The sequence below is a fragment of the Synechococcus sp. N32 genome (genome assembly GCF_900473895.1).
Classification (GTDB): Bacteria; Cyanobacteriota; Cyanobacteriia; order PCC-6307; family Cyanobiaceae; genus Parasynechococcus.
Genome location: NZ_UCND01000017.1, coordinates 1 through 57671 on the forward strand (window position 1 = coordinate 1; position 57671 = coordinate 57671).

General features: G+C 61.4%; 57 protein-coding genes and 1 riboswitch (1 of these 58 running past the window's edge). Of the genes, 22 read left to right on the forward strand and 35 right to left on the reverse strand.

Annotated features, from left to right (window positions below; all coding sequences use genetic code 11):
* Positions 1–214: 214 nt before the first annotated feature.
* The 7 genes from DXY35_RS11890 to DXY35_RS11920 form a co-directional block, all read right to left on the reverse strand.
* On the reverse strand, positions 215–847 hold the full coding sequence (locus DXY35_RS11890; protein WP_115082516.1) for a HupE/UreJ family protein: 633 nt from the start codon (positions 845–847) through the stop codon (positions 215–217).
* 7 nt (positions 848–854) lie between these two features.
* Positions 855–1004, reverse strand: a riboswitch (cobalamin riboswitch).
* Between the two features lie 27 nt (positions 1005–1031).
* Positions 1032–1283, reverse strand: coding sequence for a hypothetical protein (locus DXY35_RS11895; RefSeq protein WP_115082517.1), 252 nt, complete (start codon positions 1281–1283; stop codon positions 1032–1034).
* Positions 1280–1588: a hypothetical protein gene (locus tag DXY35_RS11900; RefSeq protein WP_115082518.1), complete on the reverse strand. Its 309-nt coding sequence runs from the start codon at positions 1586–1588 to the stop codon at positions 1280–1282. The genes DXY35_RS11895 and DXY35_RS11900 overlap by 4 nt, the downstream gene beginning before the upstream one ends.
* Before the next feature lie 34 nt (positions 1589–1622).
* Positions 1623–2327: a 16S rRNA (uracil(1498)-N(3))-methyltransferase gene (locus tag DXY35_RS11905; protein ID WP_115082519.1), complete on the reverse strand. Its 705-nt coding sequence runs from the start codon at positions 2325–2327 to the stop codon at positions 1623–1625.
* Between the two features lie 81 nt (positions 2328–2408).
* A complete protein-coding gene (locus DXY35_RS11910) occupies positions 2409–2714 on the reverse strand; it encodes a hypothetical protein (protein WP_115082520.1) in 306 nt (101 codons plus the stop codon).
* 106 nt (positions 2715–2820) lie between these two features.
* Positions 2821–3105 (reverse strand): hypothetical protein, encoded by a 285-nt coding sequence (locus DXY35_RS11915; protein ID WP_244273157.1) that lies wholly within the window; start codon positions 3103–3105, stop codon positions 2821–2823.
* A 25-nt stretch (positions 3106–3130) separates the two neighbouring features.
* The gene (locus DXY35_RS11920; RefSeq protein WP_115082573.1) at positions 3131–6796 is read right to left on the reverse strand and encodes a hydantoinase B/oxoprolinase family protein; all 3666 of its coding nucleotides are present in this window, start codon (positions 6794–6796) and stop codon (positions 3131–3133) included.
* Positions 6797–6915: 119 nt separating this feature from the next.
* On the opposite strand from DXY35_RS11920, the gene DXY35_RS11925 reads away from it, so the two are divergent.
* The 3 genes from DXY35_RS11925 to DXY35_RS11935 are packed head-to-tail and all read left to right on the forward strand — an operon-like array spanning position 6916 to position 9858.
* Positions 6916–7872 carry a permease gene (locus tag DXY35_RS11925; protein WP_115082522.1) on the forward strand — a complete coding sequence of 319 codons (957 nt, stop codon included), beginning with the start codon at positions 6916–6918 and terminating at the stop codon, positions 7870–7872.
* 13 nt (positions 7873–7885) lie between these two features.
* Complete coding sequence (locus tag DXY35_RS11930; protein WP_115082574.1) at positions 7886–8539, forward strand: TIGR03943 family protein; 654 nt, start codon at positions 7886–7888, stop codon at positions 8537–8539.
* Positions 8536–9858: a hypothetical protein gene (locus DXY35_RS11935; RefSeq protein WP_115082523.1), complete on the forward strand. Its 1323-nt coding sequence runs from the start codon at positions 8536–8538 to the stop codon at positions 9856–9858. The genes DXY35_RS11930 and DXY35_RS11935 overlap by 4 nt, the downstream gene beginning before the upstream one ends.
* 77 nt (positions 9859–9935) lie before the next feature.
* Here the strand turns inward: DXY35_RS11935 and DXY35_RS11940 are convergent, their stop codons facing one another.
* Together DXY35_RS11940 and DXY35_RS11945 are read right to left on the reverse strand one after the other, a co-directional pair.
* Positions 9936–10964 (reverse strand): hypothetical protein, encoded by a 1029-nt coding sequence (locus DXY35_RS11940; RefSeq protein ID WP_115082524.1) that lies wholly within the window; start codon positions 10962–10964, stop codon positions 9936–9938.
* A 49-nt stretch (positions 10965–11013) separates the two neighbouring features.
* The gene (locus DXY35_RS11945) at positions 11014–11931 is read right to left on the reverse strand and encodes a metal ABC transporter substrate-binding protein (protein WP_244273158.1); all 918 of its coding nucleotides are present in this window, start codon (positions 11929–11931) and stop codon (positions 11014–11016) included.
* Between the two features lie 105 nt (positions 11932–12036).
* Between DXY35_RS11945 and DXY35_RS11950 the strand changes: the two genes are divergently transcribed.
* From DXY35_RS11950 to DXY35_RS11965, 4 genes are all read left to right on the forward strand, one after another.
* On the forward strand, positions 12037–12726 hold the full coding sequence (locus tag DXY35_RS11950; RefSeq protein WP_115082576.1) for a metal ABC transporter ATP-binding protein: 690 nt from the start codon (positions 12037–12039) through the stop codon (positions 12724–12726).
* A complete protein-coding gene (locus DXY35_RS11955) occupies positions 12719–13492 on the forward strand; it encodes a metal ABC transporter permease (protein ID WP_115082525.1) in 774 nt (257 codons plus the stop codon). Before DXY35_RS11950 ends, DXY35_RS11955 begins: the two co-directional genes overlap by 8 nt.
* Before the next feature lie 111 nt (positions 13493–13603).
* Complete coding sequence (locus DXY35_RS11960; protein ID WP_115082526.1) at positions 13604–18319, forward strand: glycosyltransferase; 4716 nt, start codon at positions 13604–13606, stop codon at positions 18317–18319.
* Positions 18320–18353: 34 nt separating this feature from the next.
* Positions 18354–19130 (forward strand): sulfotransferase, encoded by a 777-nt coding sequence (locus tag DXY35_RS11965; RefSeq protein WP_256359529.1) that lies wholly within the window; start codon positions 18354–18356, stop codon positions 19128–19130.
* A gap of 168 nt (positions 19131–19298) precedes the next feature.
* Here DXY35_RS11965 and DXY35_RS11970 read toward each other — a convergent pair whose 3' ends face one another.
* The 4 genes from DXY35_RS11970 to DXY35_RS11985 all read right to left on the reverse strand — a co-directional run bounded on the left by DXY35_RS11970 (position 19299) and on the right by DXY35_RS11985 (position 22197).
* A complete protein-coding gene (locus tag DXY35_RS11970) occupies positions 19299–19532 on the reverse strand; it encodes a hypothetical protein (protein WP_115082528.1) in 234 nt (77 codons plus the stop codon).
* Positions 19533–19720: 188 nt separating this feature from the next.
* Entirely contained in the window at positions 19721–19912 is a 192-nt protein-coding gene (locus tag DXY35_RS13040; protein WP_115082529.1) for a hypothetical protein, read from the reverse strand.
* Between the two features lie 38 nt (positions 19913–19950).
* The gene (locus DXY35_RS11980) at positions 19951–21054 is read right to left on the reverse strand and encodes a glycoside hydrolase family 10 protein (protein ID WP_371681790.1); all 1104 of its coding nucleotides are present in this window, start codon (positions 21052–21054) and stop codon (positions 19951–19953) included.
* Between the two features lie 147 nt (positions 21055–21201).
* Positions 21202–22197: a ribose-phosphate pyrophosphokinase gene (locus DXY35_RS11985; RefSeq protein WP_114987798.1), complete on the reverse strand. Its 996-nt coding sequence runs from the start codon at positions 22195–22197 to the stop codon at positions 21202–21204.
* Positions 22198–22253: 56 nt separating this feature from the next.
* Between DXY35_RS11985 and DXY35_RS11990 the strand changes: the two genes are divergently transcribed.
* The gene (locus DXY35_RS11990) at positions 22254–22754 is read left to right on the forward strand and encodes a hypothetical protein (protein ID WP_115082531.1); all 501 of its coding nucleotides are present in this window, start codon (positions 22254–22256) and stop codon (positions 22752–22754) included.
* Here DXY35_RS11990 and DXY35_RS11995 read toward each other — a convergent pair.
* Positions 22751–23683: an LCP family protein gene (locus DXY35_RS11995; protein WP_115082532.1), complete on the reverse strand. Its 933-nt coding sequence runs from the start codon at positions 23681–23683 to the stop codon at positions 22751–22753. The two genes, DXY35_RS11990 and DXY35_RS11995, sit on opposite strands and share 4 nt — an antisense overlap.
* A gap of 79 nt (positions 23684–23762) precedes the next feature.
* Here DXY35_RS11995 and DXY35_RS12000 point away from each other — a divergent pair, with 79 nt between their 5' ends.
* Together DXY35_RS12000 and malQ are read left to right on the forward strand one after the other, a co-directional pair.
* Positions 23763–24791 (forward strand): NAD(P)-dependent oxidoreductase, encoded by a 1029-nt coding sequence (locus tag DXY35_RS12000; RefSeq protein WP_115082533.1) that lies wholly within the window; start codon positions 23763–23765, stop codon positions 24789–24791.
* 32 nt (positions 24792–24823) lie between these two features.
* On the forward strand, positions 24824–26392 hold the full coding sequence (gene malQ / locus DXY35_RS12005) for a 4-alpha-glucanotransferase (protein WP_115082534.1): 1569 nt from the start codon (positions 24824–24826) through the stop codon (positions 26390–26392).
* Here malQ and DXY35_RS12010 read toward each other — a convergent pair.
* From DXY35_RS12010 to DXY35_RS12035, 6 genes are all read right to left on the reverse strand, one after another.
* Complete coding sequence (locus DXY35_RS12010; RefSeq protein ID WP_244273159.1) at positions 26326–27261, reverse strand: helix-turn-helix domain-containing protein; 936 nt, start codon at positions 27259–27261, stop codon at positions 26326–26328. The two genes, malQ and DXY35_RS12010, sit on opposite strands and share 67 nt — an antisense overlap.
* Positions 27237–27989: a pseudouridine synthase gene (locus DXY35_RS12015; protein ID WP_115082536.1), complete on the reverse strand. Its 753-nt coding sequence runs from the start codon at positions 27987–27989 to the stop codon at positions 27237–27239. The genes DXY35_RS12010 and DXY35_RS12015 overlap by 25 nt, the downstream gene beginning before the upstream one ends.
* Entirely contained in the window at positions 27986–29152 is a 1167-nt protein-coding gene (locus DXY35_RS12020; RefSeq protein WP_115082537.1) for a cell wall metabolism sensor histidine kinase WalK, read from the reverse strand. The genes DXY35_RS12015 and DXY35_RS12020 overlap by 4 nt, the downstream gene beginning before the upstream one ends.
* 7 nt (positions 29153–29159) lie before the next feature.
* Complete coding sequence (locus DXY35_RS12025; protein ID WP_115082577.1) at positions 29160–29888, reverse strand: response regulator transcription factor; 729 nt, start codon at positions 29886–29888, stop codon at positions 29160–29162.
* 121 nt (positions 29889–30009) lie between these two features.
* Entirely contained in the window at positions 30010–30429 is a 420-nt protein-coding gene (locus DXY35_RS12030) for a hypothetical protein (protein ID WP_006850033.1), read from the reverse strand.
* A 71-nt stretch (positions 30430–30500) separates the two neighbouring features.
* Positions 30501–32150, reverse strand: coding sequence for an AarF/ABC1/UbiB kinase family protein (locus DXY35_RS12035; RefSeq protein WP_115082538.1), 1650 nt, complete (start codon positions 32148–32150; stop codon positions 30501–30503).
* 50 nt (positions 32151–32200) lie between these two features.
* Between DXY35_RS12035 and DXY35_RS12040 the strand changes: the two genes are divergently transcribed.
* Both DXY35_RS12040 and DXY35_RS12045 read left to right on the forward strand, forming a co-directional pair.
* The gene (locus DXY35_RS12040) at positions 32201–33604 is read left to right on the forward strand and encodes an aminotransferase class I/II-fold pyridoxal phosphate-dependent enzyme (RefSeq protein ID WP_115082539.1); all 1404 of its coding nucleotides are present in this window, start codon (positions 32201–32203) and stop codon (positions 33602–33604) included.
* 84 nt (positions 33605–33688) lie between these two features.
* On the forward strand, positions 33689–34555 hold the full coding sequence (locus DXY35_RS12045) for a phosphatidate cytidylyltransferase (RefSeq protein WP_115082540.1): 867 nt from the start codon (positions 33689–33691) through the stop codon (positions 34553–34555).
* A gap of 6 nt (positions 34556–34561) precedes the next feature.
* On the opposite strand, the gene DXY35_RS12050 is transcribed toward DXY35_RS12045, so the two are convergent.
* From DXY35_RS12050 to rimI, 5 genes are all read right to left on the reverse strand, one after another.
* On the reverse strand, positions 34562–35182 hold the full coding sequence (locus DXY35_RS12050; RefSeq protein WP_115082541.1) for a DUF2993 domain-containing protein: 621 nt from the start codon (positions 35180–35182) through the stop codon (positions 34562–34564).
* Positions 35175–36041 (reverse strand): alpha/beta fold hydrolase, encoded by an 867-nt coding sequence (locus DXY35_RS12055; RefSeq protein ID WP_115082542.1) that lies wholly within the window; start codon positions 36039–36041, stop codon positions 35175–35177. The genes DXY35_RS12050 and DXY35_RS12055 overlap by 8 nt, the downstream gene beginning before the upstream one ends.
* Entirely contained in the window at positions 36038–37138 is a 1101-nt protein-coding gene (locus DXY35_RS12060) for an iron-containing alcohol dehydrogenase family protein (RefSeq protein ID WP_115082543.1), read from the reverse strand. Before DXY35_RS12060 ends, DXY35_RS12055 begins: the two co-directional genes overlap by 4 nt.
* Entirely contained in the window at positions 37138–39678 is a 2541-nt protein-coding gene (locus tag DXY35_RS12065) for an ATP-dependent Clp protease ATP-binding subunit (RefSeq protein ID WP_115082544.1), read from the reverse strand. Before DXY35_RS12065 ends, DXY35_RS12060 begins: the two co-directional genes overlap by 1 nt.
* A 176-nt stretch (positions 39679–39854) precedes the next feature.
* Positions 39855–40370: a ribosomal protein S18-alanine N-acetyltransferase gene (gene rimI, locus DXY35_RS12070; RefSeq protein WP_115082578.1), complete on the reverse strand. Its 516-nt coding sequence runs from the start codon at positions 40368–40370 to the stop codon at positions 39855–39857.
* A 3-nt stretch (positions 40371–40373) separates the two neighbouring features.
* Between rimI and lysA the strand changes: the two genes are divergently transcribed.
* The 8 genes from lysA (at position 40374) to DXY35_RS12105 (ending at position 47424) form a co-directional block, all read left to right on the forward strand.
* Positions 40374–41753 (forward strand): diaminopimelate decarboxylase, encoded by a 1380-nt coding sequence (gene lysA, locus DXY35_RS12075; protein WP_115082545.1) that lies wholly within the window; start codon positions 40374–40376, stop codon positions 41751–41753.
* Positions 41754–41775: 22 nt separating this feature from the next.
* Complete coding sequence (gene cdaA, locus DXY35_RS12080; RefSeq protein WP_115082546.1) at positions 41776–42606, forward strand: diadenylate cyclase CdaA; 831 nt, start codon at positions 41776–41778, stop codon at positions 42604–42606.
* Positions 42603–43385: an isoprenyl transferase gene (locus DXY35_RS12085; RefSeq protein ID WP_115082547.1), complete on the forward strand. Its 783-nt coding sequence runs from the start codon at positions 42603–42605 to the stop codon at positions 43383–43385. Before cdaA ends, DXY35_RS12085 begins: the two co-directional genes overlap by 4 nt.
* On the forward strand, positions 43382–44377 hold the full coding sequence (bioB, locus tag DXY35_RS12090) for a biotin synthase BioB (RefSeq protein WP_115082548.1): 996 nt from the start codon (positions 43382–43384) through the stop codon (positions 44375–44377). The genes DXY35_RS12085 and bioB overlap by 4 nt, the downstream gene beginning before the upstream one ends.
* Before the next feature lie 274 nt (positions 44378–44651).
* A complete protein-coding gene (locus DXY35_RS12960; RefSeq protein WP_170950638.1) occupies positions 44652–44822 on the forward strand; it encodes a hypothetical protein in 171 nt (56 codons plus the stop codon).
* Positions 44823–44888: 66 nt separating this feature from the next.
* Positions 44889–45872 (forward strand): rhodanese-related sulfurtransferase, encoded by a 984-nt coding sequence (locus DXY35_RS12095; RefSeq protein ID WP_115082549.1) that lies wholly within the window; start codon positions 44889–44891, stop codon positions 45870–45872.
* Positions 45873–45920: 48 nt separating this feature from the next.
* The gene (locus DXY35_RS12100; protein ID WP_115082550.1) at positions 45921–46892 is read left to right on the forward strand and encodes a DUF952 domain-containing protein; all 972 of its coding nucleotides are present in this window, start codon (positions 45921–45923) and stop codon (positions 46890–46892) included.
* Positions 46893–46926: 34 nt separating this feature from the next.
* On the forward strand, positions 46927–47424 hold the full coding sequence (locus DXY35_RS12105; RefSeq protein ID WP_115082580.1) for a hypothetical protein: 498 nt from the start codon (positions 46927–46929) through the stop codon (positions 47422–47424).
* Here DXY35_RS12105 and lipA read toward each other — a convergent pair.
* Complete coding sequence (lipA, locus tag DXY35_RS12110; protein WP_115082551.1) at positions 47409–48308, reverse strand: lipoyl synthase; 900 nt, start codon at positions 48306–48308, stop codon at positions 47409–47411. The genes DXY35_RS12105 and lipA overlap by 16 nt on opposite strands.
* A complete protein-coding gene (gene recR / locus DXY35_RS12115; protein ID WP_170950649.1) occupies positions 48305–48880 on the reverse strand; it encodes a recombination mediator RecR in 576 nt (191 codons plus the stop codon). Before recR ends, lipA begins: the two co-directional genes overlap by 4 nt.
* A 134-nt stretch (positions 48881–49014) precedes the next feature.
* On the opposite strand from recR, the gene psbP reads away from it, so the two are divergent.
* Positions 49015–49569: a photosystem II reaction center PsbP gene (psbP, locus tag DXY35_RS12120; RefSeq protein WP_115082581.1), complete on the forward strand. Its 555-nt coding sequence runs from the start codon at positions 49015–49017 to the stop codon at positions 49567–49569.
* On the opposite strand, the gene DXY35_RS12125 is transcribed toward psbP, so the two are convergent.
* The 3 genes from DXY35_RS12125 to DXY35_RS12135 all read right to left on the reverse strand — a co-directional run bounded on the left by DXY35_RS12125 (position 49570) and on the right by DXY35_RS12135 (position 54499).
* Positions 49570–50514, reverse strand: a complete 945-nt coding sequence (locus DXY35_RS12125; protein ID WP_115082552.1) for an LCP family protein — start codon at positions 50512–50514, stop codon at positions 49570–49572. It abuts the gene before it with no gap.
* A 65-nt stretch (positions 50515–50579) separates the two neighbouring features.
* Positions 50580–52679: a cation:proton antiporter gene (locus tag DXY35_RS12130; RefSeq protein ID WP_115082582.1), complete on the reverse strand. Its 2100-nt coding sequence runs from the start codon at positions 52677–52679 to the stop codon at positions 50580–50582.
* A gap of 62 nt (positions 52680–52741) precedes the next feature.
* Entirely contained in the window at positions 52742–54499 is a 1758-nt protein-coding gene (locus tag DXY35_RS12135; RefSeq protein ID WP_170950642.1) for an ABC transporter ATP-binding protein, read from the reverse strand.
* Between the two features lie 101 nt (positions 54500–54600).
* Between DXY35_RS12135 and DXY35_RS12140 the strand changes: the two genes are divergently transcribed.
* Complete coding sequence (locus tag DXY35_RS12140) at positions 54601–54795, forward strand: hypothetical protein (protein WP_115082553.1); 195 nt, start codon at positions 54601–54603, stop codon at positions 54793–54795.
* A 3-nt stretch (positions 54796–54798) separates the two neighbouring features.
* Here DXY35_RS12140 and DXY35_RS12145 read toward each other — a convergent pair whose 3' ends face one another.
* From DXY35_RS12145 to DXY35_RS12165, 5 genes are all read right to left on the reverse strand, one after another.
* Positions 54799–55086 carry an RNA-binding protein gene (locus DXY35_RS12145; protein WP_011364605.1) on the reverse strand — a complete coding sequence of 96 codons (288 nt, stop codon included), beginning with the start codon at positions 55084–55086 and terminating at the stop codon, positions 54799–54801.
* Between the two features lie 109 nt (positions 55087–55195).
* On the reverse strand, positions 55196–55471 hold the full coding sequence (locus DXY35_RS12965) for a hypothetical protein (protein ID WP_170950643.1): 276 nt from the start codon (positions 55469–55471) through the stop codon (positions 55196–55198).
* A 26-nt stretch (positions 55472–55497) separates the two neighbouring features.
* A complete protein-coding gene (locus DXY35_RS12155) occupies positions 55498–55719 on the reverse strand; it encodes a hypothetical protein (protein ID WP_244273160.1) in 222 nt (73 codons plus the stop codon).
* Between the two features lie 26 nt (positions 55720–55745).
* Positions 55746–57527, reverse strand: a complete 1782-nt coding sequence (locus tag DXY35_RS12160) for a DEAD/DEAH box helicase (RefSeq protein WP_115082584.1) — start codon at positions 57525–57527, stop codon at positions 55746–55748.
* Between the two features lie 104 nt (positions 57528–57631).
* Positions 57632–57671: the 3' end of a phosphomannose isomerase type II C-terminal cupin domain gene (locus DXY35_RS12165; RefSeq protein WP_115082555.1), read on the reverse strand. Its footprint extends 302 nt past the window's final position; only the last 40 of its 342 coding nucleotides appear in the window; the start codon falls outside the window, past its right edge — the gene reads right to left on this strand; it ends in the stop codon at positions 57632–57634.

A 57671-nucleotide genomic window follows, 5' to 3' on the forward strand; every position in this document is an offset into this window, starting at 1 on the left:
TGCTAATAGCAGTAGCCGCGTAATCAGAAACGCCGTTGATGTTCAGCTCGGTGGCTTGGGCGGCTGGGCTGTTGACCACAGCGAAAGGGGCGATCAGACCAAGGGCGGCGGGCGCCACCAGCAGTTGCTGGACAAACGTCATGACTGGGAAGAGATAAAAAAAACCCCAGAGGTGATCCCTGGGGTCAGAAGCTGTGAAACGGCGTGCTCGTGATCAGTCGATCAGGGCCACCCAGGCAAAGGCCATGCCGATACCCATCCAGATGCCGGCGCCAAGCCGTTGCCCCTGGGAGCCGAGGCGCTCAACCAGAGACTTGGACCAGTTGCTCACCACCAGCAGCAGCGCGCCCTGGCCAATCAGCAGGCCCAGGAAATAGGTGAACAGCGGGGTGGGTTCCGCTCCAACGATGGTGCTGCCCAGCAGAAAACCGTGCAGGGCCACTAGCGGCAGCAACCAACGGGTGGAGGCCACGGTGAGAGCCATCAAACCCTCCACCACCAGGCTGAGGGAGACCATGGCCTCCGCCCAGGGAGCAACGGCATCCGGCAGGGGGACGAACTGCGACAGAACACTGCCGCCCAGGCCAGCAGCCAGCAGAGGAATCACCCAGGCGCGGGGACGTTGCAGGCCGATGAAGGCGATGGCCAGCAGAAACAGGAGATGGTCAGGACCCAGCAGCGGGTGACCAACGCCACTGAGCAATCCCTGCAGGGGGGTGAGGGCAGCGCTGTCGCCCATCCCGAAGGGATGATGGGCGACAGCTGGACTAGCCAAAAGAAGAACCGCCAGAAGCGAAGGGCCGGCGATCTGCAGGGGCCTGCGCAGGGCCAGTGGCAAAGAATTCAAAAGTCGATCCTCGTCGGTTTGATCTGGCGGGCGTTCTGACTGACGTGGGCGTAGAGCCGACGTTTCACAGCTGCGGGACAGCGGCAGATTTTCACTGCTCTTTCCCCGTTTCCTTCAGCGGCTGTTCCCCGCTGAAACCAGCACCCCACCCTACCGGCGACACCACAACGCGTCAGTTCAAGGCTTATTCGGCCTCTGGAAGTGCATCGGCTAGGGCGGTGGTGTGGAAATTCCAGCGATCGCCGTCCTCCAGCCAGAGCTCCCATGCCAGGCGGCGCCCGCTCCGTTTCAGTCGCAGCTGGCCGCCAAAACCAGCCGGAGAGGGCTGATAGAGCTCGGTGATGTCGCCAACAGGGGCTCCATCCCGGCTGAACACCTGCTCCACCTGCTCACCAAGCCGGGCCGTCAGGTCGCTGCGCAGCTCATCAACCGTCACACCTGCCCACTCGAGAAATCGAGGACAAGATCGCCAACGTCATCCCGGCTGATCTGAAACCCGAAGCCATCAACAGTGCCGGTCCACAGGCCCGCATCGAGATCCGCCTCGACCCCCTCCTGCTGCTCCACCTTGTGATCGAAGAGCAGGCCGAAGCAATGGGCGGCGACCTGCGCGGCCTGGGACGCATCCATTTCATCCAGTTCGTGGGCTTCCACCGGACACCCATCGAGCAGTTCGGCATCGATGACGTTGCCGGACCCAACGTCCTCCACAAGAGCTTGCAAGCCAGCCAGATCGTTCATTGCCGTCGCCGTTGAAGCAACACACGCATCACCATCATCCCTGGGCCAGAGCGGTGGTGAGGGCCGTGTCCACGCTCAAGGTGCGGGATCCCAGATGCACCGGCTGCGCGATCACCGCCTGAGCCAACTCCAGTTCAAACGGCACAAAACCGCCCTCCGGCCCCACCATCACCACGGCAGCCCCCGCTGGGGTGTCGCGCAAGGGAAGGGAGGCCCCCATCTGTGCCATCCAGCAGGGCCTTCCGGCACAGAGATCTTTGAGCAGGTCTTCGACAAAGGGTCGAAAGCGCCTGTGCTGATGCACCCGGGGCGCCACCGTGTCACTGGCGCGCTCCATCCCCGCAAGCAAGGCCTCGTGCACCTTTTCGGGTGCGAGCAAAGGCGACTGCCAATAGCTCTTTTCCACCCGGGCGCAGTTGATCAGGTGAAGGTTGGCCACGCCGTATTCGGCCACAGTGCGGAACAGACGGCGCAGCACCTTTGGCCTCGGCAAGGCCAGAACAATGTCGAACCGATGGCGAGGCGGCGGTGGCTGGTTGAGGTCCACCTCCAGCACCACGGCATCTGCATCTAGGGCACAGATGCGGCCCTGGCCCAGATCGCCATTCAGCTCACCAACTCGGATGCTGTCGCCCACCGCAGCTCTAAGCACCGAACGGATGTGATTCGCCCGACGATCCACAAGACGAACCCTCCGTTCATCCAGCCAATCGGAACGGTTGAGAACAACGATGTTCATGGCTGGATCTCAGGGATCAACAGCACGCCGTCACCAACAGATCCGTCAGTTCAGCACAACCATCCCCACGGCCAACAATCCTCAGCAGTGTTCGAACACCCCGGGGATCAACTCCTGCTCGCGGCGCGCCTGAAACTCAACGTCGGCAGCACGCAGTGCCGCAGGATCGTCCTGGAACCAGCAGCCGTAGAGAAGATTCAAGATCCGATCAACATCGAGATCACGATCAGCCACGTCCTGCCAGAGGCGTTGGCTTAATTCGGCATCAGCCAGCTGAAATTGAGCCTGGGCCAGACGTCGGGCTGCGTCGAAATGGACCTGTTGCAACTGCCGCGACGGTGAGTCGTACTGAAGCAACCGTCCCTGGATCGTTTGAAGCAAACCCATGCCATCAGCTTGGCTGCATTCAGATTGAATCCGCAGATACCGATCGACAATGGGTCGTCATGCTGGTTTTCAAACAGCGGCACCAAAGCCGATCAGAAGAAAGCGATCAACACTGATCAAATCCCAAAAGAATCTGGTCCTGCAAGCCAGCGTGATTGAGGCCTGGACGGTGCAATTGCAGGGCCGGAAGAAGATCGAGCACAAGATTGTTGGCCCGGCGGGATTCAACGCAAACGCCAACGCGATCCCCCACGGAACGGGCCAGACGGATCTGATCCATCACCAGTTGCAACTGGAACATCTGCTGGTCGAGGCTTCTGGCATGGGCAGCCCCGTTGAGACTGCAGCCCAGCAGCACGCTCAACCACCAACCCTGTGATCGCATCGGCATCACACCACCAGAAGGCATCCCCTCCTCAACGTCCCATGCCGCCTCCCCCTGGGGTGAGCATGCGAATGGCCTCGCCCGCTTGGAGCTCCAGCTGCACAGCACCGGGCAGGGGATGGGCCACCCCCTCATGATCCAGCCGCAGGTTCTCGCCACAGGCACCACTGGCCCCACCGTTGAGACCGAACGGGGCCACCTGCCGCGAGCCACTGATCAGCGACACACTCATCGGCTCGAGGAAGCGGATCGTGCGCTCCAAGCCGTCGCCCCCGGACCACAAGCCCTGGCCGCCACTGCCGGAGCGCACCGCGAAGGATTCCAAGCGCACCGGATAACGGCTCTCCAGCACCTCGGGGTCCGTCAGCCGCGAGTTAGTCATGTGCGATTGCAGCCCCACCGATCCGGCAAAACCCTCACCCGCGCCGCCACCACCGGCCACCGTTTCGTAGTACTGGCAGCGGCCATTGCCGAAGCTGACGTTGTTCATCGTTCCCTGGCCGGCCGCCTGGGCGCCGAAAGCCGCGAACAGCAGATTGCAGAGGGCCTGAGACACCTCCACGTTGCCGGCCACCACAGCGGCGGGGGGCCGCGGATTCAACAGACAGCCCTCCGGCACCACCAGATCGAGTGGCGCGAAACAGCCCTCGTTCAAGGGGATGTCGCTGTCGAGAAGACAACGGATCACGTACAGCACAGCCGCCCGCGTCACCGCCAGGGGGGCGTTGAAATTGCCCGGCCGTTGGGGCGATGTTCCGCTGAAATCCAAACGCAAGCGTTGGCGTTTGGGATCAAGGCTCACCTGCACCACCAGGCAGGAACCGTCATCCAGGGCCAGCTGATGCCGGGCGTCCGTCAGGCGCAACAGCAGCCGCTGAACACTGCGGGCTGCGTCTTGCTGCAGCAGGGTCATCTGCCGTTGCACCAGGGTCTGCCCCTCCCGCTTCACGAGGGATTGCAGCGCCACAATCCCCGCCTGATTGGCCGCCACCTGCGCCTGCAGGTCGGCCAGCAGTTCCGGAGGGTTGCGGGGCGGCGTCGCCATGCCGCCCCACACCGCTTTCAGATCAGCGGCGAGAACCCGGCCCTGGCGCACGAACAGCTGGTTGCGCAGCAGCAGGCCCTCATCGGCAATGGTGCGACTGAAGGACGGCATTGATCCGGGAGCGATGCCACCCACATCGGCGTGATGGCCACGGCTGGCCACAAAGAAGCTGGGCTGATCCCCATCGCAGAACACCGGCGAGATGGCGGTGATGTCGGGCAGGTGGGTGCCGCCGTGGAAAGGGTCATTGCTGAGCAAAGTGTCGCCGGGCTGCAGCGGTGCGACATCACCACTCGCCACCTGGGCCAGCAGGTCGCGGACGCTGTCGCCCATTGATCCGAGGTGCACCGGAATGTGGGGGGCATTGGCCACCAGGGCCCCCGTGGCATCAAACAACGCACAGGAGAAATCCAGGCGCTCGCGGATGTTCACGGAGCGACTGCTCTGCCGCAGCTGTTCCCCCATCTGTTCAGCGATCGCCATGAAGCGGTGACGAAACAGTTCCGCCTGCAACGGATCGTGGGCACCGGCCTGTGCCAGCTCCGGTGATTCTTCTGCGGGATGCGAGCGCTCCAGCAACAGCGTGCCCCCCTCAGCCACCCTGGCCTGCCAGCCCGGCTCCAGCACCGTGCAGCCCGTGGCTTCGGCGATCAGGGCCGGGCCTGCAAGCCGCTGATTCAGCCGCAGGGCAGCGCGGTTCAGCAACGGCACCTGCGTCCAACCGCTCGACTCCAGGTGCATCGACACCTGCGGCGATGGCTGCACCTCTGGCGTTGGTTCGGCCATCTCAGCTGCGGCTGTTGCTGTGGCTGTTGCTTTAGCTGCGGTTGTGGCGTCGAACTGTTGGGGAGCCGTGACCTCAACATTGAGCTGTTCGACGATCAGGGCCTGATCGGCATCAATGCAGTAGCCGTAGCGTTGCTGATGGCTCGACTGGAAGGCCGAGATCACGGCATCAACGCCTTGCTCGGCGACCCAAGGGAGCATCAGGGTCTGCTCTGCAGAGGGATAACGCAGAGCCAGGCTGACCCAGACCTCCGGCTCCCCCGCCTCGGCATCAGCACCATCCCCCTGGCGATGCAACATCTCCCTTGCTTCAGCCATCAGTCGCTCCACCTGATCCGGCAGGGCCGCCAACAGCTCGGGTGAGAGGGCAGTGCCGAGATGCACCTGCCGCCGGCAGCGCTGGCGGGCCTGACCCATGCCAAAGGCGGAGAGAACGCCGGCCATGGGATGCAACAGCACCGTGTTCAGCCCCAGTTCGTCCGCCAAGCGACAAGCGTGCTGACCACCAGCCCCCCCGTAGGCCACCAACACCCCGCCGCGAATGTCCTCACCGCGATGCAACGAGACCCGGCGAATGGCCGCGGCCATGGTTTCCACCGCCAGTTGCAACGCTCCGGATGCAACCCGCTCCGAGGTCTGCCCCAGCGCTGCCGCGAGCTCCGCGAAGCGATGCCGCACCACCTCCACATCCGGTGGTAGATCCCCGGACGGTCCGAACACCGCCGGGAAGCGGTCCACCTGCAGCCGCCCCAGCAGCAGGTTGGCGTCGGTGATGGTGAGCGGTCCGCCGGCGCGATAACAGGCCGGGCCCGGTTGCGCTCCAGCGGAGCGTGGCCCCACCCGCAACCGCTCCCCCTGGAGCTCCAGCACTGATCCGCCACCGGCCGCCACGGTTTCAATAGGCAGGCGTGGGGCCAGCAACTGCAAGCCGGCGATCTCGGTCTGCTCCTTCACTTGCCGCAGGGCCTGGTCATCGGCGCAAGCCACGCAGAACACATCCGTCGACGTGCCCCCCATGTCGAAGCCGAGCACCGGCACCCCGTCAAAGCCAGCCATCCGCGCTGCGGCAATCGCACCAACCATCCCCGCCGCCGGCCCCGAAAGGATGGTGTCTTTGGCCTGCAGTCTGCCTGGAGCCTGCAACGCTCCGCTGGAGGTCATCACCCGCAGGGGCGTGGCGGCGCCCAACGCCCCCTGCACCTGCTGCAGGTAGCCATCCAGCACCGGATGCACGGCCCCCTCCACCAAGGCCGTCTGACCCCGCGGCACCAGGCGGGGCATCACACTCACCTGGTGGGAGCAGACCACGGTGCGAAAGCCAAGTTCCCGCAGCAATGCAGCACAGCGCTGCTCATGGGCTGGGTTGCGTTGGGCATGCAACAACGCCACCACGGCGACGTCCAGGCCGGAACGGCGCATCTCCTCAAGACGCCGCATCAGCGACTGATCCAGCACCAGGGGCTCCACCTCCTTACCCCGGGCATCGAGCCGACCGGTCAGCTCCAGCACCGTTTGCGCCAGGAAGGGGCGCTGGGGCTGCTCGAGCGCGAACAGATCGTCGCGGTGTTGATCGCCGATCCACAGCTGATCCCTCAGTCCGGCATTGGTGAGCAACAGCAGCGGCGCACCAGCCCCTTCCAGCAGAGCATTGGTGGCCACGGTGGTGCCGAGACGCACGTCGTCAACGTCGCCCAACTCCACGGGTGGAGAAGCCGACGCCAACATCGCTTCCATCGCCGACACCGCAGGGTCTCCAGCACCGGCCTGCTCCGAGAGCACCTTGCGCACGTGCAGCTGGCCTTCTGGATCGCGACCAATCAGATCGGTGAAGGTGCCACCGCGATCAATCCAGAAGCACCACCCCATCTCAGGCCCTGGCCAACGTCGTCCCAGCCTGCCGCCTAGGCCAATCAACAAACCATGTCGACGCCCCCCGATGGGCGAGCTGAACTGAGAACGTTGAGAAGCAACCGCCGCCCGAACGCTTGGACAAGCTCGCCACGGCCTGGGCGATCTTTCAGGGGTTACTGCTGGAAGCCGTTCCGTTTCTGCTTCTCGGCGTTGCCATCGCAGGCCTGGCCCGATGGGCCGTGCCACCGGGTGCCTGGATCGAGCGGCTCCCCAAGAACCCAGTGCTGGCACCGATCATCGGGGCCCTGATGGGTTTTGCCCTTCCGGCCTGCGAATGCGGCAACGTCCCCGTCGCCCGCCGTCTGCTGGCCAGCGGGGCACCGATGGGCACGGCCTTCGGCTTTCTGTTTGCAGCTCCGGTGCTGAATCCCATCGTGCTGGCCAGCACCTGGGCCGCGTTTCCCAATCAGCCTTGGCTGCTGGTGGCCCGGCCATTGGGGGCCTTTCTGCTGGCGATCCTGCTGAGCTTGTTGCTGGTGCAACTGCCCGAGACGCAGCTGCTGGCCACTGCGCTTCTGGAGGAACGCCGCATGAGCCAGCCCCTTAGCAACCTGGGATTGCTGCAGCGCAGCAGTGGTGTGATCGGCGGATCACCCAGCCCCCCCCGATCCATGAACGGCAGACGCCTCAAGGCCTGGCAGGTGCTGGACCAGAGCTGCCGCGAATTTCTCGATCTGCTGGCTCTGCTGGTGCTGGGGTGCGTGATTGCGGCCCTGGTGCAGACCTGGCTGCCGCGCAGTTGGCTTTTGGCCGTGGGGGGCGCGCCGACGGCATCGATCCTGGCCTTGATGCTGCTGGCGGTGGTGGTGTCGGTCTGCTCCAGCGTGGATGCCTTTCTTGCCCTGGGGTTTGCCGCTCAGATCACCCCCGGAGCCCTGCTGGCCTTCCTGTTGCTGGGGCCCGTTGTGGACCTCAAACTCGCTGGCCTGTTCACCGTGCTGATGCGGCCAAGAGCAATCCTGATCACCGCGATCGGTGCCAGTCTTGGCGTGCTGTTGATCGGTCAGTGGATCAACCTGTGGCTGCTGTGAGGGGCCGGTTGTGCTGAAGCGCGGAACCCTGCTGCTGCTCTGGGGCCTGACGCTGTTGTGGAGCTTCCACAGCGGACGCCTCGATCTGCTGCTTCGCGGGGTCTTCCATGGCCTGGTGGGGGTCACCGGCCTGGTCTTGCTGATGCTGGGCGTGGCCCTTTTGCTGAAAAGAGAGAAGCAAGCCGAACGCTGGCGCTGGCCCTGGCTGCTCAGTGGCGTGATGGCTGCGCTGGTGCTGGTCCTTCCGCCGAGCCCCTCCTTCAGCGATCTGGCCAGCAACCGCCCCCAGGGCCTGCCCGATCCACCGGAGTTGGCCTTTGTTCTGCCCCCCGAACAACGCAGCCTCACGGAATGGGTGCGCTTGCTGCGCAGCCAGCCCGATCCCGACCTTGTGGCCGGCAATCCTGTGCGCATCAGCGGTTTTGTCTGGAGGCAACCCCAGGGCCCACCGCTGATCGCCCGGCTCACGGTGCGCTGTTGCCTGGCCGATGCCACACCCGCTGGCCTGGCCGTGGAGTGGCCGGAGTCATTCATCCCCCAAACCAACCAGTGGTTGGCCATCGAGGGAACGATGGGCGTGCAGACGCGGAAGGAACGGCGCATCCCCGTCGTGATTCCCCAAAACATCACGACGATTGCCAGGCCCGAGCGGCCCCTGGAACCATGACGCGGCGGCCCTTGCTGCTGATGCTGATGGCCTGCGCCGCAGTTCTGGCGCAGCAACAACTGCTGTTGCGACAGCCTCCGCGGCTGCTGCGCCTGGTGCCCCAACAGGTACAAAGCGGCAGCGCGGCCCTGGATCTGCAGTTCAGTCGCCCGATGGATCGGCCCCAGGTCAGCGAGGCCACTCGAATCACTCCAGCCGTGCCCCATCAGTGGCTGGGGGAGACGACAGCACTGCGGATGGTGATTGATGCGGATGTCGTGCTCACGGCTCCGCTCGAGCTATCGATTGCAGGGGAGGACCAGCGCGGGCTGCAGCTGGGGCAGCAGCAATGGTGGTGGGACCCGAGACCCTGGCTGATCGCAACACGGCCTGTGCAGGGAGGCGAACAGGTTCAACTGCAGACGCGATCAGGAGCGTGGATACCGATCAGTCGGGTCTGGCCCGCCATCCCCAGCGTCGTCCCCCTCGGAAATGGCCGGGGTATCGCCCTGGTGGGACGCGATCAGAACGGCACCGAACAAGTGTGGTGGGATCAACTGACGCCCCGCAGCACCGCCAACCGTCTGGCGGCCTTGGGGCCACCAACGCTGAGCCGCACGGAACCCCTGTTGAAAGGCGAGGTGCTCTTCGCCCATCTCAGCAGCAATCTCAATGGTGATCTCCTGGTGCAGAGCGGTGGGTTCCAGCCGGGCAGTGACCAGGCCCTGTTGCTGCAGGCCGATGGCAAACGCAAGGCTCTGGCCCTGAAACCCTCCGGGCCGATGCAGTTGCTGCCGGCGGGAGGGGGCGTGGTGATGCCCACCAGCAACGGCCTGAGCCTCCGCCCCTTGCAAGCAACCGAGCAAAAGCCGCAGATGCTGCCGGGGAGCAGGGAGCTGGGGGCCTTCTGCGGGGCTTCAGGACGGGCCGTGCTGATCCGGCACTGGCCGGACTACAGGCGCTCGATCGAGCTGGTGGTTCCAGGGCAGGCACCGAAGCAGCTGCACCTTGGTGATCAGGCGGTGCTGGGGGTGGCCTGCGACAACCGCGGCAAACGGATCTGGGCTGTGCTGGGGCGCTGGGAGCAGCAACGGGGCAATCACGAACTGGTGCTGATCAGCGAGGCAGGAGAGGTGACACAACGGAGGGCCCTGGAGCCTTGGACGCTCAAGGCGGGCAGCCCCATCCAGTTGAACCCGGTGACGAATCAGCTGTTGATGACGCTGACGCGACCGAAGCAAACCCAGGCCCGTGCCGGCCTGATCGATGGCGACAGCTTGAAGCTCATCAACGTGATCAACACACCCATCAGCGAAGCCCAGTGGCTGAATGCGGGCTGAGCACCAAAAACTAAGCAACAAAAAAGGAGGGCAAAGCTGCCCTCCTGATCAAACAAAGCTCAAGCGATTGTTGAAACCTAGAAGGTGAATGTCACGCCAGTGCCGACATGGTGCTGCCAACCTTCACCCCAGCCGGGAGCATCTTCCCAGCTGTAGGTCTGCTGCCAGTGCAGGAACAACGTGGCATCACCGATGGGAACCGAAAGTTCGATTTCACCGGCCAAATCTGTGCGCGGATCCAATCCTGCGTAGCTGCCGGGAACATAGAAACGAGGGCCCGCTTCAATCATCAAGGAGATCTCATCACCACCAAATGTGAAGCCCAGGCCCACACGAGGATCGGTGTAGTTGCCCACATACATTCCGTCGGATTCCCAACCCTGACGGTGATCAACTGACAGATAAACACCATTCACAAGATCCTCGATACCATCGCCAAGGGCGAAATTCACATCTCCATCACCCAAAGCCCAGATCGCCTTGGCGCCAAGCTCATTCTTCAAGCCCTGAATGTCCTCACCCTGGTCTTTGGTGACGTAATAGGGGTTCCAGGACAGCTCAAAACTTAAGCGGTCATTAGGTGCATAACGGGCCTGAAGAAAGCCCTTGATATCGGTGCGCTTGAAGTCGGTGTCGTGGCTGTGGTCATGACCGTGATCATGTCCTTCGTGATCATCATGATCGTCTTCATGTTCATCATGATCTTCGTCGTGATCATCATGATCGTCTTCGTGATCATGATCGCCATGATCTTCTTCATGATCATCGTCGTGATCATCAACGTGAACCTTGCCGTAAAAGTGTTCTGCTTCTCCCCAAACCAAAGCAGGCCCAATTGCAGCTTCGATCGCAAAAGAACCGCCATTTGCGAGGCCCCACTCAAAGACGCCACCAAACATGCCATCGATGGCGTAGTGCTTGGGATCACCCTCAAGGTTGGTGTCAAATCCACCATGGCCTTCGATGGTGATGATGGGCGTGAAATCGAATTGACCGGCCTCGAGAGACTCTCCACCACTACCATGGGAGCCATGGGCCTCGGCAGGCGAAATGGAGGCGAACGGGCTCAACAGAAGAGCCAGCAGGGCAAGGCGTGAACGGAACATGAGACGAGACGGAAGAAAAAAGAAGACGGAAGAGGAAAAGGGCGTTACGTCACCGGATCGATGACCACTGCGCGTTCAAGGCATTAGCCCCAGCGGTGTCGCAGGAGCCTCCCTGGCCCTTGACGATCGTGCAGACGTTGAGGGTCGCTGTTGAAACGGCATTACGACCGGCAGCAATGCCCTCTCCATAAAGAGGTGTGGACGCGATCGGCAATCCCGTGGACTTGCTGATGCGCCTCAGGGTTTTGTTCGGAGAAGCCGAAGGGGAAAAGATGGTTTTGGCACCGGATGCTTTCACCTCTTGGGTGATTGTTTTGAGGCTGGAGGGCCGCAAAACGCCACCGGTGGTGTGACTGTCCAACATCGCAATCTCGACAAGTCCGAAGCGATCTGCGAGATGGCTGTAGGTCCTGTGATCGGTCACCAGGACCCGCTGGGCCGGGGGCAAAGAACTGAACTGCTTGGCTTCCCAGCTCTGCAAAGCCTGTAAAACAGCAACGGCACGAGCCGTGCGTTGCTGCAATGCCGCACGATCACTGGCTGGAAAAACGGGGGCCAGAGAACTTGAGATCACCCGCACCATTGCTGCGGAATTGGCCGGGTCGTGCCAGACATGGGGGTCGCTGCCGCCATAGGACGGAAGAGCGACTTCACCGACGGCCACCACCGTTCCTGGTGACTTGAGCTTTTTGGCCGACGGGGTCAGCCCGAAACCGATGTGCAAAACCAGATCACTCTTGGCGATCTGGCTGCGATCACTGGGCTTCAAGCGATAGGAATGGGGATCACCACCAGGAGGGATCAGGCACGTGACCGACGCGGCACCTGCAGCCAGGGTCTTGGTGAGATCACAGAGCGTGCCGTCGACGGCCACCACCACAGGTTGAGCCGCATGGGCCGGAACTACGGCAGCTCCAATGGCAAAAGCAAGGCTGACCCCCGCCGATCGAGCCAAAACAGGACGCATGGACGTCTTGGTGAGAATGATTATCATTTTGCTGAGCACTTGATCCCTCGCCAACATGGGGTGTGCAAAACATCAAGAGGCCCAAGTCCGGCCACCGAAGAGTTGATGAGCCATTCGTCGTGCGTGCTGAGCACAACAGAGCTGTGCTTCAGCTACGGAGGTCGCAACACCGTCGACCACGTCAACCTGCAACTCCAAGCGGGAACACTGACGGCGCTGGTGGGGCCCAACGGAGCCGGCAAGTCAACGCTGTTGTATCTGATCGAAGGCCGACTGAAACCCAGCCAAGGAACGGTCAACACCAGCAAGCCAGTCGGCCTGATGCCCCAGCGGGCCGCCATTGATTGGTCCTTTCCGATCACCGCCCGAGACATGGTGCAGCTGGGGCAGCCCAAAAAGGGCAAAGCCACAGCAGCGGACCACTGCGATCAGCTGCTGGAACGCGTCGGCATGGGAACCATGGGGAACCGGCGCCTCAACCAGCTCTCCGGCGGCCAGCAACAACGCGTCCTGCTGGCCAGAGGTTTGATGCAGCAGACCGAGATCCTGCTGCTGGACGAACCCTGCAGCGCCATCGATCCACCAACGCGCGAGCACCTGCTCAAGGTGATGCGGGATCAGGCGGAAGCCGGTCAGACGCTGCTGGTGAGCAGCCACGACTGGGGCAGCGCCCTCGACAGCTACGACCAGGTGGTCGTGATAGACAGCCAGATCCTGGCCAACGGGTCACCCGACTCAGTTCGAGAAAAACTGAGCGACCTGACTTGCATGATGGGGAGCCACTGCTGTGGTTGAACCCGACATCTGGTGGCTTCTGCCTCTGACGATCTCGGTGCTGATCGGAGCCATCTGTCCGGCCACTGGAGCGTTGCTGATCACCCAACGCCGGGTGCTGCTGGCCAACCTGATGGCCCATTCCGTTCTGCCCGGCTTGGTGATCGCCCTGGCCATCGGCATCGACCCAAGCATCGGGGGGCTGATCAGTGGACTGATGGGAGCCTTGGTGGCTGAACGCTTGAACCGGCGCTTCAAAGGCCGGGAAGAGGGCTCTATGAACACTGTGCTGGCAGGCTTCACCGCCCTGGGCGTGCTGTTGGTGCCTCTGCTAGAGGCACGGGTGGACCTGGAGACAATTCTGTTCGGCGATCTGCTGGCTGCCACCACAACAGATCTGCTGCGAACAACCATCTCAGCCAGTGCCCTGTTGGCGATGTTGGTATGGGGCTACCGCGACCTGGTGTTTGTTGGCATTGACCCCGAGGGAGCAGCCATCGCCAAGCGACCGGTGCTCTTAATTCGGCTGATCTGCAGCCTGATCACGGCCCTGGTTGTGATCAGTGCCATCACAGCCGTGGGGGTGATTCTGGTGATCGGCCTGCTGTGCGCTCCGGTGCTGATGCACGTGGAGCGCAGCCGAAGCCTGAAGGAACTCATGCTGCGCAGCGCGAGCACGGGGCTGCTTCTATGTGGTGGCGGAATGATGCTGGCGATTGCTGTTGACCTGCCACCGGGCCCACTGATCGGAACACTGTGCTTGGTTTTACTTACAACTAAAAAGTAAAAAACAGAATTGACAGCACATAGTGAATAAATACAAGAAAAAACGGATTCAGTTAGAAACCAAAAAAATTCGCATGCTATCTTCACAGGAGACTAGAAATGGCATTACACGATGTCGCAACAGAATAGACATGAGGCATTCGTTTATATTGGACCAGCAGCCCTATGCCCCAAAGATGAAGAAGGAAAGCCCTACATATTAATAACTGGTGACCAAGAGGATTGGGTCAAGCCATTAATTCAGGAAAGGTTAGGCGGAAGAAAAGAATCCCCTAGGCTTGTCATATGGCAAAACACAATTGGCAAACCTGGCACAACGAAAACATGGCATAGCTTTAATCAGCCAAGCTTGAATGGCATCGTTAAACTGGATTTGATCCAATGGTGCAATCCGGCCTTAAATATTGAACAGATTGGCTCGCGCGAGGTCGTCAACAGGAAGCTGAGCGATATTTTAAACAAGAGCAATTTCCAGGACCACGGCTTTCATTTGGTCATCGCCCAGGGAGACCCTGAACTCACCCTGAAACGATCGGAGAAAATACTAAAGAATTGCTTGTCAGTGGATCTCAGCCTCCACCCACTAGCGTTGATATGGAAGAAATCTATTGACAGTTATCTCGCTAAACAGGGCTTCATAAATTGCAATAAGGGGACATTGATCTGGCAGAAAAAGAGGCTTCAATACCAGATCACCCCTCATGCCCTTCCAAGCGAATCAGAACATTTTCTTCAAAAACCAATCCAATATCTTCTCGGGACGATTAACCTTGAGGATTGCAGAAAAGCAGGGGTCGTTGGCAGTAATTTAGTAATATTACATCAGATCGTTCAAGGCAGTGTTACCTACAAGTCAGAACCTTCAATCAAGGAGATCATCAAAACAAGAACCAAGAAACAAATCGAGAGGCTACGCAATACATTATCCTCTCCCCGTCCCTCTATTGAAAAGCAACCAATCAGGGAAACAAAAAAAGTCTTAAATCAACAACACAAACCTGTTAAGAGCACAAGCAATGATGAAGACATTCCACCCAAAAAGCATCTTCGGGGTCATATCGACGGATTTGAAGACAGTTCAGTCCTGCGTGGCTGGGTGGATGCATCAGATTTTGGCGAAGAACCATCAAAACTTTCCGTGATATGGGAAGAGCAAGATCGAATCGTTGGAGAATCAGCCGCGACACTTCAACGACCCGACCTGGAAGCGGCTGGCATCAAAAGCGGGCGTGGATTTGGGATTGATCTCACGCTGTTACGCGAACTGCCTCTCGATCAAACACTCGATCAGCCCATCAGCCTGAAAGTGATCGAGAGCAAAAGCGGGCAATCCATCGGAGACAAGCCTTGGCCACTGGACATCGAGGCTGCAAAACATACTCTTGGGTTAGCTTATTCAGACGAACTATCTTCTGAACGCAAAGAGCAGATCTATCAGTATCTCAAGACGACAAGAAATACAAGATACCTACAAATCATCCGGGAACAAATACTCGCTTTTAGCGCAACACAATGCCTGACAAACTTATGGCGCGACATTCCAGTTGGGGACCTCATCAGCCTCACAGAAAGCAACCCGAATCTGAACTACGGGGTTACCCAGGAAGCATCATGCCGATTGGAACTTGTCTTCTTTGCCTGTATCCAGATCATTCAACAGCTGGATCAGGACAACATCAACCAAAAGCCAGCTCACGGGTCAATCGAATGGCAGGGACAAAACCTCAACGAGCTGACTACAAAGATTAAAGAAAGCTGTTATACAGGCCTGCAGAAATGGGAGAAGGCACTTTTTGACGAACACGTCCGCCCTCTTTTTGACATATTGATATCGACAATCTTTCTACAAAAAGACAACAAAAAGCTTGGCAATGAACACCAAAAATTAATTGACATTCTCGCCACGATTCTCCAAGACGTCTACGTTGTTCCACGCCTGTCACTGTACTTAAGGTCAATCCTCAAAATTCAGAACGAAAACGACTATCACGAATCTTTCGGCAAGTTGGCTCATCAGATTGGCGACAGATTCAATTACTTATTGACTCATTACGCACACAACATTGGTCCATCGCAAAATAATAAAGACCTTTATTACTATACATCTGCAATCGACTTCGCAACTTTCTCTCCAGCAATTCACCGACATATTGCGGACAAGCTGAGTGAAAAACTGGGAGATCATCTTAACCATCACCCCAGAGAATCAAAACCACGCCACTGGGTGGAAAGGCTTGCCCAGATGACAAGCAATTCGGCACAGATGCTCGTTTCAAAAATGCTGAAACTGGGCTTCTCCCGCGCCAGCGTGGTTCAACTACATCAGGAGATGATCGGGATCAAGAAAGATCTTGCACATCTGATCTGGAATTTTTCCAGTGACGAAAATACAAGCCAAAACAACTGCGAAAGTCAGAAACCTCTGAAAAGATGGCTCATTGTTGGAGAAGAAAATCTGGCACAATGCTGGATGTACCGTGTTGAGCAAAAGAAGACATATCTTGAAAAACTTGGATGTGAAGTGCGCTGCATTGATCAAGAGGAGCTGCGCTCCTGGTCTTTCACCCACGACGTTCTTTGGGCTGATGCAATCATCTTCTGCAGATTACCCGCCATGTATCCGTGCCTTCGGGCGGTATCATTCGCAAAACAATGTGGCAAAAAAACTTACGCTGAAATAGATGATCTGATTTTCACTTCTGATTATCCTGCAGAATTTGAATCTTATGGAGGATCGATTCCACTAGAGCAATACAAGAATTTATGTGTTGACTATCCACTCAGACTAGGGATTCTTAATGCAGCTGACGAGGTAATTGTTTCAACTGCAGTACTCGCAGAAACCTGCAGAAATATCTTGGATGATCCAGGAAAGCCTGTTCATGTTATTCCTAATCTCCCTTTACCTGAACTGGAAACAGTCGCCGCTTCAATAGGCAAGGAGCAAGGATGGACAAAAGATGATGATATCCTGAAGATAGCGCTAACTTCAGGAACACTTTCTCACAAGCAGATTCTCAAAGAGTCAATTTATCCATGCCTTCTTGAAGTACTAGAAAAATACCATAAGGTTGAATTAGTCGTTATTGGCCATATCGAACTACCAAGCACATTCTCCAAATACGAGAAGCGAATCCAATCGGTACCCTTCACAAGCTACGCAGATTACCTCAACCTGTTGAGCCAGGCATCCATTGCATTGGTACCACTGGAAGTTCATCCAACAACCGATGGAAAGAGTGCCATCAAGTGGATGGAAGCAAGCCTGTGTGGAGCCACCTGCATCTGCTCACCTGTCAAAGCCTATACAGATGTCACATCGAACGGAAGAGATGTGATGATCGCCGAAAACATTGATGAGTGGAGAATCAGCCTGGATACCTTGATCAGAGATCCTGAGCTAAGACAAACACTCGCCAGAAATGCCTATCAATCAACTACACAGCAATTCAATAGGAGAATAGGCGAACAAATCTGGACAAACCTCATCCAGGCTGAGCAAAAAATATCAACAAGCAAGCCAAAGAAGAAAGTTTTAGTTATCAACGTGTTTTTTGCGCCTCAAAGCATCGGAGGAGCAACACGCGTGGCACAAGACTATGTTGAAGAGTTGCTCCTGGATGAGACGACTGACTATGACGTGACTGTGCTTTGTACAGAATATGATCACTGGCAAACTGACATTGGAAAGAAGAAAAAGAAATTAAAAGAACAAACTGATTTGGAGCAGAATGGTGCAATAGATGAAACAAATAAGACCTATTCCTTGAGTGGTACAACAGCTGAGGAATTGATCGAACTTGAGACGTCTTTAAAAGATCAAGGAGAACAAAAGTACAAGTACCGCGAATCGATCAGCATTGACTACAGCAATTGGAAAGGTGCCAAAGTGGTTCGGCTGAATCTCCCATCAAAACCGTGGGCAATTCATAAAGACAATGATGTCGAAGAGTTCTGCAAACAGTTTTTCAAAGATGAAAAGTTTGATCTGATTCAGTGCCACTGTGTCCAGGTTCTGACAGCTTCACCATTGATTGCTGCACGACAGCATGGCATTCCCTACGAAATCATCATGCATGATGCTTGGTGGATGAGCGATGAACAATTCCTCGTCTCACAAGCTGGACGCGTCATTGATCCTTCAGATCCCCTGGGTCATTTTGATGAAGAGCCCAGTGAAGAAGACAAATCTGATGCATTAGCCCGTCGTGAAGATCTTTACAGCATTCTTGAAGCAGCTGAGCGACGCATAGCAGTCTCTGCAGCATTCAAGAATGTGTGCTCAGCAGCAGGAATTCAAGATGTGGAAGTCAAGGAAAACAAATTCCAATCAATGAGCACCAGTCGAGGATCGAAGAGGAAAAAACGAACAAGCAATATGCCCATTCAGATCTGCCATATTGGTGGAATGAGCATGCACAAAGGTTATCAACTATTGAGACAAGCAGTGAAATCAATGCAATCAGGTCTTAACCTTGAATTTACAGTTGTCGATCATCGGCTAAGTTCAAAAGGCGACGAATACAATGCAAATTGGAACGGATACAAGGTGCATTTCATTGCTCCCATTCCAATGGATAAAATGGATCTGTTTTATGCAAGCCAAGACGTTCTTGTTGCTCCATCCATCTGGCCAGAGAGCTTCGGCTTGGTGACAAGGGAAGCACTGAGTGCAGGTCTTTGGGTGATCGCCAGTGATTCTGGGGCCCTGGCTGAACCTCTGCTCCACTGCAACTCTCCGCACGGAAAAGTCATTCGTCCGAACAGTGTCGAAGATCTCAGTCAGGCGTTAATAGAATGTCCTCAACATTTAAACCATAATGCTTAACAACATAAATTTCCTGAATCACCCCAAAACAACAATGCAACCCGAATTATCTTTCCTCATCTGCGGACTCGAACATAGTGGCACAACAATGGCGTCGGACCTGTTCAGGGAGCATCCCGAGGTCGAATCGGGTTTTGAATGTGGTGTTCTTCTCTGTAAAAACCCTCAAGAGTTTCTGGGCTTTACACCTTTTCGTAACCACATGGCAGTGGGTTGGGGTATCGAAGAAAGCGATCTTACTTATGCTTGCGAGGCACCAAGCTATGAACTATTTTATCAACGACTGTTCGAACGATCAAAGATTGTTCAAGCCAAACATCCCAAATTTGTCTTTGACAAGACACCTCGCTACGTCACACAGCTGAAAACAGTACAGTTGCGATTAGATCTTCCAGCGATTGTGCTGATTAAAGATCCGCGCTCCCTCGCGCTTTCAGATTTCAAAAGGTCAGGTAAAAAATTAGAAGAAATAGACCTTTGGTATGAAAACTGGAAAATTCCAAAACTTCTTTACATGCGATCTGCATATGAAGGTTATAAATATGCCTGGAACAGTGATCGCTGCATCGTCATTCGACTTGAGGATGTTTGCTTCAACGCCAAAGCAACCGTGGCATCAATGTTTGATTTTGCTAATCTTGATTTCAACTGCGAGTATCTAGATCTTCGCAACAAGAGATTTGGAAATACATCGGGCTCTTCGATTAGCGTCAACTCATGCATGCAATTCATGAGTGCTCTCCCTGAACACATCCAATCCAGAATTACGGAGGATTTTTCTGAATTTGATCGGTGGTTTTACGATTTTTGATTCAATAAAAATCGATTTAATCGATATTTCATTTTTTTCATCAACATACGTTCCTGCTCCAGTCGGAAGGTGCGCCTGAAGGCCAGGAACAACACAGTCAGCGTTGAGGTCATCCCCACGCTGAATAGGGCAATCAAGCTTGCATCGCTCATGGCTCCCTTCACCCCGCTACTGAACAACGGCAAACCAACCACCAGCCAGGGCAGCAATCAAGCCACAGGCGAGTGCTTGAAGCACAAATTGGCCTGAGTCTTTCTTCTCCCAGCGATCAATGGCCTTCGATGCGGTTACAAACGGTTCTTTGTTCCGGATCAACTTATCGATGTACCGCTCGATGAACTGATCATCGAGGTCAAGACGCCGCAGCTTGGAACGAATCTGGTTGAGCTCAAACTGATTCATGGCTCAAAACCTCGAAACTTTGCAGCCTGTTAATCATTGAAGAGCTTATTCCTCGAAACTTTATTTTGAATGATTCGATATTTTAGCAAGACTATCGCCTCAAGGCGACTCTTTCGCGCAAGAGAGATAAATGCGTCTGTCTGAATAAATCATAAGCCTATCAATGACCAACATATTGAACAAACCATCTAAAAGCCTTTGGCACATTTTCGCCCCTTCGGTTGCATCACCTCAATTGTTGTTGGCCTCGTCTTATTGGAATACCAAACGCGTTGCGCTTCATCATAGGTCTCGACATCTTTGAACGATCCATCGCGCAACCAGACGCGGTAATGGTGACGGTCATAGGGGTCGGAACTGGTTTCGGTGAACTGTTTCATGCAAGTGAATAACGATCGTGTCGAGCCAGGTCTGCTGGTCAATCAGATCCAAGCCTGGTGAATGCTGCGCGGCGAGGATCTCGATACCGCTCCGCCACATGTTTGCCCCATAAGCCTTCCCAGTAAAAGAAGATCACGCCATGACCACGTTGACGGGCCAGGCGGACTTTTTGTTCCAGAACGGCCATCGAAGTGGTGCGTTTGCCGAATCCCGCCAACACGCCAATCTGCGAAGGGATGCCCCAGCTGCGGGCTTTGCGCAGCGCCGGCTGATCCAGGTCTTTGGCGAATCCTCGAACCGAATAGGCATAGTTCTGCACCACCAACTCTTCAATCAGCCCGCCCATAGCCCAGAGCTCCCAGTCCTGCAGCCAGAGGTTGTAGGCCGAACGGAAGGGGCCTGGAGACAAGCTGATCCGGGTGGAGAGGCGCTCCTGCTTGAGACGCTGCCGCAATTCACGCAGCAGCGAGGTGAGTTGATTGCGGCGCCATTTCATCCACTGCCGATTGCTGTGATCCCGAGGAGGGACCAGTCCCGTCTCCTGCCGATACAACGCCACGGTGGTGGGGTCATAACCGAACTGAACCGGCCAGGCGAAGTGGTCGTCCAGTTGCAGGCCATCCATCGGACAGCGCTTCAGGGTTTCCACCACCAAGCCGATGAAGCGTGCACGAACCTCCTGATGGGCAGGATTGAGCCAAGCCATCCGGTGGTTGCCATGCATTGCCATCCAACGCTGGCCATTGGCTTTGGCCAACACCCAGCTGGGGTTGTTGCGCACAACGGATGAATCGGCCGGCTCCATCAGGCCGTACTCAAACCAGGGCATCACCTTGATGCCACGGCGCCGACCCTCCGCCGCCAGGGTGCAGATGGGATCAAGACTGACCCCAGCCTTTTGCAGCGGCGGCTCCACTGGAGCGAAGCGGCTGCGATGAAACGTGGTGCCACGGCTCCAGACATTGGGCACCACGCGATTGAAGCCCGCATCCTGCAGCTGTTGCATTGCAACGCTGATGCGCGTCCGGTCGTAATAGAGCTGGCTGGGGCTGTTGGTCAGCCACACCCCCATCGTGCTGCGGTTTCGGAGCAACCGGTCCAATCGGGACTCAGCCATCAGAGGTGCGGGAAGCCCCGCCATCAGGCTGACCACAGCAACACCAAACAGAGGCTTCCACCGCTGAGCCAACGCCGTTGAAGCACCGGGCCTCAAGGATGGCGCGGATCAACCGTGATCAAGCCGAACCAAGCCCGCTCATTTAACAGTCCATGGGCCCGCGGCCAACGATCAGCGGAACATTGAGCTCACAGAGCTCTCTTCATGGATGCGCCAGATCGCTTCCCCAAGCATGTTGGCCACGGAGAGCACCTTCAGCTGAGGGAAGACCCGGTCCTGCGGGATCGGGATGCTGTTGGTCACCACCACCTGCTCAAACAGGCCCTCAACGGACAGGCGTTCGCTGGCGGGGGGAGAGAAGACGGCGTGGGTGGCGCAGGCCAGCACCCGCTTGGCCCCTTGCTCCCGCAACAAGCGTGCACCGGCGCAGATCGTGCCGCCGGTGTCAATCATGTCGTCGATCAGGATCGCTGTCCGCCCCGCCACATCACCAATCACCGTGAGGCTTTCGGCCATGTTGTGGCCGGTGCGGCGCTTATCGATGATCGCCAGCGGGGCATCGTTCATCTGCTTGGCGAAGGCCCGGGCCCGCGCCACGCCCCCAACGTCAGGAGACACCACCACCACATCCCCCAGATCCTGGGTGGAGAGGTAATCCACCAGCACGGGAGAGCCGTAGATGTGATCGCAAGGGATATCGAAATAGCCCTGAATCTGGGCGGAGTGCAGGTCCATTGCCAGCACGCGGTCAACGCCCGACGTCACCAGCAGGTTGGCCGTGAGCTTGGCGGTGATTGATTCACGACCAGCGGTCTTGCGGTCGGCTCGGGCGTAGCCGTAGTAAGGCACCACCGCAGTGATCTGGCGTGCGGAGGCCCGTCTGCAGGCATCCACCATGATCAGCAGCTCCATCAGGTGATCGTTCACCGGTGCGCAGGTGGGCTGGATCAAGAACACGTCGCAGCCACGGATCGACTCCTGGATCTGCACATAGAGCTCACCGTCGGCAAAACGCTTGCAGACGCGGGGACCATCAGGCACCCCGAGATAGGCGGAAATCTCCTTGGCCAGAGCAGAGTTCGAGGTGCCGCTGAACAGGCGCAGACGGCGACTGTCCGGGGTCATCTGCTCCTGTTCGGAACGGGCTGCTGTCAGGAAACTTGTCACGGCGCCCGCGGAACGAATTCTGCTGTAATCCGATGGTAGAGGTGAGCAGTGCCCCCATGTCCACAGGTTTCCCACTGTTGGTGGGTGCGGGCCCCCTGCCTGAACTCAAAATGCGTCAGGCCTGCGAAGCCCTGGCACGGGCTTGCCGATGCCCTCTCACCACGGTGGCCAGTGGTGCATCACCGGCTGAGGTTCTGCAGACCAACCCGGCGGCAACAGGGCTGGTGCGGCTCAGCGGCGACGCAGCCCGGCCGACCCCGCAGGGTGATGCCAGCTGGCTGCAGGCCCTGGCCGACTGGCGTCAGCCGGTGCTGCTGCTGACCACTGCTGAACAGGACGGTTCAATCTCTGGCGCAGCCGCGGCCTACGCCGCCCTCTGCCGGGAACTTCAGGTGCCGCTGCTCGGCCTGGTGCAGCTCCAGGGCCCCTGGAATGGCCCAGCGCGACGCCGGGACGGCCTCAGCTGGCTGGGCTGGATTCCCGATGAACAGCATCCAGAACAGACCGAATGCGTCGACGCCCTCGCCCGGAGGCTGCAACTCCGCAGCCCCGCTTAACGCTGGGGCCAGAGGGGAAGGCTGGCGCCGGCGTCGATCTGGCGCAAGGTCTGCTCACCGGCCCGCTCGGCCAAGGGCAGCCGGCTGATGCGTGCGGGTTCAGGGCTGGCGATGATCGCCGCGGCCAGGCTCAGCTGCTCCGAACGACTGAGGTTGGTCTCCACCTCAGTGTTCAGTTGGTTCACCAAACCAGGGATCACTTCGATTCCACTGGGGGCCTTGACCTGTTCGATCAGACCCTCAACAAGGATGTTTTGGCGCTGGCGACGCTGGGAGACAGCCTTGGGATCGGGCAGATGGCGCACCAGCTGTTCCGCCTGGGCACCGTTGAGACGCTGTCGTCCGGCCTGGAGCATGACGGTGTAGTCCTGCGTCTTGTCCTGGCGTTTATAGGAGTCGCTCAACACCACCTCCACCTCGCCCAGACCATCCACCAGGCGGCGTAGGGCCGCACGGGGCATCACCACATAACGATTGGGATCACCCTGCTGAAGACCAACAATGTCGCGGATGGCATCGCTGAGAAGACTGACGCCACCCCGACGCCACAACTGAGCCAAGGGGCCCGGATTCCCTTCGCCAGGGAGCTGAACTCCGAGCTCCGTGGGGATCTGGAGCACCTGAAGCGGCTCCTGGGCCGCAATGCGAAGCAACAGCAGTGCATCGGCATTGGGGGGGCCCTTGGGCGCGGCCTGATTGGAGGCGGCACCCAGCCGATCCGCATCAACACCGATCACCAACACCGTCACCGGGACCTCCGGGAAGGGGGCCAGAGTTTCAGGTTGATCCGCACTCAGCGCAGCGCCCGCGGCAACGCGATCGGGTTTTGGCCAGAGGGTCGCCATCAACCACCCAGTCACACCAATCCCCAGCACGGCAGCACCGACACACAGCGCACCGCGAACTCGGGGTGGCGACAACCAGTTCATTTCGCTGGACGAACCGCAATGGCGCTTAGTTTCGCCCAGATCTCCAGTTCCTAGCCTGGGCCCCGTGAAGCCGTCATCGATGTCCCTCCGCCACGACTACCGCAGCCGACCACCCGAACAGGTGCGCGTGGTGGTGTTCGGAGCCACGGGCTACATCGGCCGCTTTGTGGTGAAGGAACTGGTGGAACGGGGCTACCAGGTGATCGCCTTCGCCCGCGAGCGCAGCGGCATCGGTGGTCGTCAGAGCAGGGACGAGGTGATCGCCGATTTCCCGGGTGCTGAGGTGCGCTTCGGGGATGTCACCGATCCAGCCTCAATCGCCGCCGAGGCCTTCGATCAACCGACGGATGTGGTGGTGAGTTGCCTGGCATCCCGAACAGGCGGCCGCAAGGATTCCTGGGCGATTGACCACGCAGCCACCCTCAACACCTATGAGCAGGGCCGGGCGGCCGGGGTGGCCCACTACGTGCTGCTCTCGGCCATCTGTGTGCAGAAGCCGCTGCTGGAATTTCAGAAGGCGAAGCTGGCCTTCGAAGCCGTGTTGCAGGCAGATGAGGAGATGAGCCACTCCATCGTTCGCCCCACCGCCTTTTTCAAAAGCCTGGGCGGACAGGTGGAAAGCTGCCGCAAAGGCGGCCCCTACGTGATGTTCGGAGGCGGAACCCTGGCCAGCTGCAAGCCGATCAGCGAAGCAGATCTAGCCCGCTTCATGGCGGATTGCATCCATGACGCGTCCAAACGCAACCAGGTACTGCCCATTGGGGGGCCGGGTCCGGCGCTGAGCGCCCGGGAGCAGGGAGAGATGCTCTTCCGCGCTCTGAACAAGCCCGAAAGGATGCTGTCGGTGCCGATTGCCCTGATGGATGCACCGATCGCCGTGCTGGACGCCCTGGCTCGAGTGTTCCCAGGCATCAACGACACGGCGGAATTTGGTCGGATCGGCCGCTACTACGCCAGCGAATCGATGCTCGTCTGGGATGAGCAGAAGCAGTGCTACGACGCGGATGCCACGCCGTCCTATGGAACCGACACGCTGGAGCAGTTCTTTGAGCGCGTGGCCCGGGAGGGCATGGCCGGGCAGGACCTGGGGGATGCGGCGCTGTTCTGAAGCCGCCATCCTTGGGTGACCAAGGCCCCCCCATGGATCAATCCACCGTTGACCCGGCCAAGGCCGGAAGGGGGCGCAGCACCGGGGTGCTGCTGCATCCCACCGCCCTGCCGGGCAGCCCCGTCTGCGGCAGCTTTGGTGAGCCCTGCCGCCGTTGGCTCCAGCTGCTGGCCGACCATGGCATCGGCGTCTGGCAGATGCTGCCCCTGGCACCCCCGGATCCCACCGGCTCGCCCTACAGCTCTCCCTCCTGCAATGCCCTGAACCCCTGGTTCCTCGACGGCCAGGACCTGGCCAACGAGGGGTTCATCGGCGAAGAAGCACTCACGGCCGCTCCAGGGGCTGATGCACCGCAGGAGGGTGCAGAGCGTGTGGACTTCAGCCTGGCCCAGCAACGGGCCACTGCCCTGGGGGATGCCCTGCTTGCCGCCTGGCCTGAGCAGGATCCATCGCGACATGCCGCCTTCGAGCGCTGGGCGCAACGACAGCGCAGCTGGCTGCAGGACCATGTCCGTTTCCAGGTTCTGCACGATCAACACAACACCGCTTGGTGGGAGTGGCCGCTGCCCCTGGCCCGGCATGACAACAAAGCCCTCAAGGCCTGGGCGCAGCAACACCATGACGCGTTGCTGCGGGAACAGCTGATCCAATGGCAGCTCGACCGGCAGTGGCAGGCGATCCGCCGCCAGGCGACCAACCTGGGCATCCAGCTGTTTGGCGATCTGCCCTTCTATGTGAGCAGTGACAGCGCCGATGTCTGGAGCAACCGTTCGCTCTTCACCGTCAAGGAGAACGGCCAGCTCACCACCCAGAGCGGTGTTCCGCCCGATTACTTCTCGGCAACAGGACAGCTATGGGGCTCACCGGTGTACCGCTGGGGACAGCATCGAATCACGCGCTTCCGCTGGTGGCGGCAAAGAATTGCGCGCCAGCGGGAGATGGTGGATCTGCTGCGCCTGGATCACTTCCGGGCCCTTGCGGCCTTCTGGGCCGTCCCCGGAGGAGACAGCACCGCAGAGAACGGACAGTGGCAGCCCTCGCCGGGTCACGCCCTGCTGCGCAAGCTGCGCAGGGATGCCGGTGGCTCTCTCCCCTTGATTGCCGAGGATCTCGGCGTGATCACACCGGATGTGGAACAACTCCGCGATGCCTTCCGGTTGCCGGGCATGAAAGTGCTGCAGTTCGCATTCGACGGCGCATCCGACAACCCGTATCTGCCGGAAAACACCGATGGGCATCGCTGGGTCGTCTACACCGGCACCCACGACAACCCCACAACGCTGGGCTGGTGGAACGCGTTGGATGCCGACAGCCGGGGCCGCATCGCCACGCGGGTGAATGGTGAGATCAGTGCTCCGGCCTGGCATCTGCTCGACATGGCCTTTGCCACAACCGCAGGCCTGGTGATCGCCCCATTGCAGGACCTGATGCACCTCGATGACCGGGCCAGGTTCAACACCCCCGGCACCTGCGAAGGCAACTGGAACTGGAGGCTGGGCAGCTTTGATGCCGCGCTGGGGAATGCCCTGGGCGGCTACGGGAGCAGGGGAGCGGTCTGGGGGAGATCGCTCTCCGGAGCCGGCAATTTGTTGACCCGGTAGATCCCCGGCCGCTCTTGATCCACGGGCAGAGGCTCTCCATTCCAGAGCACCTGATCCCCAGCACCAGCCGGAGGGTCCAGGCGCACCTCGATCGGGGCCATCAACTGCAGGGTGAGCGTGCCGGCGCTCGTTGCGAATTGAACCCGATCTCCCCCACCGCTGGAGAGCTGCAGCTCTCTTGGCTCAGCCACAACAACCTCCAGCACCCCCTGGGACTGCGGCAGGGCATCCCGCACCAGATCAAGCCACTGCTGAGGCGTGCGTTTCTGAACCTGTTCCAGGGGGCGCAGGGCTGCGATGCCTTCGTCTGAACCCACCGGGTTCGGGCCTCGGCTGATCGCCTCCACATCAGCACGCACTGGCTCGAGGCTGAGGCTGTTGCGCAGGGCCAGGTCCTGTTGTTGACGATTGATGGCCAGCAGGCTGAAGGCGATCACCGCCGCATAAACGACCGTTCCCTGCCAGGTGGTGAACACATCGATGTTGCCCAGGGTGAAGCGACCCAGGCCCGCTTTGGCGGGTCCGCGGCGGAGCAACACCGGCGGGGGAAGCAGGGGGTCGAGGCATCCCCCGGGCAGGGCCAGGCGACGCTCGATCTGAGGAAGCATCGAGGCGAGGTAGGCCCGCTCGGGCAGGCGATCACGCCAGCCCCGCTCCAGGGCCTCGATCACGGGGGTGGTGATCCGGGTCTCATTGGCCAGATCACGCAGCGAGAGGCCCAGCTCCTCGCGGCGACGCCGCAGCAGCAGCCCCAGATCCTGACGCTGCTGCTCCTGGGCCTCAACCGTGCCGGCATCAGGGCTGGAACCCTTGCGCGGACGTCGCCACCAAAGTCCTGGACGCTTCAGTCGCATGGGCTGTTGGGCCACTCCATCGGGTCAGCCCGCTCGAGCAAGGGCTTCCATTCTCGCTCGCTCAACCAGATCCAGCACCCCTCGGCCAGATCACCGAGCGGCAACCCGGCAATAGCCGTGCGCTGCAGGTCCAGCACCGGATGGCCCAGGGCTTCCGCCATCCGGCGGATCTGTCGGTTGCGCCCTTCCCGCAGCTCAATCTCCAGAAGCGAGCGGTCACCCCAGGCCCGCAACCGGCGCACCCGAGCGGGGCGGGTCAAGCGACCATCCAGAGGAAGACCCCGACGCCAGCGATCGAGGACCGGCTCCGGCGGCACACCCTTCACCCACACCCGGTAGGTCTTGGCGTGGCTGTAACGCGGGTGGGTGAGCTTCAAGGTGAGCTCACCCAGATCAGTGAGCAGAAGCGCACCATGGCTGTCGGCATCCAGACGGCCAACGGGGTGAAGACCAGCCCGATGCTGTGGGGGAAGCAGGTCCAGCACCGTGCGGCGACCCTGCGGGTCATCGCAGCTGCAGATCACCCCCACCGGCTTGTTGATCAGCAGAACCCGCGCCACACCACGGGACGGCAACGGCTGACCATCCACATGAATCGTCTGCTGCTGCGGATCGGCCTGGTCGCCAACGCGGGCGACCTGTCCATCCACCGTCACGCGGCCGGCCTGCAGCCATTCCTCAGCCCGGCGCCTGGAGCAGAGGCCCGCAGCAGCGATCAGTTTCTGCAGGCGCTGGCGCGTCATTGCAGGGTTTCCCGGGGCAGGAGCAGATCCATGCAGGCTCCACCGGCGGGATGGTTGCGAGCTTCGATGCGGCCGCCATGGTTAACGGCGATCTGCTGCACGATCGCCAGTCCCAGGCCACTGCCGCTGCGGTTGGAGCGGGTGCGGGAGGGATCCCCCCGATAGAAGCGTTGAAACATGCGCGTGAGATCGGCCTCACTCAAGCCAGGGCCATGGTCACGAATGCTGAGCAACCACCAGCCGCCGCTCTGGCGGACGGACACGTCAATGCTGCTCTCATCAGGGGAGTAGCGCAGGGCATTGTCGAGAAGGTTGAGCACCGCACGGTGCAACCGGCGCTGATCACCACGCAGGGGGCCGGATTCGCTGCGGTCCAGCTGCAGCGACACCCGCCGTTCCTCCGCGATCGGGCCAATGGATCCCCAGGCGCTGTCCACCAGATCCTCCAGGGTGAGGGGCACATGCTCGCTGTCGTCCTGCGGCAGGCTGTTTTCCAACCGCGACAGCTCCAGCAGGTCTTCCACCAGCAGCTGAAGACGCCGGAGTTCCTTCTGCAGCCGTTGCACCAGAGCCGTGTCGTCTTCCTTGACGGCCAGTTCCAGCCGATCGCTCACCAGCATCAGGGCGGTGAGGGGGGTCTTGAGCTCATGGGCCACATCACTCACCCAGCGTTCCTGCTGCTGTTGCTGGGCTTCGAGGGACTGACGGCTCTGGATCAGCACCAGGCAGCATTCGTCACTGCCCGGCAGAACAACCGCCTCCAGCGGGGTCCCCTGTTGATCCCATTCACAACGCTGGGAACGCAGCTGATAGCGGCTGCTGAAGATCAACTCCTCCAAGACAGGAATGTCGAGGACATCCCGGAGCTTCATGCCACGAACCAGGCGATTGGAGGGGATATGAAGAAGGCGTTCGGCCCGGTCGTTGATGTAGGCGATGGAGTGGTCTGGGGCCAGGATCATCCAGCCCTGGGTGGCCGCATCAATCCAGGCCAGCAGCTGGGGAGCGTTCAAGACGATGGAGCGATCCTTGGACGTTCGCTTCGACGTTCGCTTCGACGTTCGCTTCGACGTTCGCTTCGACGCCAGAACGCGGCGTCGACGCTGCAGCAGAAGCGTGATCCCAATGCCAGCTGCAAAGCCGAGTGCGGCGGAGATCACCACAGCACCCTCAGCCGAAGCGATACCCGAAGCCGCGAACCGTACGGATCAACTGAGGCGATGAGGGCTCCTGCTCAACCTTTTCCCGCAGCCAGCGGATGTGAACATCCACGGTTTTGGTGTCACCGATGAAGTCGACACCCCAGATTTTCTCCAGCAGCTGATCGCGACTCCAGACGCGCTTGGGGTTCTGGATGAACAACTCGAGGATCTTGTATTCCTTGGGAGAGAGTGTGAGGTCCGTTCCATCCCGGGTGACCCTGCATTCACTGGGATACAGGCACAGGTTGGCGTGAGTGAAGGAATGCTGTTGGGAGGGCGACGTCTCCGATTGACTTGACCGCCGCAGTAAGGCCCTGCAGCGGGCCACCAGTTCGCGCAGCCCAAAGGGTTTGACCAGGTAATCGTCGGCGCCCACCTCAAACCCCAGCACCCGATCGGTCTCACTGTCTCGGGCGCTGATCACCAGGATCGGGGTGGTGTTGTTGATGCGACGGAGCTCGCGGCAAAGGTCAAGCCCGCCCAAGCCGGGGAGCATCAGATCGAGCACGATCAGATCCACCGGATCTGAAGTTTCAGCGGTGATCAGATTGAGGGCTGAGGCGCCATCGGCGCAGGTTTGCACCTCAAAACCTTCCGTGCACAGGGCCTCTCCGACTGTTTCCCGGATGCTGTCGTCGTCTTCCACCACGAGGAGACGACGGGTGGAGACAGCCGCAGACAGGGTTGTCACGTCCATGAGGCGGGAGCGCATCCATTCTGACCGAGGACGAAACCCGACAAAGCAGAACAGCGGCTTCGCTTAAGGGCCCAGATCCCAGAGAAACAGGCCCGGCGAAACAAGGTTCAGAAGAAAAGGCTTAGAAGAATTCGTCGAAGTTGTCGAAATCAACCGCTTTGAACTTGCCCGCTTCCACCTGCTGCATCAGGCGCTCCAGCTGAGAGAACAAGGCACCACCGGTCAGCAGCGAGAGCAGCAGGGCCACCAGCAGGGCAGCGCCAGAGGCAAACCCGAAGATCTGAAGGCAGCAACCGATGAACAGGGTGACCCCGATGAGGGTGCCGGCATAGCTGAGGTTGATCTCGGCAGTCCCCAGGGGCATCAGAGGGAGTCTGTCCTGCTTCCAGCCATCCAGTTTGTTCTGCACCTGACGGCCGAAGGTGAGGCCGCAGAGCACACCCATCAACAGACCGATGCCCGCCAGCAGGTAGGGGGGCTGGGGCAGGGTCATCATCTGGAGCAGCTGCTCAAGCTCCTGGGCGCTGATCTCCTCAGGCATCGACGCCGATCTCAAAGAGCTGAGACCTTAGCGGTGAGTTCCACAATCTCGCTGGAATCGTGATCTCAGCATCACGCTGCCGCCAACGGGTTGAGGCGCTGCAACAGGCCGCCGGCCAGACGCCCTGGGCCGAAGGTGCGACCCAGCAGGCCGACCAGGGCACGCACGTCGTCGGTGTGCAGACGATCGTCACGAATCAGCGTCATCAGCAGACGTTTGCGCAGGTCGGCACCATCTCGGCTGAGCAGCAGCCGCAGACCTGCCCCAGCCACAGGGATCAATTCCTTCCCAGGAGCGGGAGCGTCCTGACCCACCACATCCAGCAAGCTTTCGAGCCGATCCAGGCGCAGGCGGCCTGATTCATCAAAGATCACCTCCAGCAGCTTCTCGCGCATTTCGCTGGTGTCACCCGCCAACAGTCGACGGGCCACGTACGGATAGGCCACAGCAATGATTCGGAAGTTCGGATCCAGCCGCAAGGCAAGGCCTTCCTGACTGACGACGGCCCGGATGATCAAGGCGAAGCGCGCCGGAACCCGGAAGGGGTAATCGAACATCAGCTCCGAGAAACGGTCGGTGATCGCCTTGAAGTTGAACGATCCAACCGAGTCGCCGAGGCTGCCGCCCAGCACCTCTTCAAGGGCAGGAATGATCGGCGTGAGATCGGCGGTGGGGCTGAGAAACCCGAGGGATTGGAAGTCCTTGGCCAACCCGGAGAAGTCACGGTTGATCAGGTGCACCACAGCACCGGTGAGGGTGAGCCGGTCGCTGTCGCTGATGGAATCCATCATCCCGAAATCGACGTACCCCACATGGCCGAGATCGCCGGTGCGACCCGGCAGGGCGAAGAGGTTGCCGGGGTGGGGGTCGGCATGGAAATAGCCGAACTCCAGGAGTTGCTGCAGGCCGCAGATCACGCCGGTGCGGATCAACGCCGTTGGGTCAAGACGCTGGGAACGCAGCTCCTCGCTGTCGCGCATCTTGGCGCCATCGATCCAGGTGGTGGTCAGCACCCGGGTGGAGCTGAGCATCCGCTCCACCTTCGGGATATAGACCGCATCGTTATCTGCGAAAAGCGCCGAAAACCGCTCGGCATTGGCCGCTTCCAGGCCGTAATCGATCTCCTCGAACAGGCTGCGGCCGAACTCATCAATGATTCCGCCCAGCCCGAAACCGAGGTTGAGCGGCAGCAGCGGCGCCGTCATCACCCCCAAAGCCCGGATCAACACCAGATCCCGCCGCAGGATGAAGGTGAGATTGGGCCGCTGCACCTTCACCGCAACCCAATGCTGGCCCTGCAGACGAGCCTTGTACACCTGGCCCAGGCTGGCGGCGGCGATCGTCGTGTCGGGAAACTCCTCAAACAATTCCTCTGCCGGCGCACCGAGTTCCTCGCGGATGCAAGCCAGGGCGGTGGCATGGGGAAAGGCCGGCAGATCGTCCTGCAGGCGTGTCAGTTCCTCCAGCCAGTCCCGACGCACCAGATCAGGTCGGGTGGAGAGGGCCTGTCCCAACTTGATGAAGCAGGGCCCCAGACCCGTCAGGGTGTTGAGAATGCGACGCGCCAGCCCCTGCTGAACGGCGGGGTCATTGCTGCCTCCACGCAGCAGCAGCACCAGCACCAACCCCGCCAGGGACCACAGCACCTGAACAAGGCGGGGAATGGCGACCCAGGGACGCAGCAGCAGCCAGCCGAGATCCCGCCCGGGGTCGTAACGCATCGCATCGCGCTGAGTACAGAGAGAGACTTTAAGGAGATCAGGGGGATTTGATGGCGCTTCTGCCCCAGCTCACCCGTCGCCTTGGTCAGCCCCTGTTTCTGCCGGCCCACGGACGGGGGGCTGCCCTTCCGGATGGACTGCGTCAATTGCTGCGACGCCGCGCCGGCGTCTGGGACCTGCCGGAACTACCAGCCCTTGGCGGTCCGCTGGAGGCGGACGGCGCCATCGCCGACAGCCAACGCTCCGCCGCGGCAGCGATGGGGGTGGCGCGCTGCTGGTACGGGGTGAACGGGGCCACGGGGTTGCTGCAGGCCGCACTGCTGGCCATGGTCCGGCCCGGAGAGCGGGTGCTGCTGCCCCGCAACGTGCATCGCAGCCTGATTCAGGCCTGCGTTCTTGGAGACCTGCGGCCGGTGCTGTTCGATCTCCCCTTTCAAAGCGACCGGGGCCAGCCGGCACCGGCGGATTCGGACTGGATCGAACGGGTGCTTCAGGCCCTACCCCGCGATGGAGCCCCCATCCGTGCTGCAGTTCTGGTGCATCCCACCTACCAGGGCTATGCCAATGACCCAACGGCAGTAATTCAGCGGCTGCAGCAACAGGGCTGTTGCGTGCTGGTGGATGAAGCCCACGGCTGTCATTTCGCCGCTGGGGTGGACCATCCCCTCCCCCCCAGCGCTCTGCACTGCGGCGCTGATCTGGTGGTGCATTCCCTGCAGAAGTCGGCTGCAGCACTGGCGCAAACAGCGGTGCTCTGGCTGCAGGGGGAGCGTCTGGATCCCGTGCGCGTGGAACGCAGCCTGGGCCTGCTGCAAACCACCAGTCCCAGTGCGCTGCTGCTGGCCTCCTGCGAAGAAGCCCTTCAACACTGGCAGCGGCCCAAGGGACGCCGTCAGTTGCTGCAGCGGCTGCAGGAGGCTGAAGCCCTCGCCAATGGCCTGCGCCACAGCGGCGTGCCTCTGCTGAGCAACCAGGATCCGCTGCGCCTGATCCTGCACACGGGGCAGGCGGGCATCACCGGCCTGGATGCCGACGATTGGTTCCTGCCCCGCGGTTTGGTGGGCGAATTGCCGGAGCCAGCCAGCCTCACCCTCTGCCTGGGGCTGGCACGCCACCGAGGGCTGGGACGGCAGATGCGACACCACTGGCAGAACCTGCTGCAGAGCTTCCCCGATCGCACTCCCTTGCCAGCCTTCGAAGCCCCACCGCTTCCGCTGGTCACCTCCCCAGCCCAGTCACCGACCCAGGCCTGGACGGCGGAGCATCAACAGGTGGCGTTGAAGGATGCGGAGGGGTGCATCGCGGCTGAATTGCTGTGCCCTTACCCACCGGGCATCCCCCTGCTGATTCCCGGCGAACGCCTCGATAGCCAGCGGCAGCGCTGGCTTGAACGCCAGCAACTGTTCTGGGGAGGCCAGATCCCAGACGCACTGACTGTGGTGAGTGGGGGCTGAGCTGGGACAGCAAAGGTGGCCTCAATCCTCAAGATCACAGCCAACAGCGATTGATAGTGTGAATCCAGGACGCCTCCAATCAGCGTGATCCGTGAGGTTGTCCTCGATCAGAGCCAAGCACCAGCGGCCCGAGCAGCCCTGCGCAAACGGTTGATCAGTGGCCTCGGTGTGGGGGGCTTTGGCCTGCTTGTTGTGAGCCTGGGGGGCTGGTGGTTCACCGCCGCGCTGGGGGGAATGGTGCACCTTGGCCTGCTGGAGTTCTTCCGGATGGCGCAATTCAAGGGAATTCGCCCCGCCACCAAAACCACCCTGGTGGCCTGCCAACTGCTGCTCTTCACCACCCAGTGGGCGATCCAGGGCGGGCTGCCGGCTGATGTGGCCCACGCTGTTCTGCCGCTCTCTGGAGCCGCCATCTGCGGTTGGCTGCTGCTGCAACCGGTGACGGGGTCCATCGCAGACATTGCGGCATCGATCTTCGGGCTGTTCTACCTGGGGTTTTTGCCCAGCCACTGGCTGAGTCTGCGCGGTTTGGACAACGGTCTGGAGATCACCCTGTCGGCCTGCCTGATGATCGTGGCCACCGACATCGGCTCCTGGGCCGTGGGACGGCGTTACGGGCGACGGCCCCTCTCACCGATCTCCCCAGGGAAAACCATCGAGGGGGCGATCGGGGGATTTATCTCGGCCATGCTGATCGGCCTGATCTGCGGCCAGCTGATGGGCTGGGCGCTGCATGGCCTGCCGGGCCTGCTGCTGGGGGCGCTGATCGCTCTGTTCGCCCTGGTGGGAGACCTGACGGAATCGATGATGAAACGCGATGCAGGCGTGAAGGACTCCGGTGATGTGCTGCCCGGCCATGGCGGGATCCTGGACCGGATCGACAGCTATCTGTTCACCCCAGCGGTGGTCTTTTACGCGATCGCTTTATGCCAACCACTGTTGGCCCCATAAGCAGCGCTATGGGGTGACGCTGGCCTGACCTTTGAGGGCCAGCTGGCCTGCCGCCAGCTGCACCTGCTCGATTCGAATGGCGGGGTCCATCGGCAGCAAGGTGCTCGGCTCATCAGCGGTCTCCGGACGGAAGCACAGTGTTCCCTGCTCCGCATTTAGGCGGAAGCGACGGCGAACAGGGTCTTGATGGGCCGCGACGGGCACCTGCAACTCGAGCAGATCCACGTCAATGCGCAGCGCCCCCAACGGGCTGAGCCCCATCAGCTGTTCAGCCATCCAGTCCCCGAGCCAGCGCCAGGGTTCGGCCAGCAACGCGCTGTTGAGCTGACGGCCGTTGAAACTCACCTCGCCTGCCACCTGGAACGGCTGCTTCAGGGCCAGCATCTGACCGGGACTGAGCAGCTTCATGTCCACCGCAATCGGACCGCTGCGCAACTCAACATGCTGCAAGGGCAGCCCCTGGAAACAGGCATCCCTCGCCGTGAGGGTCACACCATCCAGACGCCCCCGCAGCAACGACCAGCTGGAGCCATTCAGGGCCAGTTCGAGGCTGCTGATGCTGTCGCATTGGCTGCGAATCCACAGGCGCAGGGCCCCTGCCAGCACATTGAGAACAGGATCAGCCATGGTTCAACAGCGCCTGACACCGCTCAGCCACCTTGCGGGGCTGATCGATATGGGGAAGATGGCCGCAGGAGGGGAAGGTCTCCACCGGCTGATCCAGCAAAGCCTGAAGAGCCTGCTTCTGCGGAGCACGCAGAATCCGATCGTTGTCACCCCAGATCACGTGCAGTGATTGGGAGGGCAGGGGATCCCCACATCCGGCGAAACCACCACTGCGTGCGAAGGCCGCCAAGGCCTCCGCCCAGCCGGGGCATTGCAGGTGCAACGAGGCGATTTGCTCTTCCGGAGCACCCACATCCGCATCGGGATCAGCGAAAGCCTGGCGACACAGCCCCCGCCGCACACCAGGACGCCCCAGGAACCAGGCACCAAAACGATCCAACAGGGGCGGAACGGGCATCGGACGCCCCGTGAGACCGGCAGGAGCCAGCAGCAGCAGAGAAGCCACACGCTCGGGATGACGCCGGGCCAGCTCCACGGCTACTGACCCTCCCATGGAGGCCCCGATCAGGCTCAAGGGAGCGTCTGTGGGGAGCCGCTCCAGCAGGGCATCGAGATGCCGCAACACAGCCTCTGGCCCGTAGGTCAGGCCCCGGGGACGCGGCGAAAAACCAAAACCAAACAGGTCGGGGATGAACAGCTGAAAGCGATCGGCCAGGAGGGGAGCCAGGCGCCGGTATTCGAGAAAACTGCTGTCGAAACCATGCAGCAGCAACAACGGAGCGCCCTGGCCAAGCACCGCCACCGGGAACGAATCATCCACACCCAGACCTGGCAACGTCCACCACTGCACCTCAGCGGCCAGGGACTCGGCCTGCGGGTCAAGCAGAGCCGGCCGCAATTGATCCAGAAGCGTCTTCAAAGGCTGCTGGGGCTGAGTTCGGCAGTGCCCACAAGGGCCTCCAGCAAAGCACCAGGCGTCACAGCGAAGGGCAAATGATGCAGATCGGAACCCTCGCGGCAGGCGAAGCGACACACCTCCTGCAACTCACTGAGGCTGGCCTGCGCCAGACCCAGATCATCCAGGCTGACGGGCAGACCAAGCTGCCGCAGCAACGGCAACAGCTGGCGGTGGGCCTGGCCTGCAAGCCGGTTGCCACCCAGACGTTCCTCCAGGCGAAGCTGCACAAGAATTCCGAAGCCCACCTTCTCGCCGTGCAGAACGTGGTGACATGCCTCCAGCTGGGTGAGGCCGTTGTGAACGGCGTGAGCCGCGACAGTGCGGCAACGGGCACCGCCCAGTCCCCCCATCACGCCAGCAGTGAGAGCACAGGCTTCGGCGGTGCGCACCCAGGATTCACTGTCTGAATCCTCCAGCGCCGTAAGGCTGTCGATCAGCAATTGATCCCGCAGCACCCGTGCCATCTGCACGGCCTGCTGCACCAGACCATCACTGCTGTCGCCGCTGCTCACCGAGGCTTCGTACCACTTGGCCAGGGCATCAGCGACACCACTGGCCAACGTGCGGGGTGGGGCCTGGCGCACCAGACCGTGATCGAAGACAAGAAGATCGGGGCACCGATCAAGGGCCACATCCCCTTCGAAAGCACCCTGAGGGGAATAGATGTTGGAGAGAGCCGTCCAACCGGCGCAGGTGGAGGCGCTCAGTGGAACGGTGATGCAGGGCAGGGAAAGGCGATGGGCCAGCAACTTGCCGGCGTCCAGCACTTTTCCGCCCCCGGCGGCCAGAACGGCATCACAGCCCTGGGCTTCCGCAGCCAGCCTCTGAAGATCCTGCTCACAGCAGTCGAACTGAAGCTGCCCCTGAAGAGGTTGGAGCCCCTGGGCCAGGAGATCCGACACCAAACTCTGTCGCTGATCAGCAGTGGAAGCACTGCGACCCAGCACCAGCGGACGTGAGCAGAGAGATTTGATCTGTGGCAAGGCCTCATCCCAAGCTCCATCCCCCCGCAAGACGCTGGCGGGAGCAATGGAGTGGGACGAGATGGATCGAACCATCAGACGCTGGCACCGGCGAGTTGCGGTGCCGTGTCCACCTGACCTTTGTGACGGACCACCACCTTCTTGTTCTCATCGACATCAACTTCGGCGTGGTCGCCGTCCTTGATCCGACCCGACAGCACCTCTTCGGCGAGGGAATCTTCGAGAAGACGCATGACAGCGCGACGCAGCGGACGTGCGCCATAGGCAGGGTTGTAGCCCTCCTCCACAAGGCGCTCCTTGAAGGCATCGGACACGGTGAGGGTGATGCCTTTCTCGCCCATGCGGCCAAAGACCTCCTTGAGCATGATCTCGGCGATCTCCTTGACCTCGTCGCGGTTGAGCTGACGGAAGACGATGATTTCGTCGAGACGGTTGAGGAATTCAGGCCGGAAGTACTGCTTGAGCTCCTCATTCACCAGGGAACGGATCCTGGTGTACTGAGACTCCTCAGCGCTTTCACCGGAGAACTCGAAGCCGAGGCCGCCGCCACCCTTCTCGATCACCTTCGAACCAATGTTCGAGGTCATGATGATCAGGGTGTTCTTGAAGTCGACCGTGCGGCCCTTGGAATCGGTCAGACGGCCATCTTCCAGAAGCTGCAGCAGCAGGTTGAACACATCGGGGTGCGCCTTTTCGATTTCGTCGAAGAGCACCACGGTGTAAGGCCGGCGACGCACCGCCTCGGTAAGCTGACCGCCTTCGTTGAAGCCCACATAGCCCGGAGGCGAGCCGATCAGCTTGCTGACCGTGTGGCGCTCCATGAATTCCGACATGTCGAGGCGGATCATCGCCTCTTCGCTGCCGAAGAAGTAGGTGGCCAGAGCTTTTGTGAGCTCGGTTTTACCCACACCGGTGGGGCCGGAGAAAATGAAGCTGGCGATCGGGCGGTTGGGGTTCTTCAAACCGACCCGAGCACGGCGGATGGCCTTGGACACCGCCTTGACGGCTTCGTCCTGACCGATCAGACGCTTGTGGAGGGTTTCCTCCATGTTGAGCAGCTTCACCGACTCGCTCTCGGTGAGCTTCTGCACCGGAACACCGGTCCAGGAGGCGACGATCTGGGCGATGTCCTCCTCGTTCACCATCGGTGAGCTGTCCGAAGCAGGCGCTTCAGTTGCAGCTGTTTCACCGGATTCGGAGGTTGCGTCAGCCTTGACCTCGTCCTTGTTGGCCTGAAGCAGAGAACGGATCTGCTCCCGCAGTTCCACTTCCTTCTCGCGCAGTTCACCGGCCTTGGTGAAGTCCTGATCGCGGACGGCATCTTCCTTTTCCTTCTGGACGGAACGCAGTTCCTTGTCCACTTCCTTGGCCGCGGGGGGCAGCTTCGAATTGAGCAGACGCACGCGGGAACCGGCTTCATCGATCAGGTCGATGGCCTTGTCGGGCAGGAAGCGATCTGAGATGTAGCGATCTCCGAGGGTTGCAGCTGCCACAAGGGCGTCGTCGGTGATCTTGAGGCGGTGGTGCTGCTCGTAACGCTCGCGCAGGCCACGCAGGATTTCGATGGTGTCATCGATGGACGGCTCGCCCACATTCACCGGCTGGAAACGGCGCTCCAGGGCAGCGTCCCGTTCGATGTGCTTGCGGTACTCATCAAGGGTGGTGGCACCGATGCACTGGAGCTCACCGCGGGCGAGGGCCGGCTTGAGGATGTTGGCGGCGTCGATCGCCCCTTCAGCAGCGCCGGCACCGATCAGGGTGTGCACCTCGTCGATCACGAGGATCACGTTTCCGGCCGCCTTGATCTCCTCCATGATCTTCTTGAGGCGTTCCTCAAACTCACCTCGGTACTTGGTACCGGCCACCAACAAACCGATGTCCAGAGTCAGGACACGCTTGTCTTCAAGGATGTCGGGGATGTCGCCTTGCTGGATGCGCTGGGCCAGACCTTCAGCGATGGCGGTCTTACCGACACCGGGCTCGCCGATCAGAACGGGATTGTTCTTGGTGCGACGACCCAGGATCTGGATGACGCGATCGATTTCGTTGTGACGACCCACCACCGGGTCGAGCTTGGCTTCGGTGGCGAGCTGGGTGAGGTTGTTGCCGAACTCGTCGAGCGTGGGGGTTTTCGTGGATCCCTTGGCACCGCCGCCACCGCCACCGGCGGAGACTTCAGCGGTTTCACCGAGCATGCGGATCACCTGGGTGCGTACCTTGGCCAGATCGACGCCAAGGTTCTCCAGCACACGGGCAGCTACACCTTCGCCCTCTCGGATCAGACCGAGCAGCAGGTGCTCGGTGCCGATGTAGTTGTGGCCGAGCTGGCGGGCTTCTTCCAAAGAAAGCTCCAGGACGCGCTTGGCGCGGGGAGTGAAGGGGATCTCAACAGCGACAAAGCCGGATCCACGGCCGATGATTTTCTCAACTTCAACCCGGGCATCCTTGAGGTTGACCCCCATGGACTTGAGCACCTTGGCGGCAACCCCCGTTCCCTCGCCAATCAGACCGAGGAGGATCTGTTCGGTACCAACGAAGTTGTGACCAAGTCTGCGGGCCTCTTCCTGGGCAAGCATGATCACCTTGATGGCCTTCTCGGTGAAGCGTTCAAACATCGCTGGGCCAATGCAGTGATGTGACCAAGCTATCAGGGTTGAGGGACTGCTGCGAGTGTTCGGTTTGTTCGGTCACTTTCCAGTCTGAGACTGACCTGAAGCGCACAAAAAATAACAATGAATCCCACAAGATTCACCGCTTTTTTTGTCTCCCAGGGACGGGAAACCGAACAACTTCAAGCCGCCGACGTGGGCGACGGCGCTGACGGGATGCGACACCACTGAATGAGGGCGTCGCGACCATCGGAGTAGTACCCGGAACGGGTGCCTGCGGTGCGGAAACCGGCTTTGGCGTAAAGCGCCAGAGCGGCAACGTTGTCGCTGGCCACCTCGAGGGTGGCGTGCACGGCACCGTGCTGTCGTGCCCGTTGCAACAGTGCTTTCAAAAGCACATCTCCATGGCCGCTGCGACGCCTGTCGGGATCCACAGCCACCGTCGTGATATGCAGTTCATCTGCCACCATCCAGCCGCAGGCCACCCCCAACAGGGCATCGGCCTGTACAAGACCGATGCAGAGGCGCCGGGGGTCGTCCAGCTCACGCCGCCATTGCTCTGCGGTCCAGAGGCCGTTGAGCGCCCGTTGATCCAGTGCCAGACAGGCTTGCTGCCAGGACGGGTCAAGACGCAGGATCTGCGCAGTCGATCCGCCCCCTGCAGGGTCGATTCCTAGATTGCCCTTCGACGCCGCCACTCCGTGACCCAAACCATCACCAGTCAACGGCCCTTCGAGGCCAACCGGGATGCGGAGAGCCCCAATCGAAACCTGACCCCAATCACCACAGAACTCGACGACACCGACCGTCTTGTTGTGGGCGGGTGTCGTCTCAGCGATCTGGCAGAGCGTTACGGCACACCGTTGTATGTGCTGGACGAAGCCACCGTTCGGGCCACGTGCCGGGCCTACCGCCAGGCCCTGGAGAAGCATTACGCCGGGCCATCCCTGCCGATCTACGCCTCCAAAGCCAACAGCTCTCTGGTGATGAGCAGCCTGGCGGCCTCCGAGGGGCTGGGGCTGGATGCCGTGTCCGCCGGTGAATTGCTGACGGCCCTGCGGGGGGGGATGCCCGGGGATCGCATGGTGCTGCACGGCAACAACAAATCCGACGAAGAGCTGCTGCTCGCCTACGCCAACAAGGTGACGATCGTGGTGGACAACCAGCACGACCTCGACCGCCTCGCTGAACTGGTTCCTGCGGGATCGGAACCGGCTCGCCTGATGCTGCGCTTCACCCCCGGCATCGAGTGCCACACGCACGAATACATCCGCACCGGTCACCTGGACAGCAAGTTCGGCTTCGATCCCGACCAGGTGGAACCCGTGCTGCGCAGCCTGGTGGGACAGCCCTGGGCCCAACTCACCGGGCTGCACGCCCACATCGGATCCCAGATTTTTGAACTCGAGCCCCACCGGGATCTGGCGGCGGTGATGGCCGACAAGCTGAAACTGGCCCGTGACCTGGGCCATCCCGTGAGCGACCTCAACGTGGGCGGCGGCCTGGGAATTCGCTACGTGGAGTCGGACGACCCCCCGAGCATTGAGCAGTGGATCCAGGTAGTAGCCGAAGCCGTCACCACCGCTTGCCAGGAACGGGGCCTCGAGCTGCCGCGGTTGATGTGCGAACCGGGCCGTTCCCTGGTGGCGACCGCCGGCGTGACCCTGTATTCGGTGGGCTCGCGCAAAACGATCCCGAACGTGCGCACCTACGTGGCCATCGACGGTGGCATGAGCGACAACCCTCGCCCGATCACTTACCAGTCGCTCTACACCTGCCGCCTGGCCGATCGCCCCCTGGCCAAGCCAGACGAAAGCGTGAACCTAGTGGGCAAGCACTGCGAATCCGGCGATGTGCTGCTGAAGGACCTGCCCCTGCCCACCACCGAGAGTGGTGACATCGTCACCGTGTTTGCCACCGGTGCCTACAACGCCTCGATGAGTTCGAACTACAACCGGATCCCTAGGCCCGCTGCCGTTCTGGTGCACAACGGGGCAGCTGAACTGGTGCAGAAGCGGGAGCAGCCGGATGACCTGCTGCGCTACGACGTTTTGCCAGAACGATTCAACGCGTTACGTTGACGTCAGTGATGAGAAGGGTGGAGTGAACGTGTTGGCGGTGGTGGATCCGCGCCTGGTGCTCGACGTTCTCTTCGCCTCTTCCATCGGCTTTCTGCTTTTTTCCCGCGTCAACGAGCAGCGCACCCTCTGGCTGCTCCGGGGTTGGTTGTTTCTGGTGGCGATGGCCTGGTTCGTCCAGCGCTTCGCCAACCTGCCGCTCACCACAAAGCTGGTGGACGCGCTCGTCATGGCCTGTTCGCTCTCCCTGGCCATCCTTTGGCAAGGGGAGCTGCGGCGCCTGATGGAACTGCTGGGCACCGGCCGTCTGGCCGTGTTGCTGGGAAATCCACAGAAAGAGTTCAGCGCTTCGGCAGGCACCGTTAGCCAGATCACCGAGGCGGCGGGCCGGCTGTCGCAGTTGCGGCGTGGGGCCCTGATTGTGGTGGACCTGGGCAGCGACCTGAGGCCTGAGGACTTTCTCAATCCCGGCATCCCCATTGGTGCTGTGCTGAGTCGCGAGCTGATGCTCAACCTGTTTGCCTCCGACACCCCCCTCCACGACGGTGCCGTGCTGGTGCGGGGCAATCGCATCGAGTCGGCGGGGGTGATTCTTCCCCTGTCAAGGGACAGCGTGAGCCGTTTCGGCACCCGCCATCTGGCGGCCCTCGGCATCACCGAACGCTTCGATCGCTGCATCTGCATCGTGGTGTCGGAAGAAACCGGAACGCTGTCGCTGGCGAACCAAGGCAAGCTGGAACGACCGATCACCAGTTCCCGCCTCCAGGAACTGCTCAAGGAACTGTTCAGTACGGCCGAATCGATGCCTCCGGCACGGCGTACGGTGGGTAGCGCTCCGTCCGAATCGCTGTCTTGAGCCGCCCTCCGGCCACCAGCACTGACACGGCCGATCGTTCGCTTCTGCCTGCGGACCTCGACCCAGGTCGGCTCCCGCAGCACGTGGCCCTGATCATGGATGGCAACGGTCGCTGGGCGAAATCCCGGGGTTTGCCTCGCGTGATGGGGCATCGTGCCGGCGTTGAAGCGCTGAAGTCCACCCTGCGGCTGTGCAGCGACTGGGGCATCCAGGCCCTCACGGCCTATGCCTTCTCCACGGAGAACTGGTCGCGCCCGGGGGAGGAGGTGAATTTCCTGATGACCCTTTTCGAACGGGTGTTGCAGGCCGAACTGCAGGCTCTGGAGGCCGAACAGGTGCGGATCCGCTTTCTCGGCGATCTGAAAGCCCTGCCCCAGAAACTGCAGGAGCTGATTGCCGATGCCACGGCCCGCACGGCGGGCAACAACGGCATTCACTTCAACGTGTGCACCAACTACGGCGGACGACGGGAGCTGGTGCAGGCCGCTCAGCGGCTGGCCCAACGCGCTGCTGCGGGAGAGCTGGACCCCGACAGCATCGACGAGAACAGCATCGCCGCCGAACTGTTCACAGCTGGCGAACAGGATCCCGATCTGTTGATCCGCACCAGCGGCGAACATCGCATCAGCAATTTCCTGCTCTGGCAGCTGGCCTATGCCGAAATTCACGTCACCGATGTGCTCTGGCCTGACTTCAATGCCGATGCCTTGAAAGCCGCCCTGCTCGATTTCCAATGTCGCCACCGCCGCTTCGGCGGTCTTGATCCGATCCGCCCATGACCCTCAGCATCCGCCACGACTGGACCACCGAAGAGATCCAGACCCTGCTGGAACTTCCTTTGATGGAGCTGCTCTGGCAGGCCCAAACCGTGCATCGGGAAGCCAACCCTGGCTACCGGGTGCAGCTGGCCTCACTGCTGAGCGTGAAAACGGGGGGCTGCGAAGAAGACTGTGCCTACTGCTCTCAGTCGATCCACAACAGCAGTGACGTCACCGCCTTTGAGGCCCAGATGCAGGTGGAGCCGGTGCTTCAGCGGGCCCGGGCCGCCAAGGAAGCCGGTGCTGATCGTTTCTGCATGGGCTGGGCCTGGCGCGAGATCCGCGATGGCGCTCCCTTTGAGGCGATGCTCGAAATGGTGCGGGGGGTGCGCGGCATGGGGATGGAAGCCTGCGTGACCGCGGGGATGCTCACCGACCAGCAGGCGGAACGCTTGGCCCAAGCCGGCCTCACGGCCTACAACCACAACCTCGACACCAGCCCCGAGCACTACGACAGGATCATTTCCACCCGCACCTATCAGGAACGGCTGGAAACCCTGCAACGGGTGCGAAAGGCCGGCGTCACCCTCTGCTGCGGCGGCATCATCGGCATGGGTGAGACCCTGCGGGACCGCGCCTCCATGCTGCAGGTGCTGGCCAGCATGAACCCCCATCCCGAAAGCGTTCCGGTGAACGGCCTGGTGGCGGTGGAAGGCACCCCTTTGGAAGAGCAGGCTCCCTTCGAACCGCTGGAGCTGGTGCGGATGGTGGCGACCGCAAGGATCCTGATGCCCCATGCCCGGGTGCGGTTGAGCGCCGGCCGTGAATCGATGAGCCGGGAAGCGCAGATCCTCTGCCTGCAGGCGGGGGCCGATTCGATCTTCTACGGCGATGTTCTGCTCACCACCGGCAACCCGGATGTGGAGGCCGACCGCCAACTGCTCGCCGATGCGGGGGTGACCGCCAACTGGCATGAGGGCGCGGCGGCTCCGGCCAGCTGCTCGCCCCGCTGATCAGCTGCACCCATGTAACGATCATCCCACTGGCACACAGGCTGAGGGGGCGCAGGGCTAGACCGGAAACAGCCCTTCGATGAGGCGCCGTGATTGATCCCATCGTCATCCCCTCACTGCTCGGTCTGTTTGTTCTTTCGGTGATCCTGGAAGCGATCAAGGACGACAGGCAGCGTCACCACCATCACCGTTATTGAGATCCGGCCGGACAGGTCCTGCGGGGACCACCCCGACTGTCACCAACCGGAAACACTGCACAAAACACTCATTGTGGGTGGCATCCCGGTTGAGCTACACCGTGCTGGTCTGTGGCTCAGCCATGAAGATCGACAGCGCCAACGCTCAACCGATGGGAAGCCTGATCTTTGAAGGAGGGCACAAGCCCTTCCATGCCCTGGCCTGTCCCCTGAAGCCGGCTTCGGTGCGGATCAGCAGGAAAGCCTGAGGAGCAACAACGCGGTGGCACCCCCCGGCCTGATGCAGGCTGGAGGACTGTTGAACCGGTAAGAGCGTGGATCCAAGCAACCTGGAGCCTGTGCTGGCCAAGGACAGCCGACTCCTGGTGGCGGCGTTCTATGCCTTCACGCCCCTGGATGACGAGCGTCGGGAGGCATTGCTTAGCAGCTTGCCGAGCCTGGCTCGCGAAGGCAGCGTGCTCGGATCTGTGTTGGTGGCCCATGAAGGGGTGAATGGCACGATCAGCGGACCAGAGCACGGCGTTGATGCGCTGCTGGATCACCTGCGCGCCTCGTTGGATCTGGGCGACGACCACTACGCACGGCTCGAGGTGAAGCGCAGCTGGGCCGAACAACCGGTGTTCCGCCGTTTCAAGGCCCGCCGCAAAAAGGAGATCGTGACCATCGGCGTGGCCAGCGTGGATCCCAGCGCCAGCGTGGGCACCTATGTGGAACCCGAACACTGGAATGCCATGGTGGATGATCCCGACACCCTGGTGATCGACACCCGCAACAGCTACGAAACGGCGATCGGCAGCTTCGAGGGGGCCATCGACCCCAGCACCGAGAGCTTCCGCGACTTCCCGCACTGGGCAGAGTCCTCGCTGCGGCCCCTGATCAAAGAGAAGGGCAGCAAGCGCATCGCCATGTTCTGCACCGGCGGGATCCGCTGCGAAAAAGCCAGCAGCTACCTGCAGCAACAGGGTTTCGGAGAGGTGCACCACCTGCGGGGCGGCATCCTCAAGTACCTCGAGCAGGTGCCGGAAGCCGAAAGCCGCTGGCAAGGGGAGTGCTTTGTTTTTGATCAACGGGTGGCGTTGAACCACCGGCTGGAACCTGGAGAGCACAGCCTTTGCCACGCCTGCGGCCTGCCGGTGTCAGCCCAGCAACGCGAACTGCCGAGCTACATCAAAGGGGTGCAGTGCGTGCACTGCGTGGATCGCTTCAGCGATGCCGACCGGGAACGCTTCGCCATGCGGCAACGCCAGATTGATCAACGTCAGATCGATCAACACAACATCGACCAGCAACAGGCCTGAGCAGTCAGTCCGCATCGGACAATCCCTGCCAGGGACCACCCCGATGCCGTGCTGCCGATCCTTTACAGCTTTCGACGCTGCCCCTACGCCATGCGCGCCCGCTGGGCTCTGCTGGAGGCAGGACTGTTGGTTCAGTGGCGGGAAATCGCACTGAAGGCCAAACCGGCGGAGATGTTGGCGGTCTCCCCCAAGGCCACCGTGCCCGTGTTGGTGTTGCCGGACGGCAGCGTGATCGAAGAAAGCCTGGCGGTGATGCACTGGGCCCTGGATCAAGCAGACCCTCGCGAGCTGCGCAACGCCGGCGATGCCTCAGCGCTGATCGAGCAGAACGACGGTGCGTTCAAACATCATCTCGACCGGTTCAAATACACCGACCGCTACCCCGGCACCAACAAAGACGAGCAGCGCGCCGCCGGGCTGGCCATCCTTCAGGACTGGAACCAGAGGATCGCTGATCAGGGCTGGCTGCTGGGCAAGCGCTGCTCGCTGGCGGATGCCGCCCTCTGGCCGTTCGTGCGGCAGTGGCGGATCGCCGATCCCGAGGGATTCGACAACGACAACAGCCTGGAAGCTCTTCGCCAGTGGCTCCAGCACTTCCTCGAGGATCCCCGCTTTGAGCGGCTGATGCAGCGGGCCGACCCCTGGAATGCCGGGGGGCAACAACACCACTTCCCCGCCGATGCCGTGGCAGTTCCCAAGGATCAAGCCCTGTTTCACCTGGCCCTCAAGGCCGACTGGCAGGCCGCCCAGGCCAACGGCAGCTACCGCATCTCCACCCGGGGAATGAGCCTGGAGCAGGTGGGCTTCATCCACTGCTCCTGGCAAGAGCAGGTGCAGGCCACCTTTGAGCGGTTCTACGCCGACGCCGGCGAGGTGCTGCTGCTGGAGATTGATCCCGCCGCCGTGAACGCTCCCCTGCGGGCCGATGCCATCCCCACCGGCGAACTGTTCCCCCATCTCTACGGGCCGCTGCCTTTGAAGGCAGTGCGCTCGGTCGGCACCATGCCCGCGGCAGCATGACCGGACGACCATGACCGTGGCCAGATCCCAATCGATGCTTGAGCAACTGGAAGCCGAAGCCCGCGAACGGGACCTGCTGCTGCGGTTGCAGGTGGGCCGCCCCCTGGGGCTATGGAGCCTGCGGCTGGTGGTGGCCCAGCAAGGCTCCAGCGGCAACCTGCTGCTGCTGGGGGAAATGAAGGGATGGGCCTATTCCGCCGCCACAGGCCTGCAGCTCGACACGATGCGGGTGATGCCAAAGGCGCCTGCCGGCGTGGGTGATCTGATCTGGGCGGCCACCATGGCCTGGGCCCAGGAGGCCACCCCCTGCTCCCGGGCCCGATTGCTGGCCATCCGCGACGACGAACAGCAGCACCGCCGGCTGGTGCGTTACTTCCGCCAACGCGGCTTCAGCAAATCCCGCGATGTGGAAGCGGCGCTCTGGGATCTGCCCCTGCGGATGGTCTGGGGCGGCGCCGGGGCCCTGATGAGTGGTGATGTGGCCACCGTGCTGGAGCGCAGCCTGCGGGGCTGGCGTCAGTCGGCGGCGTGATAACTGCTGCGCACCAGCGGACCACTGCGCACCTGGGCAAAGCCCAGCTCTCGGGCCACCTCCGCCAGCTCATCGAACTCCTGGGGCGTCCAATAGCGGGCCACCGGAATGTGCACTAGTGAGGGGCGCAGGTACTGCCCCAGGGTGATCCGTTGGCAATCCACGCTGCGGAGATCCTTGAGGGTGGCAATTACCTCATCGCGGTTCTCGCCCAAGCCGAGCATCAGGCCACTCTTGGTGGGGATTTCCGGCGCAAGCTCACGGGCGGCCGCCAATAAACCCAGTGATCGTTCATAGGTGGCACCGCGGCGCACCTCCCCCTGCAACCGCTGCACCGTTTCCAGGTTGTGGTTGAAGCAAACCGGCTGGGCCGCCAGCACCGTGGCCAATCGCTCCCGTTGAGCCACCAACGCCTGATCGTGATCCGACACGCCCCCCCAGAAATCGGGGGTGAGCACTTCAAGGGCGATCAGCGGATTGCGGGCTCGGATCGCTGCCATGGTGCTGGTGAACAGGCTGGCGCCGTGATCGGCGAGATCATCGCGGGCCACCGCCGTGAGCACCACATAACGGAGCTGCATCGCCTCCACAGCATCGGCCACCCGCTCGGCTTCGGCGACATCCACCGGCATCGGGGCCTGACCCTTGTCCACCTGGCAGAAGGCACAGCTGCGGGTGCAGATCGATCCACCCAAGAGGAACGTCGCCGTTCCGGCGGCGTAGCACTCGCCGCGGTTAGGACAGCGCCCCTCCTCACAGATGGTGTGGAGACGGTTCTGCTTCACCAGCCCCTGCACCCGCTCCAATTGAGAGGCATTGCCGATCGGCCGCCGCAGCCAGTCCGGCAATCGCTCGGCAGGGGGGATGGCGCTGTACTTGCTCATACCGGCCGGCGCCCCTCAAGGGCGCGGCTGAGGGTGACCTCGTCTGCGTATTCCAGTTCGCTGCCCATCGGCAGGCCGTAGGCGATCCGGCTCACCGAGCAGAAGGGCTTCAGCAATCTCCCTAAATACAAGCTTGTGGTGTCCCCTTCCACGCTGGGGGTGAGGGCCAGGATCACCTCACTGATCTCCTCATTGGTGATGCGCTGCACCAATTCGGTGACGTGCAGCAGCTCCGGGCTAATGCCGTCCATTGGTGAGATCAGACCACCGAGCACGTGGTAGCGGCCCTGAAATTCACGGGTGCGCTCCAGGGCCAGAAGATCGCGGGAATCGGCCACCACGCAGATCACGCCGTTGCGGCGCTCGGGATTACGGCAGATCTCACATTCAGGATCGGCGGAGAGGTGGAAACAGGTTTGGCACTGGCCCACCTGGGTACGAGCCGCCAACAGGGCATCAGCGAACTGATGGATTTGCTCCTGCGGTTGGTTCAACAGATGCAACGCGAGCCGCTGGGCCGTGCGCGGACCGATGCCGGGCAGACGCTCGAACTGATCAATCAGCCGGGCCAACGGTTTGGTGAAGCCGCTCAGGGGTCTGCCGCCGATGCGGGAAATGTAGGAGTTGCGGAGATCATCTGCCGCAACAGGGGCCACGACCATCAGGCCACAACGGCAGAATGGCCCGTGGATTGATCGCCCCGCTGATGCAGCTCCTCCAGTCTCTGAGTCGCGTGATCGTTTGCGGCGTTCTGGCTCTGGTGCTGGGGGCCTGCGCGGCGGGACCAACGGCAGGGCTGCAGTCGTACCAGAGCCCGGATGGCCGTTTCGCCTTCCTCTATCCCACCGGATGGACCGAGGTGCAGGTGAGCAACGGCCCCCGGGTGGTGTTTCACGACCTGATCCACAGCGATGAAACCGTGAGCCTGATGATCAACAAGGTGAACGAAGACAACGAACTGAGTGAACTGGGCAGCGCCGTTGCCGTTGGCGAGCGCCTGCGCCGTGAAGTGATCGCCACCGCAGGCAGCGGCCGCACCGCCGAGCTGGTGGAAGCGCAGGAGCGTGAAGTGAATGGCCACACCTTCTACGACCTGGAGTACGCCGTGCACTTGGAAGACCGCGACCGCCACGAGTTGGCGACCGTCGTGGTGGACCGCGGCCGGCTCTATACCCTGGCCACAAGCGTCAATGAAGACCGCTGGGGCAAGGTGGGTGACCTCTGCGGCCGGGTGGTGCACTCACTGACCCTGCTGATTTGATCAGAACAGGAAGCGAAAACGCCGGCCGTTGTGGTCACCTGAATCGGCGCCAGTGCTCGAGTGCGCCGGCCACTCCGTATCCAGGTAGCTGATGCCGTCGGCATCGAACGGAACCGCCCTCAGGCTGGAGGCCTTCAGTTCGGTGGTGCCCATGGCGGTGACCAACCCGCCCAGTTCCATTGGCCCCAGATCCGTCTCCAACGCCTGCCCCGCCGCAGTGATCAAGGCCGGCAGGCGGATCAGATTCTGCGGTTGTTTCATCTGCTCAAACAGCCCCTTCAGCGCCAGCTGCTGCCGTTCCAGACGGCCGAAATCGCCGCGGCCGTCGTTGCGCCAACGAAGAAAGCCCTCCAGATCCTTGCCCTTCAGCAGCTGAGGTCCTGGCTGCAGGTCGATCAACAGGTTCTGACTGCGATCGACGTAGTACAGGCGCTTGGGAACATCCACTTCGATGCCCCCCACCAGGTTGGCCAGGGTTTCGATCGCATCCAGGCGCACCACGATGTGATGACGGATTGGGCGGTTCATCAGGCGCGACAACACCTGCTCCACCGCCTCCACACCGCCGTAGGCCATCAGCGCATTGAGCTTGATGCCGCCGAAGCCCTCGGCATCGATGTAGCTGTCGCGTGGGATCTGGGTGATCGATGTGGTGGTGCCATCCACCCGCACCGTGAAGATCACATCGGTGCTGCTACTGGTGCGGTCCCGGCCCAGCACCACCACCTCCCTGGCCCCGAAGCCTGTCCAACCGGCAAACGGGTTGGAAAGCGGCGCGGGCTGAAGCAGCGCGAAAGGTTGATCTGCCGTGCTGGATGGCGCCGTGATCAACCGGCTCAGCGGAACCGAAAGAATCAGGCCACCGCTGAGACCCGCCACCACAGCAGCAACCACCGGCCAATTGATGGCCTCAGATGACGCCTTAGCAGGGGGGGCTTGTGGCATGGAACACGTGCTGTGAGCATCTTGGCGCGCTCGTCCCATCTCGGGTAGAGGGGCGCAGGCCTCTGTTAAACCAACGGATCGCTGATCACCATCGAGGCGCAGGGGAGCTGACGGATCAATTTGCTAGTGCGATCACTGCCGGGAATCGGCAGACCGGCAACCCGCCTGCGCTGGGTGCGCAGGATCACCAGATCGTGTTCGCGACTGAGGCGATGAATGGCCCCGTCGATGCCGGGCCCCCGCACGATCACGATGTGGAACCGCTCCTCCGGAATCCCCGGCGGGCGCCAGCGGATCAGCTGCTGTTCCATCCAATGACGGTCCTGGCCACTGAAGCGGGGGTCGTGCACATGCAGCAGGGTGATCCGCACGCGCTGATCCTCCGGGGCTGAGTTGATCACCCGCAGCGCCAGTTCGAACTGCTCGCGGGCACTGGCGGAGAGGTCTTTGATCGGAACGAGGATCCGGCCCAGACCGCTATCGGTCTCACGGCCAAGATTCACCACCACCACCGGACAGTGGGCCGTGCGGCAGACCCCATCAACGATGTCGCCCATCAGCCAGGCCCGGAGTTGATCACTACGGGCTGCACCAATCAGCAACAGATCCGCGGCCTGCTCCAAGGCTGTGCGGCTCATGCCGCCGGCGATGTCTTCATCCAGCCGCAGCAGGCTGCGGGTGGGCACAGCCAACTGGGCGCCGATGCTCTCCGCCGTGCTGAGGCGTCCGCGCGCTGCCGCAACGGCCCGGTTCAAGCCACCGCGCATCTCCTCGAGGCTGGGATTCACCATCGCCAGGGGCAACAGCACACCTTCAGCCCCCGATGAGCCCTGCACCAGCCGAGCAGCCATGCTCAGCAACCCCTTCTCGGTGCTGGGGTTGGCCACCGGCACCACGATGCGCAGGGGGCGCTGCACCACCTCGTTAACGCCGTCCAGCACCGCCGCCTCCTCACCGAAGCTGACCGGCAACGCATCGGGGCTGGGATCCTTGAGCCGGGTCACCGACTGCTCAGTGATGATCGGCCCCAGGGTGGCGGTCACCACCATCACCGCCAGCACGCTGTTCAGCACGGTTTGATTGAGCAGGCCCGCCTGGTAGCCGATGAAGGCCGTGGCCAATGTCGCGGCCACCTTGGGCATCGTCAGCGACCACATCATCAGGATCTGGGCGCGGCGATAACCGAACAGCCGTCCGCTGACCCACGACGCCAGGCCCTTGCCGCCGATGGCGCCCACCAGCATCAGCGCGGTGAACTGAAAGTTGCCCAGGCTCTCGCCAAGGCTGCCCAGATCCAGCAGCAAGCCCAGATCGATGAAGAAGATCGGGATGAACAGCACGCCACCCACAAAGATCACCTGCTCCTTCACCCGGCCCTCAGGCAACACGGAATTCACCGCCAGACCAGCCAGGAAGGCGCCGACGATCTTCTCAACGCCGGCCAGCTCAGCCCCGAGGGAGGCCAGGAACAGGGCCACCAGAACAGCAAGCACCATCCGGTTTTCATCGCTGATGCCGCGCAGCACCAGGCGCCGGCCCAGCCAGCGGATGCCGATCACCACCACCAGAGCGAAGCCACCGATCTTGAGCAGCAGCAGGCCCAGGCCCAGCCCGCTGAGGCTGCCCTGGCCCAGCCCCAGCCCCACCGCCAGCAGCAGCAGAGCCACGATGTCGGTGAAGATCGTGCTGCCCACGCTCACCACCACCGACTCATCCTTCTGAGCGCCATAACTGCGCACGATCGGGTAACCCAAGGGGGTGTGGGTGGCCATCAGGGCGCCGAGCAACAGGCACGACACCGAGGCGAAGCCCGCCATCAGGCCGATCGACACGCCCGTGCCCACGCCGATCAACAGGATCAGCAGGCCATAGATGAACGAGCGGCGTTTGACCCGGTTGAACTCCTCCAGGTCGATCTCCAACCCCATGGTGAACAGCAGATACACCGCCCCGAGATCGGAAAGCAGCCGCACCGTTTCGCTGCTGCTGTCGACCCAGTTCAAGGCATGGGGGCCCACCACCACACCAGCCGCCAGCAACCCCACCAGGTCGGGCAGACCCAGCCGCCGGATCAACGGCGGCACCGCCGCACTGATCGCCACCAACAGCGAGAACACCCCGAGGGGGTGATGCATGACGTGGCTAATCGAGGCCTGCATGGCCATGGCTGCACCGCCGGCTTGCGGACCCAGCATGGTCGCGGGATCTGCCGGCAACAACAGCTGCTTCAGGAAGCGATAAGCCCTTCGCCGGCCTGCACCTGCCAGAGGTTGGTGTAGATCCCGCCCTGGTCCACAAGGCTGTCGTGGCTGCCCTGCTCCACAATCCGGCCCTGATCCATCACCACAATCCAATCGGCATGGCGCACCGTGCTGAGCCGGTGAGCGATCACCACAGTGGTGCGGTGCTGGGTGATCTGCGCCAAGGAGCGCTGGATGGCGGCTTCGGTGTCGTTATCCACCGCTGCAGTGGCTTCATCGAGCACCAGCACCGGCGCATCCTTGAGGATGGCGCGGGCCAAAGCGATGCGCTGACGCTGTCCGCCGGAGAGGCGCTGCCCCCGCTCCCCCACCAGGGTGTCGTAACCCTGGGGCAGGGCGTCGATGAAGCCAGCGGCTTCCGCCAGGCGAGCGGCCTGCTCAATTGCCACCGGATCGGGATCTGCAACGCCATAGGCGATGTTCTCGGCCACGGTGCCGTGGAAGAGGTAGACGTCCTGACTTACCAGAGCGATGCAGCGGCGCAGGTCCTGCAGCTGCAGGGTGTCGATGGGGACTCCATCAAGGCAGATGCGTCCTCCATCTCGCTCATAGAGCCGCAGCAGCAGCTTCACCACGGTGCTCTTGCCAGACCCCGTCGCACCGACGATGCCGAGGGTCGATCCCGCTGGCACGGTGAGATCGAAGCCCTGCAGCAGCGTTGATCGGCCGGCATAGGCGAAATCCACAGCTTCAAAGCGAATCTCACCCTTCAGCCGCTGCGGATCCACCGGCACTGTCCCGCCCTGGATCAACACCGGCGTATCGATCAGATCAAGCACCCGTTGCGTGGAGGCCATCGAGCGCTGGTACTCATCGAGGGTGCGGCCAATGGCGGTGAGCGGCCATAGCAGCCGCTGGGTGATGAACACCAGAACGCTGTAGGTGGCCACCGGCAGTTCCCCGGCCAGGGCCTTGAAACCACCGATCAACAGGATCGCCAGAAAGGCGAACAGAATCGCGAAGCGAATCAAGGGGATGAAGGCCGCCGAGAGACGAATCGCCCGGGCATTGCTCTGGCGGTAGGCCAGGCTTTCTGCCCGCAGGCGCTCCAGCTCCAGAGCCTCAGCGGTGAAACTCTTGATCGTGAGCACCCCCCCCAGGTTGTTGGCAAGCCGGGAGGCGAGGTCGCCCGCCCTTGCACGCACCTCCCGATAGCGCGGCGCCAGCTGGCGCTGGAAATGCAGCGAGCCCCAGAGAATCACCGGGATCGGCAGGTAGGCGAACAGGGCCACCTCCGGCGCCACCATCGCCATGCCGATGCCCACCACCAGCACGGTGGTGATCAACTGCAGGATCTGGTTGGCACCCCGATCCAAAAACCGTTCGAGCTGGTTGATGTCGTCATTGAGCACCGCCATCAGGCGACCGGTGTTGTCCTGCTCGAAAAAGGCCAGCTGCAGCTTCTGCAGATGGTCGTAGGCCTCGAGCCTGAGGCTGTGCTGCGTGGTTTGCGCCAGGTTGCGCCAGAGCACGTCGTAGAGGTATTCGAACAGCGACTCCGCCGCCCAGATCACAAAAGTGAGCAGGGCCAGACCCCACAGTTGCTGGCCGGCGGTCTTCAGACCGAAACCCGCCAGCACGGATTGCTCCTTGAGCAACACCACATCCATGGCCAAGCCGATCAAGATCGGCGGGGCCAGATCGAACAGCTTGTTGAGCAGGGAGCAGATCACTGCTGCAACCACCAGGCGGCGCTGCGGCGCCAGATGGCGCAACAACCGCATCAAGGGGGAGCGATTTCCTGAAGCTTTCCTGAGGGTTCGTTCCGACACGGTTTTCACCCCTGAAGACGCACTACAACGGAACCACAACTGAAGGAGGTGCCATGAGCCGATCAAGGTCGTTCAACCGCTTTCATCGCTACCTGGCACGGCAGAAACGCCGCGGACTGCGGGCTGTCTTGCCCCAGTTCCAGGACGCCCGTGAGCATCAGGAAAGCTCAGCCAACAGCAGCGATGGCGTGCTGCGTCGGCTGAGCTTGCGTGAAATGGAATTGGACCTGATGGAGGCCGAGGCCTGAGCCTCAGCCGCGGTAACCGCCGCCACCACCACGGGGGCCGCCGGAGCGCTCCCGAGGGGTCGCTTTGCTGACGCGGATCATGCGGCCCATCCACTCCACGTCCTGAAGATCGTCGATGGCTTTCTGCTCATCGGCATCGTTGACCATTTCGACGAAGGCGAAACCGCGTTTGCGGCCGGTCTCACGATCCAGGGGCAGGCTGCAGTTCTTGACCTCGCCGTACTCACTGAAGAGATCGAAGAGGTGCTCCTGCTCCGCCTGGAACGAAAGATTGCCGATGTAGATGGTCATGGACCGTGGAACCGTTGAACGTGCTCAGTCGCTTGAGCTGGTTCCGAAAGCTCGGAAAGGGCCAGTGCTCAAGCTTGAACCCGATGACGTTACAGGGCAGTCGCACGAATCAACACAAAAAAAGAAGCAATTGCGAAGACTCGCCAGCAACCGAGCCATCCACTCCATTGTCAGAAGACCCTGACGCAGGAGAGAGATGAGATTCGACAGCCTTTGTTTCCAAGTCCTGGCCTGGACCGCCGACGGAGAACTGGATCCACTGGACAAGCTTGTGCTGCTCAACAACTTGATCCGGTAAGCCACGCCGAGCGAGCAGATCGAGCTGATTCAGGTGGTGGAGAAATTGGCCCTGCTTCAGCCCGAGGCCACCGTTCAGGTGAGTCATCTCTGACGGTTTTTGATCCCCGGGGATCAGAGGCCGTAGGTCTCGGCAGCCTTGGCCTTGCAGGTGGCCTGGGCCGTCTGGATCCCCGCCCCGTTCTGCACCTCGGCGAGGAAACAACTGCAGGTGTCATCCACCATCCCCTCCGGAGGAACGGTCCCAGCCCTATGAAGCTCGGCCTTAACGGCCGTTTTGCAGAACTGGGTGATCAGGCTGTTGTCCGAGGCTGAAGCAGCCAGGGGAGCCGACATCAGACCAACGGCCAACAGCACACGCATCAAGAGGCCTTGCTGATTTGCAGTTCGCGGTTCATCACGCGCAGGCGCTGAAGGCTGTTGAACACATCTTCCGGCATGCCCTTGGGAAGATCCACCAGGCTGTGATTGTCATAAATCTGGATGCGGCCGATCATCCGGCCCTGCAGACCGGTCTCGCCGGCGATAGCACCCACCAGATTGCCCGGCTTGACCCGATCGCGGTGGCCCACCTCAACGCGGTAGCGCTGCATGTTCTCCTCAGGAGCCCGTGCCGGACGCTCGCGCCGCTCACGGCGGTCCCCTGAATGGCGATCGCGGTCGCGGTCGTTGCGACGGGTGTTCTGAATCCAGTCGTCGTCGCCCTTGCGGAGCAGGGCATCAGGGCCGATGGCCAGGTTGAGCGCCGCCATGGCCAGCTGCTCGGGGCTGAGCTCAAGCTCCGTGGCCACCCGCTGCATCAACTCCTGGAGCAGGGCCGCTTCATCGGCATCAGGGCGTTGGGATTGGGCCGCATCACTCAAACGCTTGCGCAGGCGGTCCAGCCGTCCCTGGTTGATGGCCGTGTTGCCGGGCACCTCCATCGCTTCGATCGGCTGGCCCGTGGCCCGCTCGAGGTTGCGGATGAAACGGCGTTCCCGTGGAGTCACGAACAGAACCGCTTCTCCGGTGCGTCCAGCCCGGCCCGTCCGGCCGATGCGGTGCACGTAGGCCTCGCTGTCGAACGGCATGTCGTAGTTGATCACCAGGCCGATGCGCTCCACATCGAGACCCCGCGCTGCAACGTCGGTGGCCACAAGGATGTCGACCGATCCACTGCGCAGCCGCTCCACGGTGCGTTCCCGTTGGTTCTGGGGGACGTCGCCATTGAGCACCGCCACCTGATGGCCACCGGCCTCAAGGGTTTCGGCGACGGTCAGGGTGATCGCCTTGGTGCGGGCAAAAATGATCACCCCCTCACCACCACAGGCGTCGAGAACCCGCTGCAGGGCCTCGAGCTTGTGCGGCATCGGCACCGTGATCGAACGCTGACGGATCCGCTTGCCTTCCTGATCCTTGGTGCGGATCGTGACCTCAGCCGGGTCCTTGAGATAACGCTTGGACAGGCGACGGATCTCAGGGGGCATCGTCGCGGAGAACAGCACCACCTGACGCTGCTCAGGAAGCTGATCGAGGATCCACTCCACATCGTCGATGAAGCCCATGCGGAGCATTTCGTCCGCTTCATCGAGCACCAGGCTGCGCAGACCGCTGGTGTCGAGCGTGCCCTGACGCATGTGGTCCATCACCCGGCCGGGGGTGCCCACCACCACATCAACCCCGCGCCTGAGGGCACTGATCTGGGAGCGGAAATCCGTGCCGCCGTACACCGCCAGGACCTTCAGATGGGGATGGCCGGCGGAATAGGCCTTGAACGATTCGGCCACCTGCATCGCCAGCTCCCGTGTGGGGGCGAGCACGAGGGCCTGGGGGGTTTTCTGGCCGCTCTCGAGACGCTCGAGCAACGGCAGGGCAAAGGCTGCTGTCTTGCCGGTGCCGGTCTGGGCCTGCCCCACCAGATCGCGGCCGAGCATCAGCTCGGGGAAGGCCGCCCTCTGAATGGGAGAAGGTTCGCTGTATCCCTTGTCCGCCAGGGTGCGGAGCAGGGCCTCACTGAAACCAAAACCGGCAAAACCGGATTCCGGTTCAGCCGATGTGATGGTGGTGGTGAACACCTCAGCATTGGTGTTGGATTCCGGCAGATCGGACGCAGAAAGATCCACTGCGCAGGCGGAATCGTCGCGCTGCTGTTGCTGTTCAGTCATGAAAGGTGGCTTCGCCTGATTGATCTCTGAAATCAGGCTCACAACCTCCCTGCAACGTTAGAGTTGCGCTCTGGTTGTGTTGCCTACGCTTCAAAGGTTGGCAATTAAGTTATCACCCGGCCGTAATCATCCTGCAGCCGTTCG

Bases quoted from the DNA above. Each gene is read 5' to 3' on its own strand.
- DXY35_RS11990 (WP_115082531.1), top strand. From the start codon at position 22,254: ATGTCCACAGGTTTCCCACTGTTGGTGGGTGCGGGCCCCCTGCCTGAA.
- DXY35_RS12135 (WP_170950642.1), bottom strand. From the start codon at position 54,499: ATGCGGTTGTTGCGCCATCTGGCGCCGCAGCGCCGCCTGGTGGTTGCA.
- DXY35_RS12130 (WP_115082582.1), bottom strand. From the start codon at position 52,679: ATGGCCATGCAGGCCTCGATTAGCCACGTCATGCATCACCCCCTCGGG.
- DXY35_RS13040 (WP_115082529.1), bottom strand. From the start codon at position 19,912: ATGAAACAGTTCACCGAAACCAGTTCCGACCCCTATGACCGTCACCAT.
- DXY35_RS12025 (WP_115082577.1), bottom strand. From the start codon at position 29,888: ATGGACGTGACAACCCTGTCTGCGGCTGTCTCCACCCGTCGTCTCCTC.
- DXY35_RS11960 (WP_115082526.1), top strand. From the start codon at position 13,604: ATGTCGCAACAGAATAGACATGAGGCATTCGTTTATATTGGACCAGCA.
- DXY35_RS12965 (WP_170950643.1), bottom strand. From the start codon at position 55,471: ATGACTCACCTGAACGGTGGCCTCGGGCTGAAGCAGGGCCAATTTCTC.
- DXY35_RS11920 (WP_115082573.1), bottom strand. From the start codon at position 6,796: ATGGGGTGGTGCTTCTGGATTGATCGCGGTGGCACCTTCACCGATCTG.
- DXY35_RS11940 (WP_115082524.1), bottom strand. From the start codon at position 10,964: ATGTTCCGTTCACGCCTTGCCCTGCTGGCTCTTCTGTTGAGCCCGTTC.
- DXY35_RS12155 (WP_244273160.1), bottom strand. From the start codon at position 55,719: ATGTCGGCTCCCCTGGCTGCTTCAGCCTCGGACAACAGCCTGATCACC.
- DXY35_RS12000 (WP_115082533.1), top strand. From the start codon at position 23,763: ATGTCCCTCCGCCACGACTACCGCAGCCGACCACCCGAACAGGTGCGC.
- DXY35_RS12125 (WP_115082552.1), bottom strand. From the start codon at position 50,514: ATGCCACAAGCCCCCCCTGCTAAGGCGTCATCTGAGGCCATCAATTGG.
- DXY35_RS11970 (WP_115082528.1), bottom strand. From the start codon at position 19,532: ATGAATCAGTTTGAGCTCAACCAGATTCGTTCCAAGCTGCGGCGTCTT.
- DXY35_RS12160 (WP_115082584.1), bottom strand. From the start codon at position 57,527: ATGACTGAACAGCAACAGCAGCGCGACGATTCCGCCTGCGCAGTGGAT.
- DXY35_RS11915 (WP_244273157.1), bottom strand. From the start codon at position 3,105: ATGCCGATGCGATCACAGGGTTGGTGGTTGAGCGTGCTGCTGGGCTGC.
- DXY35_RS12035 (WP_115082538.1), bottom strand. From the start codon at position 32,150: ATGCGTTACGACCCCGGGCGGGATCTCGGCTGGCTGCTGCTGCGTCCC.
- bioB (WP_115082548.1), top strand. From the start codon at position 43,382: ATGACCCTCAGCATCCGCCACGACTGGACCACCGAAGAGATCCAGACC.
- DXY35_RS11945 (WP_244273158.1), bottom strand. From the start codon at position 11,931: ATGCGTCCTGTTTTGGCTCGATCGGCGGGGGTCAGCCTTGCTTTTGCC.
- DXY35_RS11910 (WP_115082520.1), bottom strand. From the start codon at position 2,714: ATGGGTTTGCTTCAAACGATCCAGGGACGGTTGCTTCAGTACGACTCA.
- malQ (WP_115082534.1), top strand. From the start codon at position 24,824: ATGGATCAATCCACCGTTGACCCGGCCAAGGCCGGAAGGGGGCGCAGC.
- DXY35_RS12065 (WP_115082544.1), bottom strand. From the start codon at position 39,678: ATGTTTGAACGCTTCACCGAGAAGGCCATCAAGGTGATCATGCTTGCC.
- DXY35_RS12060 (WP_115082543.1), bottom strand. From the start codon at position 37,138: ATGGTTCGATCCATCTCGTCCCACTCCATTGCTCCCGCCAGCGTCTTG.
- psbP (WP_115082581.1), top strand. From the start codon at position 49,015: ATGCAGCTCCTCCAGTCTCTGAGTCGCGTGATCGTTTGCGGCGTTCTG.
- DXY35_RS11900 (WP_115082518.1), bottom strand. From the start codon at position 1,588: ATGAACGATCTGGCTGGCTTGCAAGCTCTTGTGGAGGACGTTGGGTCC.
- DXY35_RS12105 (WP_115082580.1), top strand. From the start codon at position 46,927: ATGCTTGAGCAACTGGAAGCCGAAGCCCGCGAACGGGACCTGCTGCTG.
- DXY35_RS12145 (WP_011364605.1), bottom strand. From the start codon at position 55,086: ATGACCATCTACATCGGCAATCTTTCGTTCCAGGCGGAGCAGGAGCAC.
- DXY35_RS11980 (WP_371681790.1), bottom strand. From the start codon at position 21,054: ATGGCGGGGCTTCCCGCACCTCTGATGGCTGAGTCCCGATTGGACCGG.
- DXY35_RS11935 (WP_115082523.1), top strand. From the start codon at position 8,536: ATGACGCGGCGGCCCTTGCTGCTGATGCTGATGGCCTGCGCCGCAGTT.
- DXY35_RS12140 (WP_115082553.1), top strand. From the start codon at position 54,601: ATGAGCCGATCAAGGTCGTTCAACCGCTTTCATCGCTACCTGGCACGG.
- DXY35_RS12015 (WP_115082536.1), bottom strand. From the start codon at position 27,989: ATGACGCGCCAGCGCCTGCAGAAACTGATCGCTGCTGCGGGCCTCTGC.
- DXY35_RS11965 (WP_256359529.1), top strand. From the start codon at position 18,354: ATGCAACCCGAATTATCTTTCCTCATCTGCGGACTCGAACATAGTGGC.
- DXY35_RS11995 (WP_115082532.1), bottom strand. From the start codon at position 23,683: ATGAACTGGTTGTCGCCACCCCGAGTTCGCGGTGCGCTGTGTGTCGGT.
- DXY35_RS11950 (WP_115082576.1), top strand. From the start codon at position 12,037: ATGAGCCATTCGTCGTGCGTGCTGAGCACAACAGAGCTGTGCTTCAGC.
- DXY35_RS12030 (WP_006850033.1), bottom strand. From the start codon at position 30,429: ATGCCTGAGGAGATCAGCGCCCAGGAGCTTGAGCAGCTGCTCCAGATG.
- DXY35_RS11905 (WP_115082519.1), bottom strand. From the start codon at position 2,327: ATGAACATCGTTGTTCTCAACCGTTCCGATTGGCTGGATGAACGGAGG.
- DXY35_RS12050 (WP_115082541.1), bottom strand. From the start codon at position 35,182: ATGGCTGATCCTGTTCTCAATGTGCTGGCAGGGGCCCTGCGCCTGTGG.
- DXY35_RS12040 (WP_115082539.1), top strand. From the start codon at position 32,201: ATGGCGCTTCTGCCCCAGCTCACCCGTCGCCTTGGTCAGCCCCTGTTT.
- lipA (WP_115082551.1), bottom strand. From the start codon at position 48,308: ATGAGCAAGTACAGCGCCATCCCCCCTGCCGAGCGATTGCCGGACTGG.